At 70.9% G+C, this 56,043-nt stretch carries 52 protein-coding genes (2 of these 52 running past the window's edge); 27 read left to right on the plus strand and 25 right to left on the minus strand.

Annotated features, from left to right (window positions below; genetic code table 11):
• From AC6EUL_RS09150 to opgC, 4 genes are all read left to right on the plus strand, one after another.
• On the plus strand, positions 1-619 hold the end of the coding sequence (locus AC6EUL_RS09150) for an SMP-30/gluconolactonase/LRE family protein (RefSeq protein ID WP_499869895.1). It extends 659 nt beyond the left edge of the window; the window shows 619 of its 1,278 coding nt (coding positions 660-1,278); its start codon lies beyond the left edge, outside the window; its stop codon occupies positions 617-619.
• A gap of 65 nt (positions 620-684) precedes the next feature.
• Entirely contained in the window at positions 685-1,668 is a 984-nt protein-coding gene (locus tag AC6EUL_RS09155) for an SMP-30/gluconolactonase/LRE family protein (RefSeq protein WP_499869896.1), read from the plus strand.
• Positions 1,669-1,707: 39 nt separating this feature from the next.
• Positions 1,708-2,895, plus strand: coding sequence for an SMP-30/gluconolactonase/LRE family protein (locus tag AC6EUL_RS09160; RefSeq protein WP_499869897.1), 1,188 nt, complete (start codon positions 1,708-1,710; stop codon positions 2,893-2,895).
• Positions 2,896-3,020: 125 nt separating this feature from the next.
• Positions 3,021-4,196 (plus strand): OpgC domain-containing protein, encoded by a 1,176-nt coding sequence (gene opgC / locus AC6EUL_RS09165; protein WP_056495663.1) that lies wholly within the window; start codon positions 3,021-3,023, stop codon positions 4,194-4,196.
• Positions 4,197-4,200: 4 nt separating this feature from the next.
• Here the strand turns inward: opgC and ccmB are convergent, their stop codons facing one another.
• Both ccmB and ccmA read right to left on the minus strand, forming a co-directional pair.
• Complete coding sequence (gene ccmB, locus AC6EUL_RS09170) at positions 4,201-4,866, minus strand: heme exporter protein CcmB (RefSeq protein ID WP_200941289.1); 666 nt, start codon at positions 4,864-4,866, stop codon at positions 4,201-4,203.
• On the minus strand, positions 4,866-5,522 hold the full coding sequence (gene ccmA, locus AC6EUL_RS09175) for a heme ABC exporter ATP-binding protein CcmA (RefSeq protein WP_056273839.1): 657 nt from the start codon (positions 5,520-5,522) through the stop codon (positions 4,866-4,868). The genes ccmB and ccmA overlap by 1 nt, the downstream gene beginning before the upstream one ends.
• 372 nt (positions 5,523-5,894) lie before the next feature.
• On the opposite strand from ccmA, the gene AC6EUL_RS09180 reads away from it, so the two are divergent.
• The 6 genes from AC6EUL_RS09180 to dprA all read left to right on the plus strand — a co-directional run bounded on the left by AC6EUL_RS09180 (position 5,895) and on the right by dprA (position 12,591).
• Positions 5,895-6,032, plus strand: coding sequence for a hypothetical protein (locus tag AC6EUL_RS09180; RefSeq protein ID WP_200927214.1), 138 nt, complete (start codon positions 5,895-5,897; stop codon positions 6,030-6,032).
• A 250-nt stretch (positions 6,033-6,282) separates the two neighbouring features.
• Complete coding sequence (acnA, locus tag AC6EUL_RS09185) at positions 6,283-8,994, plus strand: aconitate hydratase AcnA (RefSeq protein WP_499869898.1); 2,712 nt, start codon at positions 6,283-6,285, stop codon at positions 8,992-8,994.
• A 178-nt stretch (positions 8,995-9,172) separates the two neighbouring features.
• Positions 9,173-9,361, plus strand: coding sequence for a YegP family protein (locus tag AC6EUL_RS09190; RefSeq protein WP_499869899.1), 189 nt, complete (start codon positions 9,173-9,175; stop codon positions 9,359-9,361).
• A gap of 110 nt (positions 9,362-9,471) precedes the next feature.
• The gene (locus AC6EUL_RS09195) at positions 9,472-10,779 is read left to right on the plus strand and encodes a dihydroorotase (protein ID WP_499869935.1); all 1,308 of its coding nucleotides are present in this window, start codon (positions 9,472-9,474) and stop codon (positions 10,777-10,779) included.
• A gap of 11 nt (positions 10,780-10,790) precedes the next feature.
• Positions 10,791-11,384: a glycerol-3-phosphate 1-O-acyltransferase PlsY gene (gene plsY, locus AC6EUL_RS09200; protein ID WP_499869936.1), complete on the plus strand. Its 594-nt coding sequence runs from the start codon at positions 10,791-10,793 to the stop codon at positions 11,382-11,384.
• Between the two features lie 31 nt (positions 11,385-11,415).
• Positions 11,416-12,591: a DNA-processing protein DprA gene (dprA, locus tag AC6EUL_RS09205; protein ID WP_499869900.1), complete on the plus strand. Its 1,176-nt coding sequence runs from the start codon at positions 11,416-11,418 to the stop codon at positions 12,589-12,591.
• 6 nt (positions 12,592-12,597) lie between these two features.
• Here dprA and ruvX read toward each other — a convergent pair whose 3' ends face one another.
• Positions 12,598-13,092 carry a Holliday junction resolvase RuvX gene (gene ruvX / locus AC6EUL_RS09210; RefSeq protein ID WP_056350177.1) on the minus strand — a complete coding sequence of 165 codons (495 nt, stop codon included), beginning with the start codon at positions 13,090-13,092 and terminating at the stop codon, positions 12,598-12,600.
• A gap of 71 nt (positions 13,093-13,163) precedes the next feature.
• On the minus strand, positions 13,164-13,709 hold the full coding sequence (locus tag AC6EUL_RS09215) for an SMI1/KNR4 family protein (RefSeq protein ID WP_499869901.1): 546 nt from the start codon (positions 13,707-13,709) through the stop codon (positions 13,164-13,166).
• 113 nt (positions 13,710-13,822) lie between these two features.
• Here AC6EUL_RS09215 and AC6EUL_RS09220 point away from each other — a divergent pair, with 113 nt between their 5' ends.
• The 6 genes from AC6EUL_RS09220 (at position 13,823) to AC6EUL_RS09245 (ending at position 18,701) form a co-directional block, all read left to right on the plus strand.
• Positions 13,823-14,002, plus strand: a complete 180-nt coding sequence (locus tag AC6EUL_RS09220) for a hypothetical protein (protein WP_156653362.1) — start codon at positions 13,823-13,825, stop codon at positions 14,000-14,002.
• Positions 14,003-14,151: 149 nt separating this feature from the next.
• Positions 14,152-14,439, plus strand: coding sequence for an Asp-tRNA(Asn)/Glu-tRNA(Gln) amidotransferase subunit GatC (gene gatC, locus AC6EUL_RS09225; protein WP_056221539.1), 288 nt, complete (start codon positions 14,152-14,154; stop codon positions 14,437-14,439).
• A gap of 122 nt (positions 14,440-14,561) precedes the next feature.
• Positions 14,562-16,043, plus strand: a complete 1,482-nt coding sequence (gene gatA / locus AC6EUL_RS09230; RefSeq protein WP_499869902.1) for an Asp-tRNA(Asn)/Glu-tRNA(Gln) amidotransferase subunit GatA — start codon at positions 14,562-14,564, stop codon at positions 16,041-16,043.
• Between the two features lie 10 nt (positions 16,044-16,053).
• Positions 16,054-16,353 carry a hypothetical protein gene (locus AC6EUL_RS09235; RefSeq protein WP_056221545.1) on the plus strand — a complete coding sequence of 100 codons (300 nt, stop codon included), beginning with the start codon at positions 16,054-16,056 and terminating at the stop codon, positions 16,351-16,353.
• A 68-nt stretch (positions 16,354-16,421) separates the two neighbouring features.
• Entirely contained in the window at positions 16,422-17,894 is a 1,473-nt protein-coding gene (gene gatB, locus AC6EUL_RS09240; protein ID WP_499869903.1) for an Asp-tRNA(Asn)/Glu-tRNA(Gln) amidotransferase subunit GatB, read from the plus strand.
• A 258-nt stretch (positions 17,895-18,152) separates the two neighbouring features.
• A complete protein-coding gene (locus AC6EUL_RS09245) occupies positions 18,153-18,701 on the plus strand; it encodes a GNAT family N-acetyltransferase (protein ID WP_499869904.1) in 549 nt (182 codons plus the stop codon).
• A 378-nt stretch (positions 18,702-19,079) separates the two neighbouring features.
• Here AC6EUL_RS09245 and AC6EUL_RS09250 read toward each other — a convergent pair whose 3' ends face one another.
• From AC6EUL_RS09250 to AC6EUL_RS09270, 5 genes are all read right to left on the minus strand, one after another.
• Positions 19,080-20,102: an efflux RND transporter periplasmic adaptor subunit gene (locus tag AC6EUL_RS09250; RefSeq protein WP_056273859.1), complete on the minus strand. Its 1,023-nt coding sequence runs from the start codon at positions 20,100-20,102 to the stop codon at positions 19,080-19,082.
• A gap of 2 nt (positions 20,103-20,104) precedes the next feature.
• Positions 20,105-20,299 (minus strand): DUF1656 domain-containing protein, encoded by a 195-nt coding sequence (locus AC6EUL_RS09255; protein WP_056221554.1) that lies wholly within the window; start codon positions 20,297-20,299, stop codon positions 20,105-20,107.
• Positions 20,299-22,314: an FUSC family protein gene (locus AC6EUL_RS09260; protein WP_499869905.1), complete on the minus strand. Its 2,016-nt coding sequence runs from the start codon at positions 22,312-22,314 to the stop codon at positions 20,299-20,301. Before AC6EUL_RS09260 ends, AC6EUL_RS09255 begins: the two co-directional genes overlap by 1 nt.
• Positions 22,311-22,727, minus strand: a complete 417-nt coding sequence (locus AC6EUL_RS09265) for a DUF4345 domain-containing protein (RefSeq protein WP_056350275.1) — start codon at positions 22,725-22,727, stop codon at positions 22,311-22,313. Before AC6EUL_RS09265 ends, AC6EUL_RS09260 begins: the two co-directional genes overlap by 4 nt.
• A 143-nt stretch (positions 22,728-22,870) precedes the next feature.
• A complete protein-coding gene (locus AC6EUL_RS09270) occupies positions 22,871-23,161 on the minus strand; it encodes a hypothetical protein (protein ID WP_443189824.1) in 291 nt (96 codons plus the stop codon).
• A 217-nt stretch (positions 23,162-23,378) separates the two neighbouring features.
• Here AC6EUL_RS09270 and AC6EUL_RS09275 point away from each other — a divergent pair, with 217 nt between their 5' ends.
• On the plus strand, positions 23,379-24,014 hold the full coding sequence (locus AC6EUL_RS09275) for a glutathione S-transferase family protein (protein ID WP_056495638.1): 636 nt from the start codon (positions 23,379-23,381) through the stop codon (positions 24,012-24,014).
• Between the two features lie 37 nt (positions 24,015-24,051).
• Here the strand turns inward: AC6EUL_RS09275 and AC6EUL_RS09280 are convergent, their stop codons facing one another.
• A complete protein-coding gene (locus AC6EUL_RS09280) occupies positions 24,052-24,597 on the minus strand; it encodes a DUF2147 domain-containing protein (RefSeq protein WP_056221565.1) in 546 nt (181 codons plus the stop codon).
• Positions 24,598-24,891: 294 nt separating this feature from the next.
• On the opposite strand from AC6EUL_RS09280, the gene ndk reads away from it, so the two are divergent.
• Together ndk and AC6EUL_RS09290 are read left to right on the plus strand one after the other, a co-directional pair.
• Complete coding sequence (gene ndk / locus AC6EUL_RS09285; RefSeq protein ID WP_056221568.1) at positions 24,892-25,314, plus strand: nucleoside-diphosphate kinase; 423 nt, start codon at positions 24,892-24,894, stop codon at positions 25,312-25,314.
• Between the two features lie 160 nt (positions 25,315-25,474).
• Entirely contained in the window at positions 25,475-25,852 is a 378-nt protein-coding gene (locus AC6EUL_RS09290) for a hypothetical protein (RefSeq protein ID WP_056221571.1), read from the plus strand.
• 49 nt (positions 25,853-25,901) lie between these two features.
• On the opposite strand, the gene AC6EUL_RS09295 is transcribed toward AC6EUL_RS09290, so the two are convergent.
• The 12 genes from AC6EUL_RS09295 to AC6EUL_RS09350 all read right to left on the minus strand — a co-directional run bounded on the left by AC6EUL_RS09295 (position 25,902) and on the right by AC6EUL_RS09350 (position 43,673).
• Positions 25,902-26,483, minus strand: a complete 582-nt coding sequence (locus AC6EUL_RS09295; protein WP_056273867.1) for a TetR/AcrR family transcriptional regulator — start codon at positions 26,481-26,483, stop codon at positions 25,902-25,904.
• 182 nt (positions 26,484-26,665) lie between these two features.
• Complete coding sequence (locus AC6EUL_RS09300; protein ID WP_499869906.1) at positions 26,666-29,767, minus strand: efflux RND transporter permease subunit; 3,102 nt, start codon at positions 29,765-29,767, stop codon at positions 26,666-26,668.
• Positions 29,764-30,849: an efflux RND transporter periplasmic adaptor subunit gene (locus AC6EUL_RS09305; protein WP_499869907.1), complete on the minus strand. Its 1,086-nt coding sequence runs from the start codon at positions 30,847-30,849 to the stop codon at positions 29,764-29,766. Before AC6EUL_RS09305 ends, AC6EUL_RS09300 begins: the two co-directional genes overlap by 4 nt.
• A 194-nt stretch (positions 30,850-31,043) precedes the next feature.
• On the minus strand, positions 31,044-32,297 hold the full coding sequence (locus tag AC6EUL_RS09310) for an O-antigen ligase family protein (RefSeq protein ID WP_499869908.1): 1,254 nt from the start codon (positions 32,295-32,297) through the stop codon (positions 31,044-31,046).
• A gap of 113 nt (positions 32,298-32,410) precedes the next feature.
• Complete coding sequence (locus AC6EUL_RS09315) at positions 32,411-33,922, minus strand: lipopolysaccharide biosynthesis protein (protein WP_056221587.1); 1,512 nt, start codon at positions 33,920-33,922, stop codon at positions 32,411-32,413.
• A complete protein-coding gene (locus AC6EUL_RS09320) occupies positions 33,919-35,292 on the minus strand; it encodes a glycosyltransferase family 4 protein (RefSeq protein ID WP_499869909.1) in 1,374 nt (457 codons plus the stop codon). The genes AC6EUL_RS09315 and AC6EUL_RS09320 overlap by 4 nt, the downstream gene beginning before the upstream one ends.
• Complete coding sequence (locus AC6EUL_RS09325) at positions 35,289-36,548, minus strand: glycosyltransferase family 4 protein (RefSeq protein ID WP_499869910.1); 1,260 nt, start codon at positions 36,546-36,548, stop codon at positions 35,289-35,291. The genes AC6EUL_RS09320 and AC6EUL_RS09325 overlap by 4 nt, the downstream gene beginning before the upstream one ends.
• Positions 36,529-37,674 carry a glycosyltransferase family 4 protein gene (locus tag AC6EUL_RS09330; RefSeq protein ID WP_499869911.1) on the minus strand — a complete coding sequence of 382 codons (1,146 nt, stop codon included), beginning with the start codon at positions 37,672-37,674 and terminating at the stop codon, positions 36,529-36,531. The genes AC6EUL_RS09325 and AC6EUL_RS09330 overlap by 20 nt, the downstream gene beginning before the upstream one ends.
• Positions 37,675-37,715: 41 nt before the next feature.
• A complete protein-coding gene (locus tag AC6EUL_RS09335; RefSeq protein WP_499869912.1) occupies positions 37,716-38,933 on the minus strand; it encodes a glycosyltransferase family 4 protein in 1,218 nt (405 codons plus the stop codon).
• A complete protein-coding gene (locus AC6EUL_RS09340) occupies positions 38,933-41,131 on the minus strand; it encodes a GumC family protein (protein ID WP_499869913.1) in 2,199 nt (732 codons plus the stop codon). The genes AC6EUL_RS09335 and AC6EUL_RS09340 overlap by 1 nt, the downstream gene beginning before the upstream one ends.
• Before the next feature lie 12 nt (positions 41,132-41,143).
• Entirely contained in the window at positions 41,144-42,331 is a 1,188-nt protein-coding gene (locus AC6EUL_RS09345; RefSeq protein WP_499869914.1) for a glycosyltransferase, read from the minus strand.
• A 253-nt stretch (positions 42,332-42,584) separates the two neighbouring features.
• Complete coding sequence (locus AC6EUL_RS09350; protein WP_499869915.1) at positions 42,585-43,673, minus strand: acyltransferase family protein; 1,089 nt, start codon at positions 43,671-43,673, stop codon at positions 42,585-42,587.
• Positions 43,674-44,102: 429 nt separating this feature from the next.
• Between AC6EUL_RS09350 and AC6EUL_RS09355 the strand changes: the two genes are divergently transcribed.
• From AC6EUL_RS09355 to AC6EUL_RS09385, 7 genes are read left to right on the plus strand one after another with little or no spacing between them, the layout of a single operon-like run.
• On the plus strand, positions 44,103-44,357 hold the full coding sequence (locus tag AC6EUL_RS09355; protein WP_244472596.1) for an acyl carrier protein: 255 nt from the start codon (positions 44,103-44,105) through the stop codon (positions 44,355-44,357).
• Positions 44,354-45,517, plus strand: coding sequence for an acyl-CoA dehydrogenase family protein (locus AC6EUL_RS09360; RefSeq protein WP_499869916.1), 1,164 nt, complete (start codon positions 44,354-44,356; stop codon positions 45,515-45,517). Before AC6EUL_RS09355 ends, AC6EUL_RS09360 begins: the two co-directional genes overlap by 4 nt.
• Positions 45,517-46,485, plus strand: a complete 969-nt coding sequence (locus AC6EUL_RS09365) for an amino acid--[acyl-carrier-protein] ligase (protein ID WP_499869917.1) — start codon at positions 45,517-45,519, stop codon at positions 46,483-46,485. Before AC6EUL_RS09360 ends, AC6EUL_RS09365 begins: the two co-directional genes overlap by 1 nt.
• 4 nt (positions 46,486-46,489) lie before the next feature.
• Positions 46,490-47,464 carry a DUF1839 family protein gene (locus AC6EUL_RS09370; protein ID WP_056221613.1) on the plus strand — a complete coding sequence of 325 codons (975 nt, stop codon included), beginning with the start codon at positions 46,490-46,492 and terminating at the stop codon, positions 47,462-47,464.
• Between the two features lie 9 nt (positions 47,465-47,473).
• A complete protein-coding gene (locus AC6EUL_RS09375; RefSeq protein WP_499869918.1) occupies positions 47,474-49,909 on the plus strand; it encodes a glycoside hydrolase family 2 protein in 2,436 nt (811 codons plus the stop codon).
• Positions 49,899-51,695 carry an alpha/beta fold hydrolase gene (locus AC6EUL_RS09380; RefSeq protein WP_499869919.1) on the plus strand — a complete coding sequence of 599 codons (1,797 nt, stop codon included), beginning with the start codon at positions 49,899-49,901 and terminating at the stop codon, positions 51,693-51,695. The genes AC6EUL_RS09375 and AC6EUL_RS09380 overlap by 11 nt, the downstream gene beginning before the upstream one ends.
• Positions 51,692-52,975, plus strand: a complete 1,284-nt coding sequence (locus tag AC6EUL_RS09385; RefSeq protein ID WP_056495571.1) for a hypothetical protein — start codon at positions 51,692-51,694, stop codon at positions 52,973-52,975. The genes AC6EUL_RS09380 and AC6EUL_RS09385 overlap by 4 nt, the downstream gene beginning before the upstream one ends.
• Before the next feature lie 10 nt (positions 52,976-52,985).
• On the opposite strand, the gene AC6EUL_RS09390 is transcribed toward AC6EUL_RS09385, so the two are convergent.
• Both AC6EUL_RS09390 and AC6EUL_RS09395 read right to left on the minus strand, forming a co-directional pair.
• A complete protein-coding gene (locus tag AC6EUL_RS09390; protein WP_056221625.1) occupies positions 52,986-53,243 on the minus strand; it encodes a PilZ domain-containing protein in 258 nt (85 codons plus the stop codon).
• Positions 53,244-53,327: 84 nt separating this feature from the next.
• Complete coding sequence (locus tag AC6EUL_RS09395) at positions 53,328-53,570, minus strand: PilZ domain-containing protein (protein WP_056495567.1); 243 nt, start codon at positions 53,568-53,570, stop codon at positions 53,328-53,330.
• A 258-nt stretch (positions 53,571-53,828) separates the two neighbouring features.
• Here AC6EUL_RS09395 and poxB point away from each other — a divergent pair, with 258 nt between their 5' ends.
• On the plus strand, positions 53,829-55,589 hold the full coding sequence (gene poxB, locus AC6EUL_RS09400; protein WP_499869920.1) for a ubiquinone-dependent pyruvate dehydrogenase: 1,761 nt from the start codon (positions 53,829-53,831) through the stop codon (positions 55,587-55,589).
• An 80-nt stretch (positions 55,590-55,669) separates the two neighbouring features.
• Here poxB and AC6EUL_RS09405 read toward each other — a convergent pair whose 3' ends face one another.
• A protein-coding gene (locus AC6EUL_RS09405) for a beta strand repeat-containing protein (RefSeq protein ID WP_499869921.1) crosses the window boundary here: on the minus strand, positions 55,670-56,043 show its end. It continues 3,745 nt past the right edge of the window; the window shows 374 of its 4,119 coding nt (coding positions 3,746-4,119); its start codon lies off the right edge, out of view — the gene reads right to left on this strand; it ends in the stop codon at positions 55,670-55,672.

Consider the following 56,043-nt stretch of genomic DNA (forward strand, 5'->3'; position numbering starts at 1 on the left):
CAGCGGCCGGGCCCATCGGGTCCTCGACGGCGACCCGTCGACCCAACCCGACACGGGCGTCACCGTGACCTATGACGGCAAGCCCCTGCGCCGGCCGGACGGGCGCGGCGTCGAGTTCGCCGCCGACGGCATCGCCCTCTCCCCCGACGGCAAGACTCTGTACTGGCAGGCGATCAAGGGCAAGACGCTCTACAGCCTGCCCACCGAGACGCTCGCGGGGAGCATCACCACCGCGCTGATGCCGACCGCGCTGGCCGACAAGAGCGTGTCGGGCCGCATCGAGATCGTGGGCGAGAACGGCCCCGCCGACGGCCTGATCATCGCCCGCAAGGACGGCCGGATGTACGTGACCTCGCCGCAGGACGATGCGATCAAGGTGCGCGACCTCTCGGCAAAGGGGAACACCCTGAGCACCGTGGTGCAGGACGCGCGCCTGCGCTGGCCCGACACCTTCGCGGAAGGGCCCGACGGGACGCTCTACGTCACCACCTCGCGCATCCAGGACTCGGCCTTCTACAAGCCCGATGCGCCGGCGGCCCTGCCGACGGAGCTGTGGAGCTTCAAGCCGGGGACCCCGGACGCCACCGGCTCGACCGCCCCCGCGCCGGCCGCGCGCTGACCCGTCCCGCGCCGCCCCGGCCACGGGGCGGCGCGCTCATCGCACCCGCAGCCCATCGAGGACCGATGCCGACGATACGACGACGCGCGCTGCTCGGCGGCGCGGGAGCGGCCCTCGCCCTGCGTGCCTGGCCGGCCGCAGCGGCCCCCATCGTCCGGGTCGACGATCCGCGGCTGAGCGAGGTGGTCGATCCCGGCGCGGTGCTGCGCACCCTCTATGCCGGCGGGCGCTGGTGCGAGGGCCTGTGCTACGCCCCGGGCCTCGGCGGCCTGATCGTCAGCGACGTCCGGGCCAACCGGATGATCCGGATCGCCGACGACGGCGGCACCGGCGTGTTTCGCGACCCCTCGAACAACGCCAACGGCAACACGCTCGACGCCGAGGGCCGCCTCGTCACCTGCGAGCATCGCGGGCGGCGGGTGGTGCGGCGGGAGCCGGACGGCCGCCTCACGGTGCTGGCCGACGCCTTCGCGGGCCGGCCGCTGAATTCCCCGAACGACGCCGCCCTGGCCCCGGACGGCGCGATCTGGTTCACCGACCCCGTCTTCGGCATCACCATGCCGGACGAGGGCCTGATGGCGCCGCCGGCGCAAGGGGCCCGGCGGGTCTACCGGATCGACCCGGCCGGCCGGGTCGAGAGCATGACCGACGCCGTCGGCCAGCCCAACGGCATCGCCTTCAGCCCGGACGGGACGCGCCTCTACGTCAGCGACACCAGCGCCGCCCTGAAGAATCCCGAGGGCGCGCGCACCATCCTGGCCTTCCCGGTGGTGGAGGGCCGGAGGCTCGGCGCGCCCGAACCCTTCGCCACCGTGGAGGCCGGCGTGCCGGACGGCCTCGCGGTGGATGCCGACGGCCGGGTCTATGCCGCCTGCTTCGACGGTGTGCGGATCTATGCGCCCGACGGCACGCCCCTCGGACGCATCGCCACCGCGACCGACGCCGCCAACGTGGCCTTCGGCGGCCCGGACGGCCGGCGCCTCTTCATCGGCGCGGGCGCGCACGTCCTCGCCATCGACCTCAAGGTGCGCGGCCCCGCCCGGGGCTGACCCGCCATGTCTCCCATCCTCGCTCGACCGGATCCCGCCATGACGCTCGCTCGCCGTGACCTCCTCGCCGCCGGCTTCGCCGGTGCCGGCATCGCCGGTGCGGCAGCCCTCGCCCGACCCGGCGAGGCCGCGGCCGCGCCGTCCTCCGAGGTCGCCACCCACCGGGCGGCGGGCGGGCTCGAACTCGCGTTCACGGCGAACGCCCCCTCGACCCCCACCGGTCTCGCCATCTCGTCCGGCGGCCGGCGCTTCGTGATGATGCCCCGCTTCACCGCGACGGTGCCCTACACCCTGGGCGAGGTGCTGGCGGACGGGGAGGTCCGGCCCTACCCGGACCTGCCGACGAACCAGCCCGACCCGGAGCAGCCGCAGGCGCGCCTGTTCCACGTGCCCAACGGCGTCTTCGACCGCGACGACACCCTGTGGTGCCTCGATGCCGGCCTGCCGGACGGCTCCGGCCCGCCGGTGAAGGGCGGCGCGAAGCTCGTGCAGATCGGTCTCGCCGACAACCGCATCCGCCGCGTGGTGCCCCTGGAGGCCGGCATCACCCCGACCTCGTCGCTCAACGACTTGCGGGTGGACATCCGCGACGGGTACGCCCGCGCCTACGTCACCGACCAGGGCCAGGACGGGGAGGGCGCCATCCTGGCCGTCGACCTCGCCAGCGGCCGGGTGGTGCGACGCCTCGCGGGCCACGCCAGCACCCGGTCGCAGAAGGGCCTCCTCAAGATCGTCGAGGACCGCCCGGTGGTGCAGCGGAAGGGGGAGGGGCCGCCGCGCCCGGTCCAGGGCGGCGCCAACGGCATCGCGCTCAGCCCCGACGGCCGGCGCCTCTACTACGCGCCCCTGATCGGGCGCCGCCTCTACGCCGTGGAGACCGCCGTGCTCCTCGATCCCGGGGCCAGCGACGGGGCCGTGGCGGCCGGCGTCACGGATCTCGGCGAGAAGGGCATGACCGGCGGCCTGACCACGGATTCCAAGGACCGGGTCTACCTCGCCCTGCAGGAGTTCAACGCGGTCGGCCGGCGCGACCCCGACGGCACCGTCACGATCATCGCCTCCGATCCGCGCCTGATCTGGGCCGACACGTTCTGGATCACCCCCGACCGCTGGCTCCACATCTCGTCCGCCCAGGTGAACCGACGCCCGGAATACAACGGCGGCAAGGACCTGCAGGCGCCGCCCTACGCCATCCTGCGGATGCGGATCGACGCCGATCCGGCGTGAGGCGCACGAGGCCTCGGCCCGGGGAACGGCCCAACCGTTCCCCGGCCCTACGTCCGGAGGTTGCAACACAACCTTAAGCCCCCCCGCCCTACGATCGGTGCGTGTAGGCCGCATCGGGGCGAGGCATGCCGCAGCGAAGAACGACGATCGACGCCATTCGCGGTCTGTGCCTGATCAACATCTTCGTGAACCACATCCAGGACGGCGCCGTCTCGGCCGTGTCGCCCTCCCGGCTCGGCTTCTCCGACAGCGCCGACATCTTCGTCCTGCTCAGCGGCATCTCCATCGCCCTCGCGGGGAGCCAGGCCTCGCGGCGCCGCCTGCCGGACATCGTCGCCCATCTGTGGCGGCGGGCGGCCCGGATCTACGCCTTCGAACTGGTCATCGTCTTCGCGACGCTCGGTCTCCTGGCGGCCATCCTCGCCCTTCGAGGCGTGACGGGCGTGCACGCGCAGGACACCGCCCTGCTGCGGGACCACGGCTTCCCGAACCTGCTGAGCCATGCCCTGACCCTCCGCCAGACGGTGGGATACTCGTCCGTCCTGCGCCTGTACGTGGCCCTGATGCTGATCGCCCCGATCCTGCTGCGCCTCGCCGGGTGGCGGTTCTGGGCGCCCCTGCCGCCGGCACTGCTGCTCTGGATCGCGGCCGGCCACTTCCATCTGGTGCTGAGCAACAGCCTCTCGGGCGCGCCCTTCGCGCTGACGATCCTGCCCTGGACCCTGATCTTCGCCCTGGGGATCACCATCGGGCAGGGCCTGGTCGACGGCGTCGCCCTGCCGCGTCCCAGGGGGCTGACCGGCCTCGCCCTGGGCTACCTCGTTGGCTACCTCGTCCTGGCGGTGGTCGTGGTTCGTCTCTGGCCGGCGGCCGCGGACTGGGCCGCGACGCGCAACGACGCCTTCTGGCTCGGCGCGAGCAAGACCTACCAGTCGCCCCTGCGGGTCCTGCACGTTCTCGCCCTGGCCTACCTGGTGATGGCCCTGCCGCGCGCCCCGCTCATCCGCCTGCTGCACCAGGTGCCGCGCGACCACCCGCTGACCCGCCTCGGCCGCCGGTCCTTGCCGGTCTTCACCGCCGGCGCGATCGGGGCCGTGCTCGCCAGCGAGGCGCTGGATCTGGCCGCCATTCCCCTGGACGCCGCCTGGCTTCCCCTGCTGCTTCTGGAGGCCGGCATGATCGCGCTGTTCGTCGGCATCGCCCTGCGCATCGCCGGGCGCCCGGACCGGGCGCGGCCCGCCCACCCCGCGCCGCCGGAGGTCCGGGTCGCAGGCCTGCGGGGGACCCCGGCGATCGCCTGACGCCCTATTCCGACCAGCGCAGGGCCGCGGCGGCGGCGAGCGTCCCGATCACGCCCGCGATCAGGCTGAGGGCGCACAGGATGGCCAGCGGCGTGGTGAACGGGACGGTGCCGCCGAGGGCCGATTCACTCGCCGAGACGCCGAAGATCAGCGTCGGGATCATCAGCGGCAGCACCACGACCGCCAGGATGAGGCCGCCCCGGCGGATCGAGGCGGTGAGGGCCGCGCCGACCGCGCCCACGAAGGTCAGGGCCGGGGTGCCCACCAGGAGGGTGAGGGCGGTCGCCGCCATCGCCCGGCCATCGAGGGCGACGAGGAGCCCGAAGAGGGGCGAGGCGAGGGCGAGGGGCAGGCCGGTGGTGAGCCAGTGGGCCAGCACCTTGGCGAGCACCACGCCCTCCAGGGGGGCCGGCGAGCCGGTCATCAGGTCGAGGGAGCCGTCCTCCTCGTCGGCCTGGAACAGGCGGTCGAGGCCGATCAGGGTCGAGAGCACGGCGGCGAGCCAGAGGATCGCCGGGCCGATCCGCGACAGCAGGTTCAGGTCCGGGCCGAGGGCGAACGGCACCAGGGCGACGATCATCAGGAAGAACACGAGGGAGAGCGCCCCCGAGCCGCCGACGCGGGCGGCGAGGGCGAGGTCGCGGGCGACGAGGGCCCTCAGGGCGCGCATCACCACCAGACCTCGTCGGCCGCGACCGTCGTCCGGGCCAGCGTCGGTGGGGCGGGTGCGGGCGCCTCGATCCGCAGTTCCTGGGCGTCGGCGAGGCCGAGGGCCTGGTGCGTCGCCGCGATGACGAGGCCGCCCGTCGCCCGGTGCCGCGCCATCATCCCGGCCAGGACCGCCTGCGAGGCGGCATCGAGGGCGGCCGTCGGCTCGTCGAGGAGCCAGAGCGGGCGCCGGCAGACCAGGAGGCGGGCCAGCGCCACCCGCCGGCGCTGGCCGGCGGAGAGATAGGCCACGGGAAGCCGCAGGGCGTGGCCGAGGCCGAGTTCCTCCAGGGCCGCCCGCGGGGTCGCGGTCGGCGCGCCGAGGAGGTCGCGGGCGAAGGCGAGGTTCTCCTCCGCCGTCAGCGGGCTCTTCAGCCCGTCGCGGTGGCCGACCACGTGCAGGCACTCGGACAGGGTCGCCTCGCCGACCTCGCTCGCCGCGACGGTCCCGGCCTCGGGCTTGAGCCGGCCGGCCAGCACCGCGAGCAGCGTCGACTTGCCGGCCCCGTTCCGCCCGGTGACCATCAGCGCCTCCCCCGGCCCGAGGGCGAAGGACAGGTTCGCGAAGATGCGGCGGCCGGACCGGCGGACGGCGAGGTCTTGAGCGGTCAGCCGCACGGGGGGTCCTGAATCATGAGCCTCAAGAGGTGGCGCCTGTCGAGCAGACCGAACGAAGGAATGTGCGGTCTCCGTCCCCCGGCGCTTCGCCCATCGCACGCGGATCGTTCGGTGGCGAGACCCGGGCACGCAAAATGGACCCAGCCGACGGTCGCACGGTCCGTCGCACCATCCGGAGCCGGGGAGCACCGTGGCGACCGCGATCCGGGCCGGCATGCCGGAGCGCATCCCAAACGTGCTATTCGAGCCCTCTCGCTCTCGACGGCTGTGGATCGGACGCTCCCGAGCTTCGCGTGGCTTTCGTGGTACGATCGCTCTCGACCTTCCCTTTCATCACCGCCTTCCTCGATCGTGGGCGAAGGCCCCGAGCCGATGACGTCCCGATATGACGCCGAGACCGACGCCCTCGACGTGCAGCTCGCAGAGGCGAGGATCGTCGGAAGCGAGATCCTCGACGCATCCCGGCATGTGGCCGAGGGGGCGGATCTGGCGCATCTGGTCGCGGCGTAGACCCGCCCTCCGAACAGATCCCACGCGCTGTCAGGCGCCCGGTAGCGGCCAGTTTCGAAGTGTTCTATAACGCGCGCAGGCTGCGCCGCGCGAGATTTCAGGGCGTCCAAATCGCCCTTCGCGCAACATCCTATCCGGGCACCCCCGGGGCGGCGCGCGCTTCATAGCGCTCCCAGCCGAACACGTGTTTTCGTGGCGCAGGTTATGCCTGCGCGTGTTCGACCAACCGCTCGCGAGGAAACAGAACGCCGTGGCATCGCTCGACAGCTTCCAGTCCCGCCAGACCCTGACGGTCGGCGACAAGGCCTACACCTATTACTCGATCCCGCACGCCGAGAAGGCCGGCCTCGCCGACGCCACCGCGCTGCCCTTCTCCATGAAGGTGCTGCTCGAGAACCTGCTGCGCTTCGAGGACGACCGCTCGGTCAAGAAGGACGACATCTCCGCCACCGTCGCCTGGCTCGGCAACAAGGGCAAGACCGAGACCGAGATCGCCTTCCGGCCGTCGCGCGTGCTGATGCAGGACTTCACCGGCGTGCCCGCGGTGGTCGACCTCGCGGCGATGCGCGACGCCATGGTGGCGCTCGGCGGCGACCCGCAGAAGATCAACCCGCTGGTGCCGGTCGACCTCGTGATCGACCACTCGGTGATCGTCGACGAGTTCGGCACGCCGAAGGCGCTGGCCGACAACGTCGCGCTCGAATACTCGCGCAACGGCGAGCGCTACACCTTCCTCAAGTGGGGCCAGTCGGCCTTCGACAACTTCTCCGTGGTGCCGCCCGGCACCGGCATCTGCCACCAGGTGAACCTCGAGTTCCTGTCGCAGACCGTGTGGACGAAGCAGGATCCCGATGCTTCGGACGGCACCGAGCTCGCCTATCCGGACAGCCTCGTCGGCACCGATTCGCACACCACCATGGTGAACGGCCTGGCCGTGCTGGGCTGGGGCGTCGGCGGCATCGAAGCCGAGGCCGCGATGCTCGGCCAGCCGCTCTCCATGCTGATCCCCGAGGTCGTCGGCTTCAAGCTGTCGGGCAAGCTGCCCGAGGGCACCACGGCCACCGACCTCGTGCTCACCGTCACGCAGATGCTGCGCAAGAAGGGCGTGGTGGGCAAGTTCGTGGAGTTCTACGGCCCCGGCCTCGACGACATGGCGGTGGCCGACCGCGCCACGATCTCCAACATGGCCCCCGAATACGGCGCCACCTGCGGGTTCTTCCCGATCGATCAGAAGACCATCGACTTCCTCACCGTCACCGGCCGCGCCGACGACCGAATCGCGCTCGTCGAGGCCTACGCCAAGGCGCAGGGCATGTGGCGCGACGCGGCCACGCCGGACCCGGTCTTCACCGACACGCTCGAACTCGACATGGGCGACGTTCGCCCGTCCCTGGCCGGCCCCAAGCGTCCGCAGGACCGGGTGCTCCTCGACGGCGCCAAGCCGGGCTTCGCGCAATCCATGGAGACCGAGTTCAAGAAGGCGGCCGACCTCGCCAGTCGCTACCCGGTGGAGGGCGCCAACTTCGACATCGGTCACGGCGACGTGGTGATCGCCGCCATCACGAGCTGCACCAACACCTCGAATCCGAGCGTGATGATCGGCGCCGGGCTCCTCGCCCGCAACGCGGTCGCCAGGGGCCTGCGCTCGAAGCCCTGGGTGAAGACCTCCCTGGCGCCCGGGTCCCAGGTGGTGGCCGAGTACCTCGAGAGCGCCGGTCTGCAGACGCCCCTCGACGCGCTCGGCTTCAACCTCGTCGGGTTCGGCTGCACCACCTGTATCGGCAACAGCGGACCGCTGCCGGCCGCGATCTCGAAGGCGATCAACGACAACGACGTCGTCGCCGCCGCGGTACTCTCGGGCAACCGCAACTTCGAGGGCCGCGTGAACCCGGATGTCCGGGCGAACTACCTGGCCTCGCCGCCGCTGGTGGTCGCCTACGCGCTGGCCGGCTCGATGCAGATCGACATCACCACCGAGCCCCTGGGCACGGGCTCCGATGGCCAGCCCGTCTACCTGAGGGACATCTGGCCCTCGAGCGCCGAGGTCCAAGAGTTCATCGAGGCCAACATCACCTCGACCCTGTTCAAGTCCCGCTACGCCGACGTGTTCGGCGGCGACGACTACTGGAAGGCCGTCGAGGTCACCGAGGCCGAGACCTTCCAGTGGGATTCGACCTCCACCTACGTGCAGAACCCGCCCTATTTCGAGGGCATGCAGAAGACCCCGGCCCCGGTGGAGGACGTGGTCGACGCCCGCATCCTTGGCCTGTTCCTGGACTCGATCACCACCGACCACATCTCGCCGGCAGGCAACATCCGGGCGAATTCCCCGGCGGGCGCCTACCTGCAGGAACACCAGGTCCGGGTGCAGGACTTCAACCAGTACGGCACCCGGCGCGGCAACCACGAAGTCATGATGCGGGGCACCTTCGCCAACATCCGCATCAAGAACCAGATGGTCCGCGACGAGTCCGGCAACGTGGTCGAGGGCGGCTGGACCCTGTTCCAGCCCTCCGGCGAGCGGATGTTCATCTACGACGCCGCGCAGAAGTACCAGGCCGAGGGCACGCCCCTCGTGGTCTTCGCCGGCAAGGAGTACGGCACCGGCTCGTCGCGCGACTGGGCGGCCAAGGGCACCAAGCTCCTGGGCATCCGCGCCGTGGTGGCCGAGAGCTTCGAGCGCATCCACCGCTCGAACCTCGTCGGCATGGGCATCGTGCCCCTGGTCTTCCAGGGCGCCACCTCCTGGGCCTCCCTGGGCCTGAAGGGCGACGAGACGGTCTCGATCCGGGGCTTGTCCGGCGACCTGAAACCGCGCCAGACCATGATCGCCGAGATCACCTCCGCGGACGGCACGAAGCGGGAGGTGCCCCTGACCTGCCGCATCGATACCCTCGACGAGCTCGAGTACTTCCGCAACGGCGGCATCCTGCCCTACGTGTTGCGCTCGCTGGCCGCGTAAGACTTCGCCGCCTCCGCGAACCGCGATCCCGAGGCCTCGCCCGAAAGGGCGGGGCCTTTTTCATGCCCAGAAGCCTCGCAAAACTTCTCTCAGGTTAACAAATTACAAATAATCAAACCTAGAGTTTGATTATTTGGCGGAGGCCTGTCGCGGCCGCCGTGAACCGAGGAGCGAAGCGATGTCGGCAATGTCCTACCCCTGCTACAAGATGAAGAAGGATGCGAAGGGACAGTGGTACTGGGTCTACTACGCCAAGAACGGCGAGGAGATCTCGAGGAGCAGCGAGAGCTACGCGGCGAAGGCGGATTGCCTGCACGGCGTGAAGCTCAACAAGGCCTCGGGCAACGATCCGATCTACGAGGTTTGAGACGACGCGCCGGAGCGCAGTCAGGGCACGCCGCCGCGGTCGGGATCGGCGTGCCCGCCGCATCCCGCTTGACGCCACGGCGCGCCCGGTCGAAACCGCGACGCATGACGATGCGTCCCATCCTCCTGACCAACGCCACATTGTGCGATCCGGCCACGGGCCGGCAGGCGCCCGGGCATGTCCTCGTGCGCGACGGCCTGATCCAGGATGTCGGCTGGGGGCCCGTCGCCGGGGTGCCGGACGACGCCGAGACGGTCGATTGCGGCGGCCACGTCCTCAGCCCCGGCCTCATCGACCTGCGCGCCTTCGTGGGCGAGCCCGGCGCCGAGCACCGCGAGACCTTGGCCAGCGCCAGCGCGGCGGCCGCCGCCGGCGGCGTTACCACCCTGGTCTGCATGCCGGACACCAACCCGGTCATCGACGGGCCGGCCATCGTCGACTTCGTGCTGCGCCGTGCCCGCGACACGGCCAGCGTCCACGTCCTGCCCGCCGCCGCCATCACCAAGGGCCTCGCCGGCCAGGAGATGACCGAGTTCGGCCTCCTGCAGGAGGCCGGGGCCGTGGCCTTCACCGACGGCCTCAAGGCGGTGGCGAACGCCCAGGTCATGCGCCGCGCGCTGACCTATGCCCGCGACTTCGGCGCCCTGCTGATGCAGCACGTGGAGGAGCCGGACCTTGTCGGCGACGGCGTGATGAACGAGGGCGAGATGGCCTCCCGCCTTGGGCTCCTCGGCATCCCGCGCGAGGCCGAGACGGTGATGCTGGAGCGCGACATCCGCCTCGTGCGCCTCACCGGCGCCCGCTACCACGCGGCGATGATCTCCTGCGCGGATGCGGTCGAGATCGTGCGCCGGGCCAAGGCGGACGGGCTGCCGGTCACCTGCGGCGCCTCGGTGAACAACCTCGTCCTCAACGAGGGCGACATCGGCCATTACCGCACCTTCTGCCGGCTCTCGCCGCCGCTGCGCCACGAGACGGACCGGCTCGCCCTGGTGGCGGGCCTCAACGACGGCGTGATCGACGTCGTTGTCTCCGACCACAACCCGCAGGACGTCGAGACCAAGCGCCTGCCCTTCGCCGAAGCGGCCGACGGGGCGCTCGGCATCGAGACCCTGCTGGGCGCGGCCCTGCGGCTGGTCCATACCGGCGACGTTGCCCTGCCGCGCCTGCTGGCGGCCCTGACGGCGAACCCGGCGGCCCTTCTCGGGCGCGCCGCCGGCCGCCTCGCGACCGGGGCGCCGGCCGACCTGGTGCTGATCGACCCGGACCTGCCCTACGTCCTCGACAAGCGCACCTTGAAGTCCCGCTCCAAGAACTCCCCCTTCGACGAGGCGCGCCTCCAGGGAGCCGCCGTGCTGACGATGGTGGCGGGCCGCATCGTCTTCCGGGCCCCCGCCGAGACCGAGGCCGCCGCGTGATCGCTCTTAACATGCTGCCGTGGCCCGTCCTGCTGGCGGCGCTGGCGGGGGGCTACCTCCTCGGCTCGATCCCGTTCGGGCTGATCCTGACCCGCTATGCCGGGCTCGGCGACGTGCGGGCGATCGGCTCGGGCAACATCGGCGCCACCAACGTCCTGCGCACCGGGCGTAAAGGGCTGGCAGCCGCCACCCTGCTGGGCGATGCGCTGAAGGGCACCCTCGCGGTGCTTCTCGCCGGTCGCTTCGGACTGGAGGCGGCCCTGGTGGCGGGCTTCGGCGCCTTCCTGGGGCACCTGTTCCCGGTCTGGCTCGGGTTCAAAGGCGGCAAGGGCGTCGCGACCTTCCTGGGCGTCCTGCTGGCCCTGAGCCCGCTGGGCCTTCTGGCCTTCGCGGCGATCTGGCTGGGCCTTGCCTTCACGCTGAAATACTCCTCCCTCGCGGCGCTGGCGGCCTCGGCCCTGACGCCCCTCGTCCTGTGGGCCATGGGACAGCCTGCGGTTGCATGCCTGTTCCTCCTGCTCGCCATCCTGCTATGGTGGAAGCACGCGCCCAACATCCGCCGGCTGATCGACGGGACCGAGGGGCGCATCGGGCAGAAGGGCTGAGGCTCGCCGCCCGCTCCGGGAGGGGAGGGCGATGCAGCTCACCGATGCCCAGCGTCTCGACTGGCTGCGCCTCATCCGCAGCGAGGGGATCGGCCCGCGCAGCTTCCGCACCCTGGTCAACCGCTTCGGCGGCGCCGGGCCGGCCTTGGACGCCCTGCCGAACCTCACCGGCCGCAGCGGCCGGCGCATCACGCCGCCGAGCCGGGAAGAAGCCGAGGCCGAGCTCCGCGCGGCCGGTCGCCTCGGCGCCCGCCTCGTCGCCCTCGGAGAGGCGGATTACCCGAAGCTGCTGCAGGCCGCCGATTCGGCGCCGCCGCTGATCGCGATCCGGGGTGAGGCCGCGATCCTGAACCGTCCGGCTATCGCCCTGGTCGGCTCGCGCAACGCTTCCGCCGCCGGCCTCGCCTTCACCGAGCGCCTCGCGCGCGGGCTCGGCGAGGCCGGGCTCGTCGTGGTCTCGGGGCTGGCGCGGGGCATCGATGCCCGCGCCCACCGGGCCGCCCTGGCGCCCGGTACGGTGGCAGTGCTGGCGGGAGGACAGGACCGGATCTACCCGGCCAACCATGCGGCCCTGGTGGAGGCGATCCTGGAGGCGGGCGGGGCGGTGCTGGCCGAGATGCCGATGGGGTGGGAGCCGCGCGGGCGCGACTTTCCCCGGCGCAACCGCATCATCTCCGGCCTTGCCTACGGCACCGTCGTGGTGGAGGCCGCCCGCCGCTCGGGCTCGCTGATCACGGCCCGCTTCGCCCTGGAGCAGGGCCGGGAGGTCTTCGCCGTGCCGGGCTCTCCCCTGGATCCGCGGGCGGAAGGCACCAACGACCTGATCCGCCAGGGCGCGACCCTGGTCTCCGACGCCGCCCACGTCACCGACGTCATCGCCCCGCTGCTGGTGGGGAGCAGCGCGGCGCGCAGGGTGGAAGCCCTGGCCGTCGACCGGCCGGACCTCGCCGACGCGCCGATCTTCTGGGACGAACTCGACGTGGACGGCATCGTCCTGCCGCTCCCCGCCGAGCATTTCGCGGCGCCGGAGCCCGTGGACGACCGCGCCCGCCTCATCGCCTATCTGAGCCCGACCCCGATCGGAACCGACGAACTGGCGCGCACCGCCGGCCTCAGCGTCCGGGTCGTCCAGACCACCCTGCTCGAGCTGGAGCTCGACGGGCGCATCGAGCGCCACGGCAGCGGGTCGGTGTCCCTGGTGGGCTGAGGGCCGTCACGCGTCGTCTTCGGGCGCCTCCTCGCCCAGGGCGCGGCGCATCTGGTCGAGGCAGCCCTGCAGGATGTAGGCGGCGGCCAGCATGTCGACGACCTCGCCGCGCTTGGCCCGCGAGGCATCCGCCGCGATGAGGGCGCGGGTGACGGCGGCGGTGGAGAGGCGCTCGTCGCAGTAGAGGACGGGCAGGGGCAGCAGCGGCTTCATGTTGCGCACGAAGGAGCGGGTCGACTGGACCCGCGGGCCCTCGCTGCCGTCCATGTTCAGGGGCAGGCCGATGACGAGGCCGCCGACGGCGTGCCGCTCGCACAGGGCCGCCAGATGCTTCACGTCGGGGGTGAACTTCACCCGCCGGATCGTCTCCAGGGGCGAGGCGATCTGGCGCCCGACATCCGAGAGGGCGAGCCCGATCGTCTTGGTGCCGAGGTCGATTCCGATGAGGCGGGGGCCGCCCTGCGACGCCTCCGCGAAGGCCCGCATCTCGGCCTCGTCCATGTCCGTCGCTCTCCCGTGCCGCCGCCCGTCCTGCGCGATCCGCTCCCGGCCGGCAAGGGGATCCTCGCGGATCAGTGCAGGCCGGCCGACCCTTCGGTGCCGTCGCCCACGAAGCTGGCGGGGAGGGGCTCGGCGCCCATGCCGAGGATGCCGCGCACGGCAGCCCCCTGGCTCCGCCGCATCAGGTCGACGAGGTCAGCCCCGCCGAAGCGCACCGATTCGAGGTCGGCGCCCAGGACCCAGATCTCGTACTCGTCGCGCCCCGGCACCACGTCCCAGAACAGGAACTCGCCGGCCTCCGACCGGCCGAAGAAGCCGGCCCGTTCGACGACGCTGGGATCGTCGCCCTCCACCTCGAACCGATGCTCGGGCCGGTCGCCGAGGACGGAGGCGATGCTGTGGGCGATCAGCTCGGACTGGGCGACGAGGTCCGTCTCGGGCGCCTCGCTCGGGACCGCCACGCGAAAGGAGCCGTTGGCGAGCCCGGCCCCGAGGGTCCGGCAGAAGGCGCGGTAGCTCTCGGGCAGGCCGTAGCCGAGCTCCGCCTCCGCCCGGTCGAGGGCCGCCTCGGTCGCCACCGGACCCGGCGCGCAGGGCGAGAACACCGTCTCCCACATGAATCTGATCTCCGGCTCGTCGTTAACCTTGAGAAAACGTTGTCATAGCCTTGCGGGGACCGGATCGGCCAGAGCATCGTTAACGAACCGTTAAGACGCTGGAAGCCGACCGCATGCCCCTGCCGCCCCACGCGACGACACCCGCACCACGCCGGATGCCCCTGCGGCACAAGTTGATGCTGGCCCTGGCCTGCGAGATCCTGCTCGTCGGGTTCCGACAGGCGGATCGCGGGCCGGCGCGGGCGGGGATCCTCATCGAATCACCGGTACTGCCCCATCACGCGATCGCCTGAGGCGTCCGGGCCGCCCCGCCCGATCCGGCCCCCGCGCGGCCCCGCCGTTGCGAGCGCGGGAAGGCGGGTGCTATAGCCCGGCCCGACGCCCCATCGCCCGCGGAACCCCGACGGGCTGCGGATGGGGGCCTTGAGGATCTGAAGACAGCATGTCGGTCGACGCAACGACGGTGAGGCGCATCGCGCACCTGGCGCGCATCGCGGTGAGCGAGGACGAGGTCGCCCCCCTGCAGGGCGAACTGAACGCGATCCTGGCCTTCGTCGAGCAACTCGGCGCGGTCGACGTGACGGGGGTCGAGCCCATGACCTCGGTCACCCCCATGGCGATGAAGAAGCGCGCGGACGCGGTCACCGACGGGGCCAAGGCCGACGCCATCGTGGCCAACGCCCCCGAGACCGAGGACCACTACTTCCTCGTGCCGAAGGTCGTCGAGTAGGCGCACGCGCCGCCGACATCAAAACCCGGCCGCCCCGAAGGACGGTCCGCACGGCGCCCGAACGGCGACGGCGGCTGTGCCCCGGGACCCACCAGGACGAGCGCCCAGGACTCTCGCAACCCATGACCTCTCTGAACGAACTCACCCTGGCGGAGGCCCGCGACGGGCTCAAGGCCAAGGACTTCTCCGCCACCGACCTGACACGGGCGCATCTCGACGCCATGGAGAAGGCGCGGGCGCTGAACGCCTACCTCGTCGAGACGCCGGACCGGGCCCTGGCCATGGCGGACGCGGCCGACACGCGGATCGCCTCCGGGGAGGCCCGTCCGCTGGAGGGCATCCCCCTCGGGATCAAGGACCTGTTCTGTACCGAGGGCGTGGCGACCACCGCCGGCTCGAAGATCCTCGAGGGCTTCACGCCGGCCTACGAATCGGCCGTGACCGCCAATCTCTGGCGCGACGGCGCGGTGATGCTCGGCAAGCTGAACCTCGACGAATTCGCCATGGGCTCGTCCAACGAGACCTCCGCCTATGGCGACGTGGTCTCGCCCTGGCGCCGGGCCGGATCGGACGCCAAGCTGGTGCCGGGCGGCTCGTCGGGTGGCTCGGCGGCGGCGGTGGCCGCCCATCTCTGCCTCGGCGCCACCGCGACCGATACCGGCGGCTCGATCCGCCAGCCCGCCGCCTTCACCGGCACCGTCGGCATCAAGCCCACCTACGGGCGCTGCTCGCGCTGGGGCACGGTGGCCTACGCCTCCTCCCTCGACCAGGCGGGCCCGATCGCCCGGACGGTGCGCGACTGCGCCATCCTGCTCGGCTCGATGGCCGGCGCGGACGCGCGCGACACCACCTGCGCCGACCTGCCCGTGCCCGACTTCGAGGCGGCGGTGGCCCGCGGCGTGAAGGGCCTGATCATCGGCATCCCGAAGGAATACCGGGTCGCGGGCATGTCGGCCGAGATCCAGGCGCTGTGGGACCGGGGCGCCGCGATGCTGAAGGATGCCGGCGCCACGGTGAGGGAGATCTCGCTCCCGCACACCCCCTACGCCCTGCCGGCCTACTACATCGTCGCCCCGGCCGAGGCCTCCTCGAACCTCGCCCGCTACGACGGCGTGCGCTACGGCCTGCGCGTGCCCGGCAAGGACATCGCCGGGATGTACGAGAACACCCGCGCCGCCGGCTTCGGCCGCGAGGTAAAGCGCCGGATCATGATCGGCACCTACGTGCTCTCGGCCGGCTACTACGATGCCTACTACGTGCGGGCCCAGAAGATCCGCACCCTGATCAAGCGCGACTTCGAGCAGGCCTACGCCGCCGGTGTCGACGCGATCCTGACGCCCGCGACCCCGTCGGCCGCCTTCGGCATCGGCGAGAAGGGCTCGGGCGATCCGGTCGAGATGTACCTGCAGGACGTCTTCACCATCACGGTGAACATGGCGGGCCTGCCCGGCATCTCGGTGCCGGCCGGCCTCGACGCGCAGGGGCTGCCCCTCGGGCTCCAGCTCATTGGCCGGCCCTTCGACGAGGAGACGCTGTTCGCCGCCGCCCAGGTGATCGAGGACGCCACCGGGCGGACCAGGCTGCCGGCGGTGTGGTGGGCATGAGGCGCACGCGATGACGGTCCCGGTCTATCCTTTCGACGTCTGGATCTGGGCCGCCTTCGATCCGGTGCTGATCGCCATCGCCCTGGTGATGGGCTGGAAGTCGGACCAGTTCGTCAAGGTTATCCTCGTCTCGCTGATGGCCTTCGCCGTCTCGGTGCTGGTGTCCTGGGGCGTCACCGCGATCGGCATCCCGTGGCCGGCGCCGGTGAGCCACGACGGGCCGACCTTCTTCCCCGTGCGCTGGATCGCCGCCTTCCTGTGGGGCGCCCTCGGTTTCCTGGCGCACCAGCTCTACCGCCTGCGCGCTTGACCGGGCGGGCCGACACTTCCACCTTTCCGGCGCGTACCCGCGCCCCGCAACGCTGAATCCGGGCCATCATGACCGCTGCCGTGAACCCCAAGAAGCTCATCAAGGGCGGCCTGCACGACTGGGAGGTCGTGATCGGCATGGAAATCCACGCCCAGGTCACGAGCCGCTCCAAGCTATTCTCCGGCGCCTCCACCGAGTTCGGCGGCGAGCCGAACGACCACGTCTCGCTGGTGGACGCGGCGATGCCCGGCATGCTGCCCGTCATCAACGAAGCGTGCGTGGCCCAGGCCGTGCGCACCGGCCTCGGCCTCAAGGCGCAGATCAACCATCGCTCGGTGTTCGACCGGAAGAACTACTTCTACCCGGACCTGCCGCAGGGCTACCAGATCAGCCAGTTCAAGGACCCGATCGTCGGCGAAGGCGAGGTGCTGGTCGATCTGCCCGACGGCGAGTCGATCACCGTCGGCATCGAGCGCCTGCACCTGGAGCAGGATGCCGGCAAGTCCCTGCACGACCAGAACCCGACCCAGAGCTTCGTCGACCTCAACCGCTCCGGCGTCGCCCTGATGGAGATCGTCTCCCGGCCAGACCTGCGCTCGTCGGAGGAGGCGCGCGCCTACGTGACCAAGCTGCGCACCATCCTGCGCTACCTCGGCACCTGCGACGGCGACATGGAGAAGGGCTCGCTTCGCGCCGACGTCAACGTCTCGGTGCGCCGAGTCGGCGACCCGCTCGGCACCCGCTGCGAGATCAAGAACGTCAACTCGATCCGCTTCATCGGCCAGGCCATCGAGACCGAGGCCCGCCGCCAGATCGCGATCATCGAGGATGGCGGCACGATCAGCCAGGAGACCCGCCTGTTCGATCCGGGCAAGGGCGAGACCCGCTCCATGCGCTCGAAGGAAGAGGCGCACGACTATCGCTACTTCCCGGACCCGGACCTGCTGCCGCTGGAATTCGACCAGGCCTATGTCGAGGCCTTGGCCGCCGGCCTGCCCGAGTTGCCCGACGCCAAGAAGGCGCGCTTCATCGCGTCCTACGGCCTGTCGCCCTACGATGCGGGCGTGCTCATCGCCGAGCGCGCCTCGGCCGACTACTTCGAGGCGGTGGCCAAGGGCCGCGACGGTAAGGCCGCGGCGAACTGGGTCATCAACGAGCTGTTCGGGCGCCTGAACAAGGAAGGCCACAGCATCGAGACCAGCCCGGTCTCGGCCGACCAGCTCGGCGCCATCGTCGACCTCATCGGCGAGGGCGTGATCTCGGGCAAGATCGCCAAGGACCTGTTCGAGATCGTCTGGTCCGAGGGCGGCGACCCGCGCCAGATCGTCGATGCGCGCGGCCTGAAGCAGGTCACCGACACCGGCGCCATCGAGGCGGCCGTGGACGAGATCATCGCCAGGAACCCCGACAAGGTCGCTCAGGCCCGCGAGAAGCCGACCCTGCTCGGCTGGTTCGTCGGCCAGACCATGAAGGCAACCGGCGGCAAGGCCAATCCGGCAGCGGTGAACGCCCTGCTGAAGGCGAAGCTGGGGATCGAGTAGGGGCACGTCCTCGCCCTCTGGACGGGATCGATAGAACGCTTCCACCACCCGCAGATCACGGGAAGATTCGTGCCCACGGGGGGTGGAAAGTTCTCCGGGACCTGTTGCGCCGCGGGCTGCAACGGTCGCCCCATTCCGGTTTTACGAGGTTGATCGGCTCCCGTTCTCAGAACGTCGTCCCACTTCAGGTGTGGGGTGCCTGGCCACCGATCAGGGCCTGAATGCTTGGCGGGCGGTAGCAGCGAGCGGAGCGTTGTGATGGATTGTTTCGCGTGTCGCCGCCTCGGCCCCACGGACGCGAGCGCGTTTCGCCATGTCCGTCTCGATGGCTTGAAACGCCATCCGGAAGCGTTCGCGGCCTCGTGGGAGGAGGCGTCCGAGAGGTCTCTCGCTTGGTTCGCGGAGACCCTGGAAACGCAGATCGTCTTCGGAGCCTGGCTTGGAAACGAGCCTCTGGCCGGTGTGGCGGGCTTACACGTCCCGGAGGCGCACAAGTTGCGACACAAGGGGACGCTCTGGGGCCTCTACGTCAGACCCGAGACGCGTCGAGCCGGCATCGGCACCGCCCTGATCCGGATGGTGGTCGCGCATGCCGCGACCTGTGTGAAGGATCTTGGGCTTTCCGTCGGCGCCGCCAATGACGCCGCCATCCGGCGGTACGAAAGCATGGGTTTCACACGCTATGGCCTGGAACCACGCGCGTTGAAGGTCGACGGCAAATATTATGATGAAGTCTTGATGAATTTGCGGCTTGCTTGTGAGCTGACCGAAGAAATCGGCGGCGGAAGCGGCCGAGGTGGGGCCTGATGCATGTCTGAAGTCGTGCCGTGCTGGCCGCTTCTGCGCCCCGGAGACCGCTTCCGTCCCGTAATTCGCGTGTGCGCTGCTCAACGTCCAGGTCGAATCAGCCCTGGATGATCGCCGCAGCTTCCTGCTGGGGTGGAGTCATTCCCACATCTCCTGCGTCAGGTCGGTCGTGATCGTTATCCGATCAAGGCCTCCTCGTTGCTTGAGCTGTGCTTTGCCGTCGAAGCACCATATCAAGGTGCGACCGGATCGCGAATGCGTCAAGAGCCTATTTGCGTGATTTCGCGACTGTATTCATTCCCAGAGACTCGACCCTGAAATGTCCTGTCGCCGCAGTCGCTTGGGCGCGGCTGCCACCGCACGCCCCGTCGCTACAACCTACGGGGTGGGCACCGCGGTCCCGCTGAAGCGGCTCCGCAGGCCCGCGAGCCAGTCCCGCCGATGGGCGCCGGGCGCGCCCACCGAGACGGTGGCGGTCATGCCGGCGACCAGGGTGACGCCGTTTGGCACGACGTCGATGCGGATGCGCACCGGCACCCGCTGGGCGAGGCGGACCCAGGTGTAGACGGGGTCGACGTTCGGCAAGCCCTGGGTGCTCGCGGTGGCGTTGGCGGTGCTGATGCCCAGGGTGATGCTCTCCACCGTGCCGCGGATCAGCGGATCGTAGCCGAGGAGCTCGGCCGAGACCGGATCGCCCACGTGGATCCGGGCCATCTTGGTCTCCTCGAAATAGCCGTCGATCCAGAACGAATCGGTGTCGATGACGGCGATGTTGACCGTGCCGGTGGTGGCGTAGTCGCCGGGGCGCAGCAAGAGGTTCGTCACCCGGCCGTTCACCGGCGAGCGCACCTGGGTGCGCTGGAGATTGATCTTGGCCTGGGAAAGCTGCGCCTTGGCCGAGGCCACCGCCGCCTCGGCGATCTTGGCGGTGCCGGCATATTGCTGCTTCTCCTCGATGGAGGTCGAGAGGGTGGTCAGCGCCTCGCGCCGGGCGGCCTGGGTCCGCTTGACCTGGAGGTCCGCCTCCCGGTTGTCGAGTTCGGCCTGGGCCGAGGTCACCGAGACCTCGAAGTCGAACGGATCGATGACGTAGAGGATGTCGCCCTTCTTCACGGTCTGGTTGTCGGCGACGCGCAGCTCCGTGATCTGGCCCGAGACCTGGGGGGCCACGCTGGCGACCTGCACGCGCACCCGCCCATCGCGGGTCCAGGGGGCAGTCACGTAGAACTGCCAGACGAGGGCCGCCGCGACGAAGGCGCAGGCCAGGATGAGCCCGGTGATCAGCAGGCGCAGCACCCGGCGCCCCCGGCCGGGCGCGCGGGGGCGGGTATCCGGGGCGGAGCCGCGGGAGCGGCCGTCTGGCCCTGCGGCGGCGGTCTCGGCGGGCGGGTCTTGAGCCATGGTCACAGGAACACGATCAGGAGAGCGAGGATGCACACGTAGAGGCCGGCCTCCGCCAGGGGCGGGTTGGCCACGTAGCGGGCGATGCGCAGGCGCGCGAAGAGCAGGCGCAGACCTAGGAGGATCGCCAGCGCGCCGGCGGCGTAGGCCACGAAGGGCGAGAGCAGCACGCCGCCGAGATCGAGGTCGCTGCGCATCAGGCGCCCCGGATGCCGAGGCGGCGCAGGAAGCGGCCCTGACCCTCGGCGACGTGGGCGGCCGTGGCGAGGTCGCTCACCGCCCGGGCGAGGTGCAGGCGCGTGGCCGGATCGGCCGGCCCGCCCGCGGCGAGAAGGGCCGCGGCGGCCTCCCGCATCCGGCCGGCGTCGACGCTCGCAAGGGCCGCGCGGGCCCGGCCCGCGACCGCAGCCAGGGCACCGTCCCGGGCGAGGCCGCGCAGCTGCGCCTGGGCGCGCGCGGCCGCCGACTCTATCCGGGCGAGCTCGAAGGCGCGGTCGAGGCTCGCCCGGCGTACGGCCGCGCTGCCCGAACTCCAGCGGGCGAATTGCAGCAGGCGGTCGCTGTTGAGGCTCGTCCGGGTCGTGGCGTCGCCGCCCCGGCCCGCCAAGGCCTCGACCAGGGCGCGCCGGGCCGAATCGAGGGCGAAGGCACGGTGGCGGGCGTTGGAGATGGGCAGGATGATCCGGACGGTGAAGAACAGGATCAGCGCCGCGAAGATCACCAGGAAGGCGTTGGTGAGGAACCCCTGCGGGTCGTAGCTCTGGGGGTTGGCGGGCGAGAGCAGCACGGGGAAGAACACCAGCAGGATGAACCCGATGCCGAAAGTCGGCGGGTTGAGGCTGAGGAAGCAGGCGGCGAAGACCACCGGCGCCATGGCGATCGCCAGCAGGGGGAAGCCCTGGACGCCGGCGAGCGCGCCAAACAGCACGAGACCGGCGCAGAGGGCGGCCAGCGGCATGCCGATGAGCACGCCCTTGGCGAAGACGCGCGGGTCGGGGGTGATCGCGGAGAGCGAGCAGGTCGCCGCCACCTGGACCAGGGCGAAGGAGGTGGCCGGCCATCCCGTGGCGACGAGGAGGAGGGCCGTGAGGCCGAAGGCGATCACCACCCGCAGGGCGCCCCGCACGGCCTCGGGCACGTCGCGGTGGGTCGGGAGCGGGACGTCGCGCAAGGGGCGCCCCCCATGGGCGAGGACGCGGGAGCCATCGGCCGCGAAGGCGGCCGCCCGAGCGAAATCGAGGGCGCGCTGCAGAACGAGGATCGCGTCGAGGGGCTGGTCGCCCGCCCGCACGGCCTCCGCGACGAGGTCCGACAGGCGTGCCACCGCCAGGGCCGGGTCGGCCTCCGGCTCCGTCAGCCCGAGGCAGAGGGCGCGCGCCTCCGCGACGGCGGGCGACGGGGCGGGCAAGCGGGCCAGGGCCGCCCGGACATGGCGGGCGGCCGCTGCCATGACGTAGAGCGCCGCGATGGCGCTACGCGCCCCCGCGGCCCGGTCCGGCCCGTCGTCGCGTTCGCCCGCGATCGCGCTGGCGTCGCCCCGCAGGGCGGCGATCTTGCGGATCAGCGCGGCGGTCCGCTCGGAGCCGGGATCGCCCCGGGTCAGGGTCTCGCGGGCGAAGGCCCGGGTTTCCGCGAGGGCGTCGCCCAGGGCGTCGCGCACCGTCCGCCAGATGCTGGGCGAGCCGAGGGCGTCGTTGATGACGGTGATCGCCACGATGCCGAGGGTGATCGCCGCCACCCGGTCCACGGCCGCGTCGAAGGTGCTCTGCGGCGTGTCGATATGGGCGATGGCGATGATCGCCACGGTGTAGCCCGACAGCATGGCCCCGTAGGCCCGGGTGTCCTGCAGAAAGTGGGCGGTGAAGACGCACAGGCCGAGCCAGGTGGCGAAGGCGACGAGGAGCACCACCCGGTCCTGCGCGAACAAGGCCATCAGGACGATGGCCACGGCCGCCCCTACGAGGGTGCCGAGGAAGCGGTAGAGCGCCTTCGACAGGGCCTGCCCGCGCTTGGGCTGGGCCAGGATCGCCACGCAGACGGCCGCCGAGGAGGCGCTCGACAGCTGCAGCCAGAAGGCCGCGTAGAGGGCCAGGATCATGGCGAGCCAGATCCGCACGGCGAAGGCCCAGGCGGCGGGCTTCGGAACCACGCGCTCGATTGCGGCGAGGATCCGGTCCGGGATGCGGGGCGGGCTGTCGGCGAGGGCGCTCACCCGATGACCCCGCCGGGCATCGCGTCGGCGGCACGCGCCGCGACCCGGGCCTGCCACAGGCAGAGCAGCGGGCTGACGAGGAGTTCGACGGCCAGGGCGGCCAGCATCAGAAACGACGGCAATCCGGTCAGCGCCCAGCCGAGGAGGCGGGCGAGGCCGCCCAGCGCCACCACCAGGGTGAGGAAGCGGAACAGGGTGGTCTTGGTCTCGATGCCGGGCACGCAGGTCCAGAACAGGATGCCGATGCCCATGTGCAGGCCGGAGAGGTAGCGGAAGTGGCTGTCGGCGGAGACGTCGACGAGGCCGCCGCGTCCGATCCCGTTCAGCCCGAACAGCACGCCGTAGAGGCCGGAGGCCACCGGGACCAGGGCCATCACCGCCACCGCGCGCTGCAGCGCCTGCCGTTCCCGCATCGTCGCGTCCGTCCGGAATCCGCCTGTCAGGATCGGCAACCGGGACGGCCAGGCTTACGTTCCTTGGCGGTCCGCGAAAGGGGCCGCCCGGCCCCGCACACGATGTCGGCCGCCCGCGGACGCCCGCGCGCGGCCGGATCCCCTCAGGCCTTCATCTGCTTCAGGCGCTTGACGCACTTGCTGTAGTATTGCGGCCATTTCGGTCCCTGCGCGGCCTTGTCGGCGACCGAGAGGGCGCGCCACTCGGCGCCGCATTTCTTCTGGCGCTCGCGCGCGGCACTCTGGCCGACGCTGAGCTCCTTGGCGGGCTTCGCCGCCGCGGCCTGTGCCAGCGCACCGCCCGCGACGAACGGGCTTGTCAGAAGGAGGGGACTTGCCAGAAGCAGCAAGCCCGCGAACAAAGCACGGGTGTGACGCGAACGGAACGACAGCATGACGACCCCCGGGGACGCTTGGGCGCCGCCGTGCGGCGGGCCGGGCGCATCACAGCCACAACCCCGGGCGAGGGCAAGTGCCATCTGTACGGGTGTCGACGCGATCCACCGCTCGTGTCACGTGTTGTGGCGGTGGCACGGAGTCTGCAACCATCCGCTCGCGTTCCCGATTGTTTCGGCGGGTCGGGCGAGCCTGAACAGGGTCGGAAACATCAGCATGGCACACGCGCCGGGAAAACCCATCGACGTGCACACCTGGAGCACGCCGAATGGCTGGAAGATCCCGATCATGCTGGAGGAGTGCGGACTGCCCTATCGGGTGGTGCCGGTGAATATCGGCCGCGGCGACCAGATGGCGCCCGACTTCCTGAAGATCTCGCCGAACAACAAGATTCCCGCCATCGTCGACCCGGACGGCCCGGGGGGCGAACCCATCACGGTGTTCGAGTCCGGTGCGATCCTGCAATATCTCGGGCGCAAGACCGGCTGCCTCTACCCGGCCGACGAGCGCGCCCGGGTGGCGGTGGACGAGTGGCTGTTCTGGCAGGTCGGCGGCTTCGGGCCCATGCTCGGCCAGGTCCACCATTTCCGCATCTACGCGCAAGAGAAGATCCCCTACGCCATCGACCGGTTTACCGCGGAGGCCCAGCGCCTCTACGGCGTCCTCGACCGGCACCTCGCGGACCGCGATTTCGTGGCGGGCGACTTCTCCATCGCCGACATCGCGATCCTACCCTGGGCCAAGTACCACGAGAAGCAGAGCATCGAGCTGGCCAGCGTGCCCCACGTGCGGGCCTGGCTCGACCGCGTCATGGCGCGGCCGGCCGTTCAGCGGGGATTCGCGGCGGTCTGAGCGGAGGCGTCACCCGATACGCGTCACGCCGCTGGCGTCACTCGGCCGGCGCCGCGAGCGCCTTCGTGGGGGCGGCCTTGGCAGCCTTCGGCGCGGGCCGGGGCGCGGGCGCCGACTCGGGCGCGGCGGCGGAGGCCTGCTGGTTCACGTCGGGCACCCGGGTCCAGGTCTGCGAGCCGCACAGGACCTTGAGGAGGCAGCCTGAGACCGACAGCTCGGAGCTGCTCTCTCGCTCCAGGCTGACCTGATACATCTTGCCCTCGTCGGCGTTGTAGATCTCGCCGGAGAACTTCGCCTCCTCGGGCTTCAGGTTGTCGAGGAGGGTCAGGCCGAGCACGGGGCGGCCGCGCTTCTTCGGATCGGGATTCTTGATGTCCGTGCGCGGGGTCCCGTCCTCGTTGGTTGCGGTCTTGGCCCAGACCACCTTCCCGCAGATGTTGGCAGCACCCGGGCCGCAGCGGTCGATGCGGACCTTGGCGCGGCCGTCCCCGGTGAGCCAGGTCCCCGAGGGGTCCTGGGCCGGGGCGGCGGAGGCGGGGGCGAGGCCGGTGAGGATGAGGGCGGCGGTGAGGGCGACGCGCATGTCCAGGTCTCCAGGTGGCGTGGCTGCGGCGGAAGGCCGGCGGCCAGAGAGTCGGCAAGGGGATCGGCAAGCGACCCGGCGCGGGGGCAGGGCCGTGTTCGTCTGGCCACAGGAGGCGTCCGCATTCGGGCGAATTTCCGGCGCTGTTGCGCCAAAGCCATGGCAGCGGGAAAACCCGCGGCCGCGCTCAGGTTATCCCCCGCGTTCGCGCCTCGGGTTGAGGGCCGGGGGCCTGGCGGCTATAAGCCCGGCGCCGAAGCCATTTTCGGCTGAGCGATTACAACCGGACGGACCATGGCCACCGAGCGCACCTTCTCCATTCTCAAGCCCGACGCCACGAAGCGGAACCTGACCGGCGCGGTCAACGCCGTGATCGAGAAGGCGGGCCTGCGCATCGTCGGCCAGCGCCGCATCCAGATGAGCCGCGCCCAGGCCGAGACGTTCTACGAGATCCACAAGGAGCGCCCATTCTTTGGCGAGCTCGTGGAGTTCATGACCTCCGGGCCGGTCGTCGTGCAGGTGCTCGAGGGCGAGAACGCCGTCGCCAAGTACCGCGAAGTGATGGGCGCCACCAACCCGGCCAACGCCGACGCGGGCACCATCCGCAAGACCTTCTCCGAGTCGGTCGGCGAGAACACCGTCCACGGCTCCGACAGCCTCGAGAACGCCAAGGCGGAAATCGCCCAGTTCTTCCAGGATTCCGACATCGTCGGCTGAATCCTTCGGGGTTCGGACACGGTCGACCGAACCGGCGCGCCGAAGCTTCCCGGAAGCTTCGGCGTTTGCCGTCCCAGTGTGGCCCCGGCGCCCTTGCGCGGCGGGGGCCCGGACGTGAAACCGGTTCGTTCCCGAATCGCTTTCACGGACCCATCATTCCATGCGCTCCATCGCCCCGCGCACCGGCCGGCTCCTGCTCGCCGCCGGCCTGCTCTCGCTCGTCGCCGCCTGCAACGCCAACAAGTCCGGCCCGACCGCGTCGCTCGAAGGCTACACTCCCGATCCGGCGCTGAAGACGGCCTCCACCAGCAACCTGACCGGCCGCGTGCGTCACGCCTGCACCGTCACCCAGGCCCGTCTGCAGAACGTCTCCGAGGTCTCCCTCGCCCGCCCCTGCGGCTGCTACGCGAACCAGACGCTGGCAAGCCTCGACAAGAGCGAGCTCGATGGCTACCGCAGCACCGGCTACTTCAACGATTCCGCCCGCGCCAAGGCCCTGAACGCTCTCGACAGCTGCAAGCTGCCGCGTCCGGCGTAAGGCTCCGTCCGTCCCGGACAGCCCCGGGAGGCGACGCGTCGGTGCCGGTTCAGGGCGGCGACGCGCTGTCGGGGGCCGGTGGGTCACCGCGCTCGCCCGCGGCGGTCCGTGCGGCCCGGAGGAGATCCTCGGCGAGGCTCGGATCGTCCACCGCCCGTGCCAGCACGACGGCGCCCACGAGGGTCGACAACTTGGCGAGCGCGCGCTGGCGGCGGCGCTCCTTCGCACCCTGGGGCGAGAGCTCGGACAGCAGGCCCACGAGGTGTCGGACCCCATGGGTGAAGCGTCCCCGCAGGGGACTCCCCGCCGGCTCGCGGGCGACGTCGTTAGCCAGGGCGGCGAGGGGGCAGCCCATGCCGGGCGACTGGACGTGGCCGACGGACAGGTAGTTGGCGATGAGCATGTCCAGCGCGCCCCGCCGGTCCTCCCCGAGGGCCGCGTCGAACGCCTCGACCGCCAGCGCATCCTTGCTGGCGAACTGGCCGTAGAAGCCGCCATGCGTCAGGCCGGCCGAGGCCATGATGTCGGCCACCCCCACCCCGTGCAGGCCACGTTCCCGGAACAGGGCGGCGGCGACCGCGACGACCCTTTGGCGGTTGAGCTTGGCCTGCTCCTGCGAAACTCTCGGCATCTCCGGCTCTCCCGCTGCCTTCCCGGTCTTATATAGATGCGGGCCGTCATCGATACAGGTCCGCATCGGCCGGCCCGCCGAGGGGAACAGGGTACGGATCGGCCGACGGCCCGCGCGGTCTCGGGCAAGCCCGGCGCGATACGCTTATACCACCGCTGCCGGGATCTCGCCCCGCGCCTGCGTCAGGTTCCGGCCCCCTGCGGCGCCGTCTCGGTGGCGCCCCGCGCGTTGCGCGGCTGGCGCGCCACCCGGAACCAGAGGGCGTAGAGGGCGGGCAGGAACAGGAGGGTCAGCAGGGTGCCGACCCCGACGCCGCCGATGAGGACGTAGGCCAGCGCCCCCCAGAACACCGAGTGGGTGAGCGGGATGAAGGCCAGCATCGCCGCCGCCGCCGTGAGGATGACGGGACGGGCGCGCCGCACCGTGGATTCCACGATCGCGTCGTAATCCCCCAGGCCCGCCGCCTGGTCGTGGTGGATCTGGTCCACCAAAATCAGGGTGTTGCGCATCAGGATTCCCGACAGGGCGATCAGCCCGAGGATCGCGTTGAAGCCGAAGGGCTGGTGGAAGAGCAGCAGGGTCGGTGCTGCGCCCACCAGGCCCAGCGGGGCGGTGGCGAAGACCATGAACATGGTGGCGAACGAGCGGACCTGGATCATGATGACGGTGAGCGTCACGATCAGCATGATCGGGAACACCGCCACCAGGGACATCATCGCCTTCTCGCTCTCCTCCACGGCACCCGCGGTATCGATGCGGTAGCCCGGCGGGAGATTGGCCTTGATCGGCGCCAGGAGGGGAAAGACCTGGGCGTGGATGTCCGGCGGCTGCTTGCCGTCGAGCACGTCGCCCTGGACGCGGATGTAGGTCTCGCGGTTGTAGCGCTTGAGCACCGCGTCCTCGGTCCGGCTCTCCAGGCGCGCCACCTGCGAGACCGGCACCTGACGACCGTCCTTGGTCGTCAGCGTCAGGTCTCCGATCTCGCCCAGGGAGCGCCGCTCGGGGCCGGGGCTGCGCAGGACGACGTCGACGGAACGCAGGTTCTCGCGCACCTGGGTGGCGGGCGTGCCGTTGAGGTAGCTCTGCAGCTGCTGGCCGGCCTCCTTCGGGGTCAGGCCGATGAGGCGCAGACGTTCCTGGTCGAAGGCGAGGCGCAGGCTCGGGGTCTTGTCGCCCCAGTCGAGATGGACGAGGCGCATGTTGGCATTGGCCGCCATGACCTCCCGAACCTCGGCGGCGATGCCGCGGATAACGTCGAGGTCGGGCCCCACCACCCGGAAGGCGACGGGAAAGCGGATGGGTGGGCCGAACACGATCTGGAGCACCCGCACGCGGGCTTCCGGAAAGCGGCCGTCCTCCACGAGTCGGCGCAGCTTGCCCCTGAGGACGTCGCGCGCCTGCGCGTCGGCCGTCTGCACCACGATCTGTGCGAAGGCCGGATCAGGAAGCTCGGGATCGAAGGAGAGCACGAAGCGCGGCATACCCTGGCCGATGTAGCTCGTCATCGCGCCAGCTTCCGGCAGATCGCGCACCGCGGCCTCGATCCGCTTGACGCTGGCCTCCGTCGTGGCGAAGGCCGAGCCCGCCGGCAGCGTGACCTCGACGATGAGCTCGGGGCGCTCTGAGTTCGGGAAGAACTGCTGTTCGACCTTGCCCATCGCCGCCACGGCGAGGGCGAACAGCCCCACGGTGATGCCGGCGGCGAGCCATTTGTGGTCGACCGACATCCGCACGACGCGGCGCAGGCGCTCGTAGGTCTTCGTGGCATAAATCGCCTCGTGTCCCCCCACGACGCGCTGGATGTTCGGCAGGAGCTTCACGCCGAGATAGGGCGTGAAGGTCACAGCCACGATCCAGGAGAGGATCAGCGAGAAGGCCACCACCCAGAAGATGTTGCCGGCGTACTCACCTGCCGTGGAAGCGGCGAAGCCCACGGGGAGGAAGCCCGCGATGGTCACCAGAGTGCCGGTGAGCATCGGCGCGGCCGTGGCGCTCCAGGCATGGGTCGCCGCCGCGATGCGGTCGGCGCCCTCCTCCATGCGCACCACCATCATCTCGATGGCGATGATGGCGTCGTCGACGAGGAGGCCGAGCGAGATGATGAGGGCGCCCAACGTGATGCGGTCGAAATCGCGGCCCGTGACCATCATCACGACGAACACCGCCGAGAGTGTGAGCGGCACGGCCAGCGCGACCACGATGCCGACCCGGAAGCCGAGTGCCACCAGGGAGACGAGGATCACCACGCCGAGGGCGGTGAAGAACTTGACCATGAACTCGTGGATGGCGTCGTCGATGACCTTGGCCTGATCGGTGATCTTGGTGAAGGCGATGCCCACCGGCGTCTCGTGGTGGATCGCCACCTCCTCGGCGTTGAGCGCCGCGCCGAGCGTCAGCCCGTTGAAGCCGGGCTTCATTACGAGGCCGAGCATCAGGGCCGGGTCGCCGTCGTTGCGGATCGCGAAGGTCCGGGGATCCTCGTAGCCGCGCCTGACCTCGGCGATGTCGCCGAGCTTGAGGCTGCGGTCGCCGGCGGCCACGGGAAGATTTCGGATGGCGTCGAGGCCGTCGATGGCCCCGTCGAGACGCAGGTACACCCGCGGTCCCGCCGCCTCGACAAAGCCGGCCGGGGTGACGTCGTTCTGGTTAGCCAGCGCGGCCAGCAGCTGCTGGCCGGTGATGCCGAGGGTGGCGAGGCGCTGGTAGGAGATCTCCACGAAGATCTTCTGGGTCTGCTCACCCAGGATGTTGATCTTCTCCACGCCCGGCACCCGCAGCAGGCGCTGGCGCAGGTCCTCGGCGCGCAGCACGAGCTGGCGGTGTGGCAGACCCTTGGCCTGTACGGCGTAGAGGGCGAAGTAGATGTCCGAGAACTCGTCGTTGAAGAGCGGCCCCAGCACTCCACGCGGCAGGCTGGAGGCCTGGTCGGAGAGCTTCTTCCGGGCCTGGTAGAACTCCGACTGGAGCTTGGCCGGAGGCATCGCATCCTTGAAGATGACCTTCGTCACCATCAGGCCGGGGCGCACCGTGGTCTCCGCCCGGTCGTAGTAGACGAGCTCCTGCAGGCGCTTCTCGAGGGGGTCGGCGACCTGGCGCTGCATCTCTTCCGCCGTGGCGCCGGGCCAGGCGGCCGAGACCGTCATGACCTTGACGGTGAAGGCCGGGTCCTCCGCCCGCCCGAGCTTCTGGAAGGCGAAGAAGCCCGCCCCCGTCAGCGCGATCAGCAGGAACAGGGTGACGGCCCGCTCGCGGACGGCGAGCGCGGAGAGGTTGAGGCCGCTCATCGCACCACCCCGGTCCTGCTGGCGGGCGCCGGGCGCACCCGCTGGTCGGCCGTGAGGAGATGGGCACCGAGCGCCACGATCCGGTCGCCGGGGTTCAGACCGTCGACGATCTCGGCGCGCTCCTCGCCCAGGCGAGCGACCTGCACGATCTGCGGACGCACGGTCTCGGTGGCGGCGTCGTAGCGCCAGACCGCGATGCCGTGCCCCTGGTCGAACAGGGCCGCGAGGGGCACCTCGACGCGCGGTACGCGGGCCGCCGCGGCATCGATGAGCTGAAGGGTGACGGTGGCGCCCAGTGGGGCGGCCTCGCCCCCGCCCGAGAGGATGTAGCGCGCCCGGTAGGTCCGCGTCGCCGGATCGGCGGTGGCGGAGAGTTCGCGCAGGCGCGCCGGGTACGTCGCCGCGCCCTCGGCGTAGAGGGTGGCGGAGGCCTCTCCCTCGGCAGCGCGCCGGCTGCCCTCGGGCAGGAACACCTCCGCCTCGCGCGCCCCGTCGCGGGCGAGCTTGACCACGGTCTGGCCGGCCGCGACCACCTGGCCGGGCTCGGAGGGCACCTCCATGACGACGCCGTCGGCATCGGCCTGGAGTTCGGCATAGCCCGCCTGGTTCTGGATCTGACTGGACTGGGCCTCGGCAAGGGCGAGCTGGGCGATGGCGGCGTCGGCCGCGCCCTTGTTCTGGTCGTAGGTCTGCCGGGAGGTCCAGCCGTCGGCCACCAGCCTTCGGCTGCGCTCCTCGTCCGCCTTGGCCTTGATCATTTGGGCCCGGGCCGCCTCGGCAGAGGCGCGGGCGGCGTCGAGGGCGAGGGTGAAGTCGGTGCGGTCGAGTCGCATCAGGGGCTGCCCGCGACGCACCCGGTCGCCCGGGTCGACGAGGCGCTCGAAGATCTTGCCGCCGACCCGGAAGCCCAGGTTACTCTCGGTCCGGGCCCGGATCACCCCGGTGTAGCGCGCGACCGCGCCGGGACCGCGGACGACCTCGGCCACCTGAACGAGGGGCGGTTCAGGGCTCACCGCCGTCTCCGCCGGCGAGCAGGCGCCGAGGGCGAGGGACGCCAGACCGGGTGCGAACCACTTCTGCATGATGCATCCTCCGCAGCCGGACCATCCGCCGCTATAAGATTATGATTATCATCTATTTTGGCGGATGGAACAGGTCAACGCTGCCGTGGCGCCCCCGCGTGCGGGGGGACACCCAGGGAAGTCGACACCGCGAGAGGTGGGCACCGGACGAGAACCGTGGGGCGACAGGATCGGCCGACGTGCCGCCCGTACCCCTAGCGCCCGGTTGCCGGCTCCGAACCGGACCGCACGATCAGCGAGGCCAGCAGCACCGCCATGAAGAAGAGGAAGTACTGGTTCACCGACAATTCCTCGAACATCATCGAGGGCACCAGGAACAGGGCCGTGTAGGCGACGAAGGGACCGGCGGCGGCGGGTGCGCGGGCGATCCGCACGAGGGCCGCGAGGAGGAGCAGCGCCGTCGCGATGCCGCTCTGGAGCGCCAGGGAGATGAAGCCGTTATGCGGCGTCACCAGCCCGGTGAGGGCGCGAAGTTCTTCGCGCCGCGTGGTCTCGCCGACACCGAACGGGTATTCCGCCACGAGTTGCAGGGCGGTGAAGCCGGAAATGAAGCGCTCGTCGGCATTGCCCGAGACGTTGCCATCGCCCGCAAAGCGCGTCTCGATGGACTGCGCCAACTTCTGGGGCAGGGGGATCTCGCCGGTCATCGAGAAGCCGACGAGCAGGATCCCGAGCACCCCGAGGACGGGCAGCACCACCTGCAGCCGGATGCTCCGGCGCATCAGCACCAGCAGGATCAGCACCGGCATGAACAGCCCGGAGCGGTTGTTGGTCAGGGGAAAGCTCGCCAGCAGAGCCGCGAAATAGGCAAGGTAGATCAGGTTCAAGCGGTAGCGCAGGCTCAGCAGCAGGGCCGCCGCCCCGCCGAGGGCGAAGACGTGGCCGGTCTCGTTGCCGGAAGCCCAGAGGCCGCCCTGCTTGTCCTCGACGAAGAGCTTGAGTTCCTCGTCCAGGCCATCGGTCGGGACGCCGAGGCCGAAGCGGTCCAGCGGCAAACCGGAGGACGAGAGCAGCAGGACGACCAGCGAGCCGCCGAGGCCCGCGAGAAGGCCCCAGCAGAAGGCGTTCTCCAGGCTCCGGTCGCGGAACATCACAAGCAGGATCATCGCCAGGACGAAGTAGAGCAGCAGGACGAGGGTCAGGTAGACGTCGCCGGCCTGGATCTCGGCCTTCAGCACCAGCGAGAGGGCGATCAGGATTCCGACGGCCCCCATCGGGACAGCCTGGCGCAGCCCCTCGGCGATCACGGCGCGGCGCAGGCCGAACCAGGGGATCAGCAGGAAGGGCAGGAGGTCCGACAGGCGCTGGAAGGGAAGCCCGAAGCTCGAGGTCAGGACGTTGAGCTGCAGGGCGACCCCGAGCAGGAACACGGCCGCACGGTCGGCCATGATCGGCACCGCCCGCGTCCGCCGCATCCCGGCCGCCATCGGCCCCGCTGGTCCCGTCATCGCTCCGGCCCCCGAGAAGACGCCGCGTGCCCGGCCCGGGCATGCCTCCGCCCGCGCGTGCACTCTGGCGCGCAAAGGTTTGCGAAGCGTGCAGGTGCCGGGAGGCCGGTGGCTCAGCCGCCGCGGCGGACGAAGAACCCGAGCGCCGCGCGGACGGTGGGACGCAGGAAGACAAGGGCGAGGGTGCCATAGGCCATCATGCCCAGGGTCACGCAGGCGACGAGGCCGAGTCGGTCGCCGAGGGCCGCGTTGATGGGCTCCTGCACTAGCAAGACCAGGGCCGCCATGGCGCCGGCGCAGGCCGTGGCGGGCAGCAGCACCCCGACGAGGCCCCCGTTGCTCACCGGCACGAAGCGCCCGGCCCGCGCGACGATCAGGGGTGAGAACAGGTAGGCCCGGACCACGTGGCCGATGACGAGGGCCGACAGGCCGAACGGTCCGGTGAGGATCGCCGTCACGGCCCCGATCCCGAACTGGGCGCCGGCGAGCTTCAGGGCGGTGCCGCTGCGGCCCAGCGCCGTGAAGATCATCCACAGCATGGAGGTCACGACGAATTCCGGCGCGAGCAGCGCCAGGATGCGCAGGACCGGCGCCGCGTCGTGCCACTGTTCGCCGAACAGGAACGGGATCACCGTCGGGGCCACCGCCGCCATACCGAAGAAGGCCGGCAGCGCCAGGAAGGCGGAGGTCCGGGTGAAGTCGTGGAAGGCGGCGGCGAGGTCGGCCGGTCGGTCCTGCAGGCGGGCATAGGTGGTCAGCGCGACCGCCGAGAACGGGATCACCGCGACCTGGCTCACGAGGTCGATGCAGCGCCAGGCGAGGCGCAGGTGGCCGACATCGGCGGTGGACAGGAAATAGGCGGCGATCACCTCCTGGCTGCGGATCGAGAAGACCAGCAGCAGGTTCGTGGAGAAGACCCGGGAGCCGAAGGCGATCTGGCGCCGGGCCGCCGCGAGATCTAGGCGCCGGGCCGGGACCCAGGGCATCGCCGCCCAGGTCAGGAGCGTGGTCGCGCCGGTGGCGACGAGGCGCTGGACCACGAGGCTCCAGACCCCGTAATCCGCGAGCGCCAGGGCCAGAGCGGCGGCGCCCCCGAGGAGGTTCGCGCCGAGCGCCCGGAGGGCAAGCTTGCGGAAGCCGAAGCTGCGCTGGAGCCGCGCCTCGTGGATCGCGCCCAGGGCCGAGATCACGAAGCAGGCGGAGAGCGCGCAGAGGGCGGGCCGCAGCTCGGGCAGGTCGAGCAGCCAGGCGATCGGCCAGGACAGGGCGACGAGGGCCGCAGCGTAGACGACGCTGGAGGCCAGGGTGACCCAGAAGGCGGTAGCGGCGAAGGCCTCCTCGAGATCGGCCCGCTGGACCACCGCGTCGGGCAGGCCGCCGCGGGCGACGATCTGCAGGATGTCGATGAACACGGCGGCGACGGCGACGAGCCCGAACTGGGCGGGCTCGATCAGCCGGGCCAGGACCAGGAACACCCCGAAGCTGAGGACGACGTTGCCGACGGAGGCCAGCGCCACCCAGCGGGCCGCCGCGAAGGAGCGGCCGGAGACGTCCGGCTCGTCGGTGACCCCGAGGGCGGCCGGGGCGGTGGCGGCCTGCCCCGGAAGCAGTGCGGTGGCGCTCACGCGCGATCGGCCCGGCGCTCGTCCACAAGCTCGGCGTAGAGATCGAGATACTTCTCCGCCACGCGCTCGGAGGTCGATTCCCGGATGACGTGCTGGAAGCTGCGCTCGTCCGGCAGACCGACGCGGCCGCGGGCGATCACGGCCCGGATTCGGTCGGCGAGCTCGGCGTCGTTGCCCGGCGTGAACAGCCATTCGGCGTTGTCCTCGCCGATCAGCTCGGGGATGCCGCCCGAGGCCGCGCCGATCACCGGCACGCCCATGACGTAGGCCTCGTAGATCGTCCGCGGCGAGGGCTCGGCCCAGAACGAGGGCACGATGAGCACGTCGATCTCGCCGAGGAAGTCGGCGGGCTTGGCCCAGCCCACGAACTCGATCGGCAGCCCCTCGGCCTGCGCCGTGAAGCGGTCGATCGAGTCGTCCATCGCCTGGCCGGCCACGAGGCAGCGCCAGTCGCCGGGGCCCACCGCGCGAAATGCGTCGACGAGGGTGCCGACGCCCTTCTCGACGTTGATGCGGCCGAGATAGCCGAAGGTCATCGGCCGACCGGTGCGGTCGATCCGCCGCCGCGCCTCTGGGTCGCCGTCCGGCACCGTGCAGGAATAGTAGATGACCCGGCGGCGCTCCGGCGCGAGGTGGCGGAACAGGCCGTGCGTCACGTGGGTCTTCAGGATTTCGGTTCCGACGCTGACCACGGCGCCCACCGCCCGGTTGGTGATCTGCTTGGTGGCGTTCACCACCTTGCAGCCGAGGTGCCAGTGCGTACAGGGCTTGCCGTGCCGGAACATCGCGGCATTGCCGCAGATCAGGTCGTACTCGCAGACCGTGTGGACAATCGGAATGCCGCGCTTGGCCGCCTCCCGCCAGACCAGGGTGGAGACGTCGAGAAGCGAGTGGGTGTTGACGATGTCGGGCCGGAAATCGTCGAGGACGCGGCCGAACTCCGCGGCGATGGCGAAGTTCCACTGCTGCTTCAGCTTGGCCCAGGTGCGGCCGACCCGCGTCGCCTTCGGCCAGTCCTCCAGCCAGAAATCGTTGTTGTGGGCCATGCGGTAGACGGTGACGCCGTTGCGCACGGTCTTGGGCTCGGCCTCCCGGGCGATGCAGGCCGCCGCCACCGTGTGGCCGGCTGCCACCAGCTCCTCGGCGAGATGCTCCACCGACCGCTCGGCGCCGCCGACGATGTAGGGCGGGTAGAGCGCGCTGAGATGCAGGATGCGCAGCGGCCCGGTGGCGGCGATCCGTGCGGCACTCTCCGCGCCGCGCACCGCGAGCGCCGGGGCGGCGGACGGGGCCAGCTGGGCGCGGGTGAGGCCCGGGGCCGTCATCGCGGCGGTGGCCATCTCGGACGCGGTCATCATGGAAGCGGTCATGGGCGACACTCGTCGAGACGCGGGGGCTCGGAGAAGGCCACCGGCGGGAGAGGATGGGGGGAGGTCGCGACGCCAGCGCGAACGGCGGCGTAGAGCTCGAGATAGGCGCCGGCGACGACGTCGGGGTCGGTGCCCGAGCGAACGGCTTCGGCGCGGGACAGGCCCTCGGGAAGGCGCTCCGGCGCCGCCACGACTCGCGCCATCGCGGCGGCCAGGGCGGACGCATCGCCGGGAGGGACGAGCCAGGGGCCGGCGCCGACCTGCTCGCCGATTCCGCCCACGGCGGTTCCGATCACCGGCACGGCGCGACCATAGGCTTCCGCCACCGTCCGGCCGAACGCCTCCGGCCAGACCGGCGGGACGACGAGACAGTCGATGGCGTCGAGGAAGGCATCCTTGTCGGCATACCCGACAAACGTTACCGGCAACCCCTCGGCCAGGGCGCGGTATCGCGCGAGCCCATCCGCAGCCCGGCCGGCGACGACGAGGCGCCACCCCTCGGGCGGCAGGTGGCGGCAGGCCGCCAGCAACACGTCGGTGCCCTTCGACGCCTCGATGCGGCCGAGGGAGCCGAAGACGACCGGATCGCCGGGCCTGCGCGGCGGACGAGCGGAGGGGCCACCGGAGGCGATCGGGTTCCAGATCACTCGGCGAAGCGAGTCGGGAATCTCCGCGAAGAACCCGGCCGCCAAGTGCCGGTCCAGGATGTCGGTGCCGACCGCCGCGACGGCGGAGACCGCGCGCTGGCAGCGGCGGTGCGGCTCGGCGTAGAGCCGGCACTTCAAGTGCTGGCCGGCGCAGGCGCGTCCGTGCTTCGCCATCGCACCGTTGGTGCACAGGCTGGTGAAGTCGTGAAGCGTGTGGACAACCGGAATATCGAGGCGCCGGAGCATCGGCCAGACGGCCGGGGTGATCTCCGAGATCGAGTGGGTGTTGACGACATCGGGGGCGAAGGCGCGGACCGCCGCCTCCATCCGGATCACCGTCTTCCGGTTCCACTGCGTGGCGAGCTTGTAGCGGAGGCGGTCGAGGCGTCCATGCTGCGGCCAGTCGAGGCTGTGGAAGGGCGTGCCATGGCCGGTCCGGTAGACGGTGACCCCGTCCTGGAGGGTCGGCGCCTCCACCCGGCGCGAGGCGCAGGCCACCGCCACGGCATGGCCGAGGCCGGCCTGGGTCCGGGCCAGGGTCTCCACCATCAGTTCGGCGCCGCCGACCTGCTCGGGGGCGTAGAGGGAGCTAAGGTGCAGGATGCGCATCCGAGGCCTCCCCGGCGGGCATTGGGCGGGCGGCGTCCCGCAAGGCCTCGAGCAGCACGCTCTCGTAGCGCCGGGCGGTCTCGGCCCAGTCGTAGCGTCGGGCATTGGCGTGGCCCCGCGCGATCAGGTCGGCGCGCAGGCCGGGCTCGTGCAGGAGGCGGCGCAGGGCCGCGGCGAGCGCAGCGGGATCGGCGGGATCGAAGGTAAGCGCACCATTCCCGGCGATCTCGGGCGTCGCCGAGCGGTCCGAGCACAGCACCGGGCAGCCCAGGGTCTGCGCCTCCAGCACCGGCAGGCAGAATCCTTCGGCAAAGGAGGGTACGCACAGGCACAGGGCGTCCCGGTAGAGAGCGGCGAGGCGATCCTCGCCGATGCGCGACAGGCGCGTCAGCCGCACCGGCGCCCCCGCCAAGGCCGCCGCGATGGTCTCTTGCGCGTCCTCGCCGACATGGACGATGGCAAGGTCGGGATGGGTTTGGGAGAGCGCCGCGGCCGCCCGCGCCAGGGCGGCGAAGTTCTTGTTGTGGGTGGCGTTGCCCACCGCCAGAACGTAGGCGCCCCGCGCGGTTTCGGGCGCGATGCCGCCCGTCGCCGACGCATCGAGCATGGCCGCCGAGGGCACGCTCCGGACGCGCTCGCGCAGGGAGGGGTAGAACTGCCCGAGGCTGTCCCGGGTGGTGTCCGAGACCGCGATCACCCGGGCGCTGTTGCCGAGGACCAGCCGGAAGATCAGGTCCGTCGTGAGCGCCTCGCGCCACCCGGTGCAGTCCGGGATGGTTCGGAAGTAGAGGTCGTGCACGACGGTGACGCGGGCCCGGCCGCCGAAGGCCGCACCGTAGGGATCGGCGTTCAAGACTACGTCGATCCCTTCCGCCCGGCACAGGGCCGGGACGGTGACGGCCTGGCGCAGGACGTCGAGGATCATCAGGCGCGGGCGCGGCACGGTCACGACCGCGACCCGGTCGCGGATCGCCTCGGGCAGCTGCGCGCGGGTCCAGGGCGAGCGCAGGACGACGGTGACGGTGCCCCGGTCGAGCAGCCCGGCGATCACCCGGAAGGCGACCAACGCCACGCCGGACGGGCGGCCGCCATGCTGGCTCGGCATGTTGACGAGGACGCGGGTCATCGTGGCTCGGCGGCTCCGGATGGGGGGATTGTCCGTCAGCGTCACGGGCGAGCGGCGGCCTGGCGGATCAGGTCGGCGAGGTCGTCCTGCATCCGGGTGGCGCCGTAGCGGGCGAGGGCCCGCTCGCGAGCCAGGCGAGTGCGCTCCGCGAAAGCCTCCGGGCGATCCAGGATCTCGGCGAGGGCGGCGGCGATGCGGTCGGGGCGACGGGGCGGTACGAGGGTGCCGAGGGCGCCGCCGTCGAGGATCTCGCTGGAAGCGCCGGCATCGGTGGCGACCACTGGCACGCCGGCCAGCATCGCCTCGACGAGGGTCCGGCCGAACGGCTCGGGGTCCACGGAGGGATGAACCACCGCATCGACGGCCTGCATCAGGCGAGGCACGTCGCTGCGCTGGCCCAGGAACAGGACCCGGTCGGCGACGCCGCGGGCCGCCGCGAGGTCGCGCAGGCCCGCCGCGTAGCCATCCTCGCCGAACAGGGCAGAGCCCACCACCAGACAGCGCAGGCCCGGCATCTCAGCCAGCGCCTCGATCACGACGTCCTGCCCTTTCCAGGGTGCGAGACGGCTGAACACGCCGACGAGGGGCCCGGCGGGCAGGCCGAGCTCCGTGCGCAGTTCCGCCACGGGGCGCGGGTCGAGGATCAGGTCGAGGCCATTCGGCACCACCGTCACCCGGTCCCGGCGTCCGCCCGCCTGCACGAACGCCTCGGCCGCGGCCCGCGAGGGGACGATGACGCACGCCGCGCAGGCATTGGCGAGCCGGGCCTGCACGATCCGCTGCGCCGGGCCGAAATGGGCGCCGTCGAGGATGTCGTGCAGGTGCCAGACCAGAGGGCGGCCGACGAGACGGGCCGGCAGGGCCGCGAGCAGGAAGGCCTTCTGCGAATTGGCATAGACCACGTCGAAGCCGCGCGCGGCCCGGGCGAGGTCCCGCGCCAAACGGGCGAGGCGGCCGAGCACCGGAAGGGCGCGCCAGGGGGAGACGTCCCGGCGCAGGCCGGAGAGGTCGGCGCCCGGCGCTGCGAGCCGGATCGTCAGGCCGGCCTCCCGCAGGGCGTCGGCGAGGGGGCCGCCCTCGAACAGGAAGGCCTGGGAGCCGGGCCAGGCCCGCACGACGTCCCGCAGGACGAGCTCGGCGCCGGACATGGTGCCCGTGTGGCTGACGAACAGCACCCGGGGCTGGGCCGCCCGCGCCCCCACCGGACGCGCGGTGCGCGCCCGCTCGGAACCGTTCGCGGTCGAGAGCGTCCCGGCCATCAGGCGGCTCCCGTACGATGCGGCAAGGACAGGGGCATGGCCTCGTAGGCCGGCTGGCCGCCGGGCTTGACCATCGTCATGGCGATGCCGAGGACGGCGCCGCCGGCCTGACGCAGGCTCGTCACGGTCTCGATCGTATCGGACAGCTGCGAGCGGCCCGCACGGGTGCAGCAGAGCACGCCGTCCACGTGGCGGGCGAGCATGCAGGCATCCATCAGCAGGCTGGTCGGCGGACTGTCGAGGAGCACGAGGTCGTAGCGCCGGCTCCAACGCAGGAGGTTCGCCATGCGGTGGTTCATCAGAAGCTCGGTCGAGTCCGGCGTCGGAACGCCGGCCGGGATGACGTCGAATCCGTCCTTGGCGATGACGGCCGCCGCCGCGTCGATCTCGCCGCGCAGGATGCCGGCGAGGCCGGGGCTGCGGCCCAGACCGAGGGAGGCCTCGAAGTTGGGCCGGCGCAGGTCGCACTCGATCACCAGGACACGGCGACCGCTCGCGGCACTGAGGCCGGCAATGGCGAAGGTCGTGAAGGACTTGCCCTCGCGCGGCTTGCCCGAAGTCACCAGCACCGTGCGCGAGCCGTCGCCGCCCGCCAGGAACAGGTGGGCGTGGAGGGTCCGCAGCACGTTCCGCATGCCGGGATCCGCCTGCGCCCGCTGCAGGGCCTCGACCAGCGGCAGTTCGCGGCGCCGGTCGGAAAGGCGGCCCATCAGGCCGCCGGCATCCAGGCAGGGCAGCTGGGCGAAGACCGGGGCGCCGGTGCCGGCCACCAGCTGGGCGGGCGTGCGGACCCGGCGGTCGGCGAGATCGCGCAGGAGGGCGGCGCCGGCGGCGAGCACGGTCGCCAGTACGACGGCCCCGGCCAGGAACGGGACGGGCTTGGGCGAGAACGCCTCCTGTGGCACTTCGGCGAGGCTGACCAAGCGAGTGCTGCCGGTGAGGATGCGGCGCTCGGTCTCCAGCTCGCTCGCCCGCTTCACGAGGTCGGCATAGCGGGCGCGCTTGATCTCTGCGTTGCGGACCATGCCCTCGATCGAGGCCTCGTCGTCCATGGCAGCGGCCGCCTCGGACTTGGCGGCGTCCATCTGGGCGCGGAGGGAGCGGGCCAGGCTGTTCGAGGCCTCGTAGGTCTTGCGCAGGCCGTCGGCGACGTTGGCGAGTTCCCGGTCGATCCGGGCGCGCAGGCTGGCCTGCTCGGTCTGCAGGGCGCGAACGGTCGGGTGGTTCGGGCCGAGCAGAGTGCTCTGGTTGGCGAGCTGCGCACTGACGCCGCTGATCTGCTGCTTGAGGTCGCCTACGGCGCGGCTGGCGAGGACCGCCGGGGCGCTGTCGGAGCCGCGCCGACGGTCGGCCTCGATCTCCTTGAGGCGTGCGGCGGCATCCGCCTTGGCGGCCTCGGCGGCCGCGAGCTGCTGGCTGATCCCGGTGAGGCGCTCGGCGCTGATCGGACCGGTCGCACCCTTCACGAGGCCTTTACGGCGGCGGAAGGCCTGGATGCGCGCCTCGTCGTCGCGGATCGAGGCGTCGAGCTGCTTGATCTCGGTGAACAGCCAGTCGGTGGCCGCCTTGCGGCTCGAGGCCTGCGCGTTGCGCTGGTCTTCCAGAAAGGCGTTGATGAGCGCGTTGGTCATCGTCTGCGCCACCTCGGGCAGCGGCGACTTGTAGCCGATGGCGATGACGCGGGAGCGGCCGGCGCTGCCGACCATGTAGCGCTTCTGCAGATACTCCACGAGCGCGTCGCGGTCCGCGCCGAGCTTGGCGCAGACGGCATCCTTCTTCTCCGTGATCCGGTCGGGATGCCCACGGGTGACGGTCTCACGGCATTCGGACATCACCGCCTCGGCGAGGCCGCTCTCGGCGGCGAGACGCATGAGGCGGGGCGAGCGGATCACCAGGATCTGGCTCTCCAGATCGGCTGGATCGCCGAGCTTCTGAATCCAGGCCATCGAGGCGTTGCTGGCGCCCGGCTCCGGCTCAGCCACGATGACGGACCCGGTCGCCACGTACTGGGCGGGCGTGCGCAACAGGATGGCCACCGCGAGCCCGAGGACGGCGACGAAGACGGTCGCGAACAGGACGCGGCGGCGCCAGATCTTGAGGAGGGGCGCCATGAGCGCGCCGCCGCGCTGGCGGTCCTGCTCGGGTACGCGCCCGGCGGCCGGCGCGCGGTCGGGCATGTCGAGGGTGAGGAGGGACATGCGCGCCGCTCCTCAGGACACGGCTTCGAAGCGGGGAACTGCCTCGAGCCGGGAGAGGGTGCGCAGGCGTGGCTCGCAGGCGGCGCGATGCATCGTGAGCTGTTCGTCGACGAAGCGCGAGAAGCGGATGCGGAACAGATCGGAGGAGAACGGCTCCGCCTGGTTCCGGCAGGCCTCGCGGGTGAAGCTGTCCTCCTGGCGGATGAAGTCGCAGACGCAGGACGCGATGGCATCGGGCTCGGGCGTGTCGAAGAACAGGCCCGTGCGGTTCGGCCCACGGACCTGCACGGTCTCGCGAGCGCCGCCGCGCCCGAGGGCGAGGACGGGCGTGCCCTCCGATTGGGCCTCCACAACGATGATCCCGAAATCCTCCTCCGCCGCGAAGACGAAGGCGCGGGCCGTGGCCATGAGACGGCGCAACTCCTCGTCGGATACGAACCCCGCGAAGGTGACGTTCGGGGTCGCGATCGCCCTCAGCCGCTCGGCCTCCGGACCGGTGCCGGCGACCACGAGGTTCAGGCCGGGCAGCTGCGCGAAGGCACGCACCACGGCTTCGACGTTCTTGTAGGGCACGAGGCGGCTCGCCACCAGGAAGTGGTTCCCGCGCGGTCCGTCGTAGCGCTGGCTGGACAAGGTGACGGGCGGAGGGATCACCTCGGCGCCGCGACCGTAGACCTTATGGATCCGCCGCGCCACGAAACCGGAATTGGCGATGATTGCGTTCGGCCCGGGGGCGGTGCGGTAGTCCCACAGGCGCATCCGGTGGAGGATGAGCCGAGCGAGCAGGCCCTTGAGGCCGCTCGCGCAGCCGCTCTCCCGCAGGTAGGTGTGCTGCAGATCCCAGGCGTAGCGCATGGGGGAGTGGACGTAGGACACGTGAAGCTGGTCCGGTCCGGTGAGTACGCCCTTGGCCACGGCGTAACTGCTCGAGATGACGAGGTCGTAGCTCGACAGGTCGAACTGCTCGATGGCGAGCGGCATCAGCGGCAGGTAGTGCCGGTGCCGCGTGCGCGCGAGGGGAAGGCGCTGGATGAAGCTCGTGCGCGCCTGCGTGTAGCCGAGATAGGCCCGCGCGGACTCGGGCAGGAAGTCGAACAGGGTATAGATATGGGCCTGCGGATAGATCTTCAGCAGCTGGCGCAGCACCTGCTCGGCGCCTCCGACCACGTATAACCAGTCGTGAACGATCGCGATACGCATCCGAACCATCCTCGCCGGCCTGCCGGACACCGAGAGAACCTCCGCAGACGGACGGCATGACACCGACCCCTGAGAGCATTCTCTCTTCGAACTAAACTACTATGATAAACCCACGTGCTGAAGTCATCTTACGCACGATCAGTACTTAGAGATAACAGTCTGCGGACGCTTTTATAGAAAACCAGCCTGCCCGTATTAGGTTTTTAGGAAGGATCAAGACAGACGGTGGTTTCGCATCGCGGCGTCCGTTCGTTCAGGAAGGAACCGCGCCAGGCAGCGGTCCAGGGCCCGGGCTCCGGTCGCACAACCGCCGCAGGGCGGCCCCGATGGGCCTTTCCACGCAGCGGAACAGCCATTCCCCGAGGAGCACGGAAGCGCTGAAGGCCAGGACGAAGACCAGGACGACGCGCAGGGGACCGGGAACCACCAGAACGGCCGCCACCTTGGCGCCGGCATGCAACATCAGATTGTGGATCAGGTAGAACGCGTAGCTGGCGTTCCCCTGGGAGAACAGCCACCTCGAGCGCAGGACGATGCCGCCCCGCTCCAGCAGAAGCAGCGCGCCGACGGCGAGCGCCGCGGCGCTCCCCCAGACGAGAGGGCGCAGGAACCCCGTCATCTCCAAATCGGCGCCGAGGGCGCCCGCCACCGCCTGCCCACCGAGGATGAGGGCGCCCGCGACCGCGAGCGCGCCGACGGCCGCCCGCCGGACCGGGAAGCCGGGCGAGGGCGCCCCGCAGCGAAGATAGGCGTAGCCCAGAGCCGCACCGGCCACGAATTCGAACACGATCGGCTTCGTGTAATAGGCCCAGTAGAGGCCCGGTACCGGCGCCAGGCCGAGCAGGACCAGCGCACCGAAGGCGGCGGCCAGGCCGATCATCCGCGCGCGCAAGTCCGACACCAGCAGCAAGGCGGCGAAGCCGGCATAGAAGAACATCTCGTAGTTGAGCGTCCAGCCCACCGAATTGAGGGGCTCGACGTAGCCGCCTCGCGAGAACGGCAGGAACAGCAGTGACTGCACCACGTAATCCGGCCGCAGCTCGACGATGCCGATGGGTTTCAATCCGGCAAGCGCGATCAGCGCCAGCCCGAGGGTGACGAGCCAGTAGAGGGGTACCACGCGAATCGCCCGACGGAGCAGGAACGAACCGGGGGTCTCGCTTCGCCCGGCCGTGCTCACGAACATGATGAAGCCGGACAGGACGAAGAACACGTCCACGCCCGCCGCTCCGAACGCCATCGCGTCGGGCCTCGGCAGGATGGGTCCCGCGTACAGTCCGAAATGCGTCAGGAAGACCGAATAGGCCGCCAGGGCGCGCAGGATCTGCAGGTTGTAGATCATCTCTCGCCGAAGGATCGTGTGCGTCCGCTGAACGGGAGCGGACCCGGTCAACGCCTGATCGTCGAACCTGAGCGCGCGCCGGCCCGCAAAGTCACGTCATTCCAGGCATTATCCTGAATCGTTCCGCCTTTTGTCAATTATTGCGAGACTTTGTTTACCACGCTATCAGGTGTTGTCCCTAGCGCTGCGAATGCCGGTGAATTTTCGAGCCGGAGGACCTTGGGGAAAGCGCCTGTAAAGTCGCCTTCCTCTAGGATTAGCACGAAGATCGATCAGAAGACCGGCGCGTTGGGTGAGCATCGGAGCGTCGGCCGTCGACAAACCCGATCGCACACAACAGAGCCCGGTATTTACCATCGTGGCCCTTGTTGTTTGACAATTCAAATTGCCAGCCAATACATGTGCTATTGTTTAGAAAGGAGCCGTACCTTGGTCACCTCCCAGGACATCCGCGAGATTCTCGCGACCAATGAGGTGCTCGCGCCGGTCGCCGAACAGATCGGCGACGACGACAGCCTGTTCGATCGAGGCCTCGACTCGTTCGGCTCGGTCCAGCTGATGCTGGCCCTCGAGGAGCGGTTCGGCATCGAGTTCCCGGACGAGTTCCTGACCCGCAAGTCCTTCGCGTCGATCGCTGCGATCCGCGAGACCGTGGCCACCGTCCTCCATCCGCAGGCCGCATGAGTACCCTGGCCCAGCGCGCGCAGCGGGCAGCGACGATCGCGGCGCTCCATGCCGACGCCGTCGACCGAGACGGCCGCTTCCCCCTGGAAGCGGTCACGGCCCTTAAGGCGGAGCGCCTGTTGGGCCTGCAGATCCCGAGCCAGTTCGCCGGCGAAGGGGCCGGGCTGAGAGAGATCGCGGACCTGTGCTGCACGCTTGGGCAAGCGTGCAGCAGTGCCGCGATGGTGTTCGCGATGCACCACATCAAGGTCGCGAGCCTCGTGGCCCACGGCCTGGACAGCGCGTGGCATTGTCACCTGATGGAGCGGATCGCCCAGGAGCAGCTCCTCGTCGCCTCCTCGACCACGGAGGCCGGGATCGGCGGCGACCTGCGCACCAGCTTCTGCGCCGTCGAGACCACCGGCGGCGTCTTCGCCCTCGGCAAAGACGCCTCCGTGATCTCCTACGGGACGCAGGCCGACCTGATCCTCGCCACTGCCCGGCGCCACCCGGAGGCCGCGGGCTCCGATCAAGTGCTGGTGGCCCTGTTCGCCGACCAGATCTCACTGGAGCGCAAGAGCGTGTGGGACACCCTCGGCATGCGCGGCACCTGCAGCGACGGCTTCCGCCTGGAGGCCCGGAACATTCCCGTCGAGCAGATCCTGCCCAAGCCCTTCGCGGAGATCGCGGCCCAGTCGATGCTGGCCTCCTCGCACCTCCTGTGGAGCAGCGTCTGGTTCGGCATCGCCAATTCCGCTGTCGACCGCGCCCGCACCTTCGTGCAGGCCGAGGCCCGGCGCCAGCCGGGGCAGGTGCCGCCGACGGCCCTGCGCCTCGCGGAAGTTTCGAACGCCCTCCAGGCGATGCGGGCCGCCATCGTGTCGGCGCTGCGCCGCTACGAGGACGCGCAGGGAGACGTCGACACCATCGGGTCGATCGGCTTCTCCGTCATGCTGAACAACTTGAAGACGACCGCCTCCGAGATGGCCGTCGACATCGTGCAGCGCGCCCTCTCGATCGTCGGCCTCGCCGGCTACAAGAACGGCACGCCCTTCAGCCTCGGCCGGCCACTGCGCGACGTCCTGTCGGCGCCGCTGATGATCGGAAACGACCGCATCCTCGCCAACACCGCCAAGCTTCTGCTCGTGCAGAAGGGCGGCGGCCAGCTCATGAGCGCGTGATGGACTCGACCTTCTCTCCCCGGGCAGATTCCCGCGCCGCCGAAATCTTCGACGAGGCCCCGGACGGCGTCCCGAGCTTCCTCGACCGCCTGTTCGACCAGGGCCTCCTGGTACGCACCGGCGTCGACGGCCTCTACGGCCGCAGCGGCGCCTTCGAAAGCGTCGTCGATGCCCTCGAGCGCCTGATCAGCCGCCTCGGCGCGGCGGACGGGGCGGAGGTGATGCGCTTTCCCCCCGGCATGAGTCGGCCAGCCTTCGAGCGCAGCGGCTACCTCAAGGGTTTCCCGAACCTCGCCGGCACCATTCACAGCTTCTGCGGCAACGAGGCGGAGCATGCCGAGCTTCTCGCCTGCGTCGAAGCCCGGAGCGACTGGACCGGTCACCAGCAGGCGACGGACATCGTGCTCACCCCCGCAGCCTGCTACCCCCTCTACCCGGCCGCCGCAGCGCGCGGCCGCCTGCCCGAAGAGGGCGGCCTGTTCGACCTGCAATCGTACTGTTTCCGGCGCGAACCCAGCCTGGAGCCGACCCGGATGCAGCTCTTCCGGATGCGCGAATACGTGCGCATGGGCAGCCCCGAGCAGGTGCTGGCCTTCCGTGAATCCTGGCTCGCCCGCGGCACCGAGATGATCCGCAGCCTCCTGCTGCCGCTGGCGATCGACGTCGCCAACGACCCGTTCTTCGGCCGGGCCGGGCGGATGCTCGCCAACAACCAGCGCCAGCAGAACCTGAAGTTCGAGCTGAACGTGCCGGTGAACAGCGTCGAGAAGCCGACCGCCTGCCTCAGCTTCAACTACCATCAGGACCATTTCGGAACGACCTGGAACCTGTGCCAAGCCGACGGCAGCGTCGCGCACACTGCCTGCGTCGGCTTCGGCCTGGAACGGATCACCCTGGCGCTCCTGCGCCATCACGGCCTGGACCTCGCCGCCTGGCCGGATGCCGTGCACATCACTCTGTGGGGCTGATCCGGTGACCGCCGCACGCCTCCGGCCGGCGCAGGGGCTCGCCCCCGAGACGCCCTACGCGCCGCACCTGCTCCATGCGGCCGACCGCAACTGGCCGGAAACGAACTGCTACGTCGATCTCTGGATCGAACTCCTGCACGGGCGCGGCCTCGTGCCGGAGGCGATGCTGGGCTTCACCCTGCGGCAGGATTTCGAGGGCGACCAGTTCACGTTCTTCAAGCCGCCGGCGGCCGATCTCGAGCGGCTCTACGGGATCGAGGTGCTGGAGCTCGCGGTCTACGACACCCTCGAAGCGCAGGCCCTGATCCAGGTCCAACAGGGCCGCCCGGTGCTGGTGGAAGTGGACGCGATCCACCTGCCCGATACTTCCGGCACCACCTACGGCCGGGAGCACGGCAAGACCACGATCGGTATCCTGGCCCTCGACCCCGAAACCCGGGAGCTCGACTACCTTCACAATGCCGGTCGCTTCCGGCTCTCCGGCGACAATTACCACGGCATCTTCGGACCTGCCGTGCTGCCGCCCTACGCGGAGTTCGTGAAGGCGGTCGCGTCCCCCATGAGCCCGGCCGACCTGCCGGGCGCCGCCCTCGACCTGCTACGGCGCCACCGTACGCGGGCGCCGGCGCACAATCCGGTCCTGGCGTTCCGCGACGCCCTCGCGCGGACGGCGCCTGCCCTGGTCCAGCGCCCCCTCGGGGTCTTTCACGCCTACGCCTTCAACACCACGCGCCAGCTCGGAGCGAATTTCGAGATGCTCGCGAGCCATCTCGCCTGGCTCGAAGCGGCAGCTGCGGGGCCTTTCGCTCCAGCCTCGGACGCGGCCGCGCGCCTCGCCGTCGAGGCCAAGGCCTTCCAGTTCCAGCTTGCACGGGCCTTCCACCGCCGCAGTGCCGACGGTCTCGCGCCGCGTCTCGACCGGCTCGCGGCCACCTACGCGGACGTGTTCGCAGCCCTCGACCGCGCGCTCGATCGATAGGGGCGGAGCGTGGCCAGGATCCGGTCCATCGACGGTGTGGTACCGCAGGCCGTGGACGGCCCCTGGCGGCTCGCCCTGACGCCGCCCGGCGCCTGGGCCGGCCCGGGCGACCTGTCGGAGGCGGCGGACTGGATCCCCGCCCCGGTGCCCGGCACCGTCGCCGCGGCCCTGCGGGACGCCGGAGGCTGGTCGGAGTCGGCACCGACGCCGATTCATGACCAGGACGTCTGGTACCGGACCCGGCTGACCCAAAGCGGTCCCGTGCGCCTGCGCTTCGAGGGCTTGGCGACCCTCGCCGAGGTGTGGCTCGACGGCATGCCCGTGCTGGTCTCCCGCTCGATGTTCGAGGCCTACGCCGTCGAGGCCGATCTCCGGCCGGGGGCCGAGCTCGGCCTCTGCTTCCGGTCGCTCAAGGCGGAGCTCGACCGCCCGGGCAAACGCGGGCGCTGGCGCCCCCGCATGATCACGCCGGGCTCCCTGCGCCACGTCCGAACGAGCCTCCTCGGCTTCATGCCGGGCTGGTGCCCGGACATCGACCTCGTGGGTCCCTACCGCCCGATCACGGTGGAGCCCTTGCGCCGCGGCTTGGTGGAAGCCGACCTGCGGGCCACCTATGACGGCGACGTGGGCCGGCTGGCCGCGCGCCTACGGATCAACGGCCATCCCGCATCGGTCACACTGCATTGCGCCGGGCGCGCGGTCACCCTGACGGAATCCGAGACCGATCTGTTCACCGGAACCCTGGCGCTGCCCGGCGTGGCGCCCTGGTGGCCCCATACCCACGGCACGCCCCACCTCCATCCCGTGCGCGTGGAAATCGACGGCACCACGGTCGATCTCGGCCGCACGGGCTTTCGCAGCCTGTCGCTGGCACGACCCTTCGCCGAGGGCCTGGCGCTCGCCGTCAACGGCGTGCCGGTGTTCTGTCGGGGTGCCAACTGGACCCCCCCGGACCTCGTCGGCCTCGGCACCGAGGATGGCGCCATCCTCGTCGACCTTGCGCGCGAGGCCGGCATGAACATGCTGCGCGTCTCCGGCGCCACCCTCTATCCCTCGCCCAAGTTCTACGACCTTTGCGACGCCGCCGGCATCCTCGTCTGGCAGGACCTGATGCTGGCGAATTTCGATTATCCACACGACGCCGCCGGCTTTGCCGCCAGCCTCGACCGGGAAGTGTCGGGGATCCTCGAGCGGACTCAGCTCGCACCCTGCCTCGCCGTGATCTGCGGCGGCAGCGAAGTCTGGCAGCAGGCGGCCATGCTCGGGGCGCCGCGGACGGTTTGGGCCGACGCCTTCTGCACCGAGACGCTGCCGGGGCTCGTCGCCGGCACCCGTCCCGACCTCGTGGTGGTACCGAACTCGCCCTCGGGCGGCGACCTACCGTTCTCGCCGAGCGCGGGCTGTACCCACTATTACGGCGTCGGTGCCTATCGCCGCCCTCTGGAGGATGCGCGCCGGGCCGAGGTGGGATTCGCCAGCGAATGCCTCGCTTTCGCCAACCCGCCTGAACCGGCGACGCTCGGGCAGATGGGGCCCGCCGATCCGCTCTGGGCTCGCGGCATCCCCCGCGACCGGGGCGCCGACTGGGATTTCGAGCAGGTGCGCGACCACTATGTCGCCCTGCTCTACGGGGTCGATCCCGCCGCCCTGCGCGCCGCCGATCCCGAGCGCTACCTCGAACTCGGCCGCGCCGCCGTGGCCGAGGTGATGGAGGCGACCTTCGCCGAGTGGCGCCGGGCGCGCTCGCCGACTGCCGGCGGCCTCGTCTGGTTCCTGCGTGACCTCGAGCCGGGCACCGGCTGGGGCGTGATCGACTGGACCCAAACCCCGAAATCCGGCTGGTACGCCTTGAAGCGCGCCTTCCGCCCGGTGCAGGTCACCCTGTCGGACGAGGGCCTGAGCGGTCTCCACCTCCATGTCCACAACGAGACCGCCGGGCCGGTCGACCTGCGCTTGGGGCTGATCTTCGCGGATCGCACCGGCAAAGTCGCGGCCCGGGCCGAACGCGGGATCACGGTCGACCCGCGCGCCTCGCTGACCCTCTCCTCCGACGAGATGCTCGGCCGCTTCTTCGATGCCACCGACAGCTACCGCTTCGGCCCCCGCATCCACGACCTCGCGCATGCCCGTCTCACCGATGCGGACGGCGCGGTCGTCGCCGAAAGCTTCCACTTTCCGGGCCCCCTGCCGGTCACTCCCGAGGCGATCGGCCTGCGGGTCGAACCCGTGGCCGGTGCATCCGTACCGACCCTGCGCATCGGAACCGACCATCTCGCCCTCGGGGTGAGCGTGCGGAGCTCCGCGGCGCGGCCCTGCGACAGCGGCTTCCACCTGGCACCGGGGACAGAGCGGCTGGTTCGCTTCCCCGGGTGCCATCGGCTCCCGCAGGGCGCGGTCGCGGCCCTCAACAGCAGCGAAAGCGTGAGGTTCGGTCATGACGCGTGAGGTCCGCCCCGAGCACGAGACGCACGCGGCGCCCGACGCCGCCATGCCCGTGACCTTCGACGACCTGTTCGGATGGGTCCACCCGGCCGCGGGCCGGCGCGGCGTGCTCCTGTGCGGCGCCTGTGGGTTCGAGCAGATGGCCGCCCATCGCCCCTGGCGCGCCCTGGCGGATCGACTCGCCGCGGCCGGCTGCCCGACCCTGCGGTTCGACTATCCGGGGGAGGGCAACTCCGGCGATCCCGGCGAGGTGCGGGTTTCGGCCAACGTCGCGGCGATCCGCCGGGCGATGCGCTTCCTGCGCGAGACGACCGGCGTCACGGAGATCGTCCTCGTCGGCCTGCGCCTCGGCGCCAACCTGGCCCTGCTGGCGGCCCAGGAGGAGAGCGTCGACCGCCTGGTCCTGCTGGCACCGGCCGCGACCGGACGCGCCTATCTCCGCGAGATGCGGCTTCGCGCCCGGACGGTGGGCGGCGTCGCGGAGGGCGCGGCCCCGAAGGCGGATCCGGACGGCCTGTCGGTCGGGGGCTTTCGCATGGATGCAGCCTTCCTGACCGATGTCGGCGCCCTCGACGCCGGTGCGATCACCCGCGCGCCGGCCCCGCGAACCCTGCTTCTCGCACCGGAGACCCGGACGCTGGCGGGACGGCTGACGGCGCTCGGCAGCGCCGTCGAGACGGGGCCGCTGCCGGGCCTTCCGCTTCTCGTCGGCGACCCGATCTTCGCCGAGGTCCCGGAGGCGGATTTCGATCGGATCACCGCCTTCGCAACGGACGGCGTCACCATCGCCGGTCCGGCCATTCCCCTGGATCTCGGCCCGGCGCACCTCGTCGGCCCCGGCTGGTCCGAGACGCCCGCCCGGTTCCAACCGGACCTGTTCGGCATCCGCTGTACGCCCCGGCGGCAGGATCCGGGCGCGCCGACGGTGGTGTTCGTCTCCACCGGCATGACCGTGCATTCGGGGTGGGGCCGGCAGACCACCACGCTCGCCCGCAGGCTCGCGGTGGACGGCATTCCGTCCTTCCGCTTCGACCTCGCGGGCATCGGCGACAGCGGCGGCCGGTCGGACGGTCGCAGGCCGCCCTACGCCCCCGACGGGTTCGCGGATGTGGGCCGTGCCCTCGATCACCTTGCCGAGGTCCGAGGCCCCATCGTCCTCATGGGCAACTGCAGCGGCGCCCATGCGGCGTTCCAGGCCCTCTGCCGCGACGCCCGGGTCGATGGGGCGCTCCTGATCAACCCCTACTGCTTCGACTGGGACCCGGATCAGGACGTCGACGCCGTGATCCGCCAGACGTTCGGCAGCACCGGCACCTATGCGGCGCTGCTCAAGCGGGGCGCGACCTGGCGGCGGCTCCTGCGCGGCAAGATCCACGTGCGGGCGATCGGCGCGACCCTGGCCAAGCGCGGCCTCGATGCGGCCGTCCGGCGGCTGCGGCGCCTCGTGAACCCGATCTCCCCCGGCGGCTCCGTCGCCCGACGGGTGGCGCGGCTGCGGCGACGGGGCGCCGAGATCCGCCTGGTCTACAGCGCCGGCGACCCCGGGCTCGCCGCCCTCCACCGCTATCTCGGCCGCGCGCCCGGTCGGGCCGACCGGCGCCTCGGCGCGCCGGTGGCGATCGTGCCCGAAGTCGACCACAACTTCAGCTCGGCCACGGCGCAGGCCCTGCTCGGGCATCACCTGCGCGACCTCCTGACGGCGGTTCAGGAAGCCCGGGCGACCCGCGCGGAAGCGCACAAACCCGTCGAGACCGATTCCCGGGCCACCGTTCTGGCGAGCCTGGCGTGAGCGGGCTCACCCGCCGGGCGACCCTGGCCCTTGGGGCGGGGGCCTTCGCATCGCGGATCGAGGCCGCACCCGCGCCGGCGCACCGCTGCGAGGACCTGATCGACGCCATCGGCATCAACGTGCATCTCGGCCATGGCGGCTCGCCCTACGTCGCGCGCTTTTCCGACTGTGCCGCCGCCCTCGACGACCTCGGCGTGCGCCACCTGCGCGACGACATCGTCCTCGTCGGCACGGAGCCGGCCGGGCAGTTCGAGCGGATCGCGGGGCTCGCCCGCCGGGGCTACCGCTTCAGCCTGGTCTTCTACGACGGCCTGACCCCCGGTCCGCGCGTGCCGCCGGAGCGCTTCGCCGAGATCGCCGACTGGGCCGAGGACGGGCTCGTCGTCGTGGAGGGCGGCAACGAGCCGCCGGTGGCCGCGCGTCCGGGCCTTGCCCGCCTGTCCGCCGAGCATCAGGCGGCGCTGTTCCGCGCGGTGCGGGACGCCCCGCGGCACCGAACCGTCCGGGTGGCCGGGCCGAGCTACATCCAGGCCAACATCGCCGCCGCGGAGAACCTGTCCGCCTCGGTCGATCTCGCCAACGTCCACGCCTATCCGGGGCTGGAGCATCCCGAAACCCGAGGGGCGGGCAGTCTCGGCGGTTTCCTCGCGGCCGTTCGGCCGGTCTTCGGCACCGCGCCGGTCATCGTCACGGAGACCGGCTATCACACGGCGCTGGCCACCCGGAGCGCCCACCTGCCGGTCTCGGAAGCTCTCCGCGCCCGCTACCTGCCACGCCTCCTCCTGTGGAGCTACCTGCAGGGCGTACGCCGGACCTATCTCTACGAGCTGATCTCCGCGTTCGATGGGGGCGATGCCGACCCGGAGAGCCGGTTCGGACTGATCGCCCATGACGGCACGCCGAGCGCGTCCTTCGCCGCCGTTCGGAGCCTGATCCGCCTGTTCGGCGGTCGCGCAGAGGACGCGACGGCGTCCCGAGACCGCATCGGGGTCGTGCTGCCGGTCGATGTGCCCGATCTGGTGGCGACGAGTTTCCAGCGGGCGGACGGCGCCCTGCTGGTGCCGGTCTGGCTCGGGCTCGACGGCTGGGACCGCAACGCCCGGGCGCCGCGCCCGGACAGCGCGCCGCGCCCCGTGGCGCTCCATCTTTCGAGCCCGCCCCGGCGGTTGCGCCTGCACCGCTTCGGCGACGACGGCGTCGTCAGCGTCACGGGACTGGCACCGATGCAGGTCCCCACGGTGGCGGCCACCGACCGCCTCGCCGTCCTCGAGATCTGGTAGCCCGCCGGTTCTAGAGGGCCGGTTCGTCGAGGAACTGGACGCCGATCTCACCCGGCTTGCGCCACGCGACCCGGGCCGGGCGGCGCTCGCCCTGCAGCTCCAGCAGCAGCGTGAAGCGGTCGGGAATGCCGACCACGCTGGCGACCCGGAGCCGGGCGCCGGACGCGGAGCGGTTGCGCAGCGTGCAGTCGATCACGCCGCCACCCTGCAACGCGATCTTGCCTGTCAGCAACGTGCGGGAGCGGGGCTCGGATCGTCTCTCTTCCATCGGGGGTGCCATGTGGTTGTGGTCGAGGCGAAGGTAGAGTCCCAGTGGTTACGACTCGGTATCCACGATCCGCCGGGCGGATCGTCAGCGGAATTGCACACCGATCATTTCATCGGTGCGCCAGACGACGTGGCAGAGCTTGATCCCGTCCAGCGGTGGCGCCGTCAGCAGGAAGGGACTCGGCACCCGGGTGGCATCCGGAAGGGTGATCCTGACCCCGCCCAGGGAGACATCATGGACCAGGCAGGCGATCTCGGTGTGTTCGTCGAGAGTGATGCTGCCGGTCTCATCGGACAGGATCCGGGGTTCGGCGCGGCGGTCTTGCATGAGGCGGATCTCGAGACAGATCGGACAGCCCAGATTCGGCGGCCCGCGCCAAGGACGGCCTAACCGGGTCGCTCAAATTGCCCGTATTCCCGAGAAAAGTCGGGGCCGGAAACCGCGCAGCGTATACGCCGAGGGTCGCGACGAGGTCGCGCCCCGCGCCAACGCCCCCGGATGACAGCTGCGCGTGGGACACAACCCTCGGCTGGAACCGCCGGGTGCGGCATCCGGTTCGGCAGGGGACAACCGGAGCCGAGCGCCATGAAGATCGTCACCGTCGCGGACCTCATCGTCGACACCCTGGACCAGACGGGCGTCCAGCGGATCTACGGCATCGTCGGGGATAGCCTGAACGCGCTGACCGAGTCGCTGCGGGCCCGGGGCACCATCGACTGGGTCCATGTCCGCCACGAGGAGGTGGCAGCCTTCGCGGCGGGGGCCGACAGCCAGCTCTCGGGCAAGCTCGCGGTCTGCGCCGGGTCCTGCGGGCCGGGCCATGTCCACCTGATCAACGGCCTCTACGATTGCCACCGCACCCGCACCCCGGTGCTGGCCATCGCGGCCCATATCCCGTCGTCCGAGATCGGCTCGGGCTACTTCCAGGAGACGCATCCGGGCGAGCTGTTCCGCGAGTGCAGCCACTACTGCGAGATGGTGGGCGACGCCTCCCAGCTGCCGCAGGTGCTGGAGAACGCCATGCGGGCGGCGATCGGCCTCTCCGGCGTCGCCGTGGTCATCATCCCCGGCGACGTCGCCCTGATGGACGCGCCCACCCGCGGCGTCGCCCCCAATGCGGGGCTGATCCCGCCCAGACCCGTGGTGCGCCCGGCCGAGCCCGAGCTCGACGCGCTCGCGGCGCTGCTGAACGGCTCGGAGCGGATCACCCTGCTGTGCGGACGCGGCTGCGCCGGGGCCCATGCCGAGCTGCTCCAACTGGCCGAGGCCCTGAAGAGTCCGATCGTGCATGCCCTCGGCGGCAAGGACGTGGTCGAGTACGACAACCCCTACGACGTCGGCATGACCGGGCTGATCGGCTTCTCGTCGGGCTACGCCGCGATGATGTCCTGCGACACCCTGCTGATGCTCGGGACCGACTTCCCCTACCGGCAGTTCTACCCGCAGGACGCGACGATCGCCCAGGTCGACATCCGCCCCGGCCAGCTCGGGCGCCGGTGCAAGCTCGACCTCGGCCTCGTCGGCCACGTGGACGACACCCTCCGGGCCCTCCTTCCGAAGCTCACCGTCAAGACCGAGCGCAAGCATCTCGACGCCGCCCTGAAGCACTACGCCAAGGCGCGGGAGGACCTCGACGACCTCGCCACCGGGGCGCCCGCCAAGGGCTGGTTCGGCCTGAAATCGGCAAAGCCGCCGATCCACCCGCAATACCTGACGAAGCTGGTGAGCGAGGCGGCCGACGACGATGCGGTGTTCACGGCCGATGTCGGCACCCCGACGATCTGGGCGGCGCGCTACCTGAAGATGAACGGCCGGCGCCGGCTGATCGGCTCCTGGGTCCACGGCTCGATGGCCAACGCCATGGCGCAGGGCATCGGCGCGCAATCGGCCTATCCCGACCGGCAGGTGGTGTCGCTCTCGGGCGACGGCGGCTTCACCATGCTGATGGGCGACCTCCTCACCCTGCGCCAGCAGAAGCTGCCCCTGAAGATCGTGGTCTACAACAACGGCACCCTCGGCTTCGTCGAGCTGGAGATGAAGGCCGCCGGCTACATCGAGACGGGCGTGTCCCTCGACAACCCGGACTTCGCCGCCATGGCCCGCGGCGCCGGCATCCATGCCGTCCGGGTCGAGGACCCGGCCGAACTCGAGGACGCCGTGCGCGCGGTGATGGCCCATCCGGGCCCGGCTCTCCTCGACTGCGTGGTGGCCCGCCAGGAACTCTCGATGCCCCCGAAGATCGACGGCAAGCAGGTGAAGGGCTTCAGCCTCTACGTCCTGCGGGCGGTGATGAGCGGGCGCGGGGATTCGGTCCTCGACCTGGCGAAGACGAACCTTTTGCGCTGAGGGCGGAGGGCCGCCCGGGCGGCCCGCCCTCACCGCAAGCGCCGCTCGGGCGGCCGGGGTCTCCCAGCCGCCCGAGGCCGTCAGCCCAGGGGGGATCGGCCCTCGAGTGCGCCGAACTGCAGGTAGTGCAGCATCGGGTCGATCTGCTCGGCCCGGACGTCCGGGTTGGCCGCCTCGTAGGCGTTCGTGTGGAAGCCGGCGGACGGATCCCGCCCTTCCTTCCAGCCGAAGTCGTGATAGTGCGCCAGGGGATCCATGTTGGCGGCGGCGACGTCCTGGTAGGCCGCCAGATACCCCTGGGTGTCGAAGATCGCGTTCGGATCGCGGCCCTCGTGCCAGCCGTTGGTCTCGTAGTGCTGGTAGGCGAAGGCGAAGCTGTCCCCGCCGGCCTTGAGCGCCGCCTGGGCGACGTCGAGGTTGGACAGCAGGTAGTATTCCGCGTCGAAGCCCGGAT

Source organism: Methylobacterium sp. 001424705, from assembly GCF_059816145.1.

Bases quoted from the DNA above. Each gene is read 5' to 3' on its own strand.
- AC6EUL_RS09215 (WP_499869901.1), bottom strand. From the start codon at position 13,709: ATGTGGGAGACGGTGTTCTCGCCCTGCGCGCCGGGTCCGGTGGCGACC.
- AC6EUL_RS09360 (WP_499869916.1), top strand. From the start codon at position 44,354: ATGAGTACCCTGGCCCAGCGCGCGCAGCGGGCAGCGACGATCGCGGCG.
- AC6EUL_RS09265 (WP_056350275.1), bottom strand. From the start codon at position 22,727: ATGCGGGAACGGCAGGCGCTGCAGCGCGCGGTGGCGGTGATGGCCCTG.
- ccmB (WP_200941289.1), bottom strand. From the start codon at position 4,866: ATGCGCGCCCTGAGGGCCCTCGTCGCCCGCGACCTCGCCCTCGCCGCC.
- gatC (WP_056221539.1), top strand. From the start codon at position 14,152: ATGTCGGTCGACGCAACGACGGTGAGGCGCATCGCGCACCTGGCGCGC.
- AC6EUL_RS09300 (WP_499869906.1), bottom strand. From the start codon at position 29,767: ATGAGCGGCCTCAACCTCTCCGCGCTCGCCGTCCGCGAGCGGGCCGTC.
- dprA (WP_499869900.1), top strand. From the start codon at position 11,416: ATGCAGCTCACCGATGCCCAGCGTCTCGACTGGCTGCGCCTCATCCGC.
- poxB (WP_499869920.1), top strand. From the start codon at position 53,829: ATGAAGATCGTCACCGTCGCGGACCTCATCGTCGACACCCTGGACCAG.
- AC6EUL_RS09160 (WP_499869897.1), top strand. From the start codon at position 1,708: ATGACGCTCGCTCGCCGTGACCTCCTCGCCGCCGGCTTCGCCGGTGCC.
- AC6EUL_RS09365 (WP_499869917.1), top strand. From the start codon at position 45,517: ATGGACTCGACCTTCTCTCCCCGGGCAGATTCCCGCGCCGCCGAAATC.
- ruvX (WP_056350177.1), bottom strand. From the start codon at position 13,092: ATGGACGAGGCCGAGATGCGGGCCTTCGCGGAGGCGTCGCAGGGCGGC.
- AC6EUL_RS09295 (WP_056273867.1), bottom strand. From the start codon at position 26,483: ATGCCGAGAGTTTCGCAGGAGCAGGCCAAGCTCAACCGCCAAAGGGTC.
- AC6EUL_RS09325 (WP_499869910.1), bottom strand. From the start codon at position 36,548: ATGCGCATCCTGCACCTTAGCTCCCTCTACGCCCCCGAGCAGGTCGGC.
- plsY (WP_499869936.1), top strand. From the start codon at position 10,791: ATGCTGCCGTGGCCCGTCCTGCTGGCGGCGCTGGCGGGGGGCTACCTC.
- AC6EUL_RS09305 (WP_499869907.1), bottom strand. From the start codon at position 30,849: ATGCAGAAGTGGTTCGCACCCGGTCTGGCGTCCCTCGCCCTCGGCGCC.
- AC6EUL_RS09350 (WP_499869915.1), bottom strand. From the start codon at position 43,673: ATGATCTACAACCTGCAGATCCTGCGCGCCCTGGCGGCCTATTCGGTC.
- gatB (WP_499869903.1), top strand. From the start codon at position 16,422: ATGACCGCTGCCGTGAACCCCAAGAAGCTCATCAAGGGCGGCCTGCAC.
- AC6EUL_RS09255 (WP_056221554.1), bottom strand. From the start codon at position 20,299: ATGCGCAGCGACCTCGATCTCGGCGGCGTGCTGCTCTCGCCCTTCGTG.
- AC6EUL_RS09320 (WP_499869909.1), bottom strand. From the start codon at position 35,292: ATGACCGCTTCCATGATGACCGCGTCCGAGATGGCCACCGCCGCGATG.
- AC6EUL_RS09340 (WP_499869913.1), bottom strand. From the start codon at position 41,131: ATGTCCCTCCTCACCCTCGACATGCCCGACCGCGCGCCGGCCGCCGGG.
- AC6EUL_RS09390 (WP_056221625.1), bottom strand. From the start codon at position 53,243: ATGGAAGAGAGACGATCCGAGCCCCGCTCCCGCACGTTGCTGACAGGC.
- AC6EUL_RS09235 (WP_056221545.1), top strand. From the start codon at position 16,054: ATGACGGTCCCGGTCTATCCTTTCGACGTCTGGATCTGGGCCGCCTTC.
- AC6EUL_RS09245 (WP_499869904.1), top strand. From the start codon at position 18,153: ATGGATTGTTTCGCGTGTCGCCGCCTCGGCCCCACGGACGCGAGCGCG.
- AC6EUL_RS09275 (WP_056495638.1), top strand. From the start codon at position 23,379: ATGGCACACGCGCCGGGAAAACCCATCGACGTGCACACCTGGAGCACG.
- AC6EUL_RS09220 (WP_156653362.1), top strand. From the start codon at position 13,823: ATGCCCCTGCCGCCCCACGCGACGACACCCGCACCACGCCGGATGCCC.
- AC6EUL_RS09335 (WP_499869912.1), bottom strand. From the start codon at position 38,933: ATGGCCGGGACGCTCTCGACCGCGAACGGTTCCGAGCGGGCGCGCACC.
- gatA (WP_499869902.1), top strand. From the start codon at position 14,562: ATGACCTCTCTGAACGAACTCACCCTGGCGGAGGCCCGCGACGGGCTC.
- AC6EUL_RS09345 (WP_499869914.1), bottom strand. From the start codon at position 42,331: ATGCGTATCGCGATCGTTCACGACTGGTTATACGTGGTCGGAGGCGCC.
- AC6EUL_RS09310 (WP_499869908.1), bottom strand. From the start codon at position 32,297: ATGACGGGACCAGCGGGGCCGATGGCGGCCGGGATGCGGCGGACGCGG.
- AC6EUL_RS09270 (WP_443189824.1), bottom strand. From the start codon at position 23,161: ATGCTGTCGTTCCGTTCGCGTCACACCCGTGCTTTGTTCGCGGGCTTG.
- AC6EUL_RS09330 (WP_499869911.1), bottom strand. From the start codon at position 37,674: ATGACCCGCGTCCTCGTCAACATGCCGAGCCAGCATGGCGGCCGCCCG.
- AC6EUL_RS09280 (WP_056221565.1), bottom strand. From the start codon at position 24,597: ATGCGCGTCGCCCTCACCGCCGCCCTCATCCTCACCGGCCTCGCCCCC.
- AC6EUL_RS09180 (WP_200927214.1), top strand. From the start codon at position 5,895: ATGACGTCCCGATATGACGCCGAGACCGACGCCCTCGACGTGCAGCTC.
- AC6EUL_RS09155 (WP_499869896.1), top strand. From the start codon at position 685: ATGCCGACGATACGACGACGCGCGCTGCTCGGCGGCGCGGGAGCGGCC.
- AC6EUL_RS09395 (WP_056495567.1), bottom strand. From the start codon at position 53,570: ATGCAAGACCGCCGCGCCGAACCCCGGATCCTGTCCGATGAGACCGGC.
- AC6EUL_RS09190 (WP_499869899.1), top strand. From the start codon at position 9,173: ATGTCGGCAATGTCCTACCCCTGCTACAAGATGAAGAAGGATGCGAAG.
- AC6EUL_RS09380 (WP_499869919.1), top strand. From the start codon at position 49,899: ATGACGCGTGAGGTCCGCCCCGAGCACGAGACGCACGCGGCGCCCGAC.
- AC6EUL_RS09250 (WP_056273859.1), bottom strand. From the start codon at position 20,102: ATGGCTCAAGACCCGCCCGCCGAGACCGCCGCCGCAGGGCCAGACGGC.
- ndk (WP_056221568.1), top strand. From the start codon at position 24,892: ATGGCCACCGAGCGCACCTTCTCCATTCTCAAGCCCGACGCCACGAAG.
- AC6EUL_RS09195 (WP_499869935.1), top strand. From the start codon at position 9,472: ATGCGTCCCATCCTCCTGACCAACGCCACATTGTGCGATCCGGCCACG.
- opgC (WP_056495663.1), top strand. From the start codon at position 3,021: ATGCCGCAGCGAAGAACGACGATCGACGCCATTCGCGGTCTGTGCCTG.
- AC6EUL_RS09290 (WP_056221571.1), top strand. From the start codon at position 25,475: ATGCGCTCCATCGCCCCGCGCACCGGCCGGCTCCTGCTCGCCGCCGGC.